The sequence below is a fragment of the Arthrobacter sp. B1I2 genome (assembly GCF_030816485.1).
Taxonomy (GTDB): domain Bacteria; phylum Actinomycetota; class Actinomycetes; order Actinomycetales; family Micrococcaceae; genus Arthrobacter.
On sequence record NZ_JAUSYC010000001.1, the window covers coordinates 1 to 57399 of the forward strand.

General features: G+C 64.3%; 51 protein-coding genes and 3 rRNA genes (1 of these 54 only partly in view). 24 read left to right on the forward strand and 30 right to left on the reverse strand.

The window, feature by feature from the left end:
• The 5 genes from rrf to QFZ57_RS00025 form a co-directional block, all read right to left on the reverse strand.
• Positions 1-117, reverse strand: a 5S ribosomal RNA gene (rrf, locus tag QFZ57_RS00005).
• A 167-nt stretch (positions 118-284) separates the two neighbouring features.
• Positions 285-3425: ribosomal RNA gene (locus QFZ57_RS00010) — 23S ribosomal RNA — on the reverse strand.
• Positions 3426-3928: 503 nt separating this feature from the next.
• Positions 3929-5453 (reverse strand): 16S ribosomal RNA (locus QFZ57_RS00015).
• Together the 16S, 23S and 5S rRNA genes form the textbook arrangement of a ribosomal RNA operon.
• Before the next feature lie 669 nt (positions 5454-6122).
• Positions 6123-6839 carry a PASTA domain-containing protein gene (locus QFZ57_RS00020; protein ID WP_306897052.1) on the reverse strand — a complete coding sequence of 239 codons (717 nt, stop codon included), beginning with the start codon at positions 6837-6839 and terminating at the stop codon, positions 6123-6125.
• An 85-nt stretch (positions 6840-6924) separates the two neighbouring features.
• The gene (locus tag QFZ57_RS00025) at positions 6925-8187 is read right to left on the reverse strand and encodes a GmrSD restriction endonuclease domain-containing protein (RefSeq protein ID WP_373461131.1); all 1263 of its coding nucleotides are present in this window, start codon (positions 8185-8187) and stop codon (positions 6925-6927) included.
• A gap of 389 nt (positions 8188-8576) precedes the next feature.
• Between QFZ57_RS00025 and QFZ57_RS00030 the strand changes: the two genes are divergently transcribed.
• On the forward strand, positions 8577-8969 hold the full coding sequence (locus tag QFZ57_RS00030) for a VOC family protein (RefSeq protein WP_306632199.1): 393 nt from the start codon (positions 8577-8579) through the stop codon (positions 8967-8969).
• 38 nt (positions 8970-9007) lie between these two features.
• Here QFZ57_RS00030 and QFZ57_RS00035 read toward each other — a convergent pair whose 3' ends face one another.
• The 4 genes from QFZ57_RS00035 to QFZ57_RS00050 are packed head-to-tail and all read right to left on the reverse strand — an operon-like array spanning position 9008 to position 12960.
• Complete coding sequence (locus QFZ57_RS00035) at positions 9008-10033, reverse strand: LacI family DNA-binding transcriptional regulator (protein ID WP_306632200.1); 1026 nt, start codon at positions 10031-10033, stop codon at positions 9008-9010.
• A 34-nt stretch (positions 10034-10067) separates the two neighbouring features.
• Positions 10068-10799, reverse strand: coding sequence for a cupin domain-containing protein (locus QFZ57_RS00040; protein WP_306897060.1), 732 nt, complete (start codon positions 10797-10799; stop codon positions 10068-10070).
• A gap of 3 nt (positions 10800-10802) precedes the next feature.
• Positions 10803-11783 carry a PmoA family protein gene (locus QFZ57_RS00045; RefSeq protein ID WP_306897062.1) on the reverse strand — a complete coding sequence of 327 codons (981 nt, stop codon included), beginning with the start codon at positions 11781-11783 and terminating at the stop codon, positions 10803-10805.
• A gap of 28 nt (positions 11784-11811) precedes the next feature.
• Positions 11812-12960 (reverse strand): Gfo/Idh/MocA family protein, encoded by a 1149-nt coding sequence (locus QFZ57_RS00050; RefSeq protein ID WP_306897064.1) that lies wholly within the window; start codon positions 12958-12960, stop codon positions 11812-11814.
• 268 nt (positions 12961-13228) lie between these two features.
• Here QFZ57_RS00050 and QFZ57_RS00055 point away from each other — a divergent pair, with 268 nt between their 5' ends.
• Complete coding sequence (locus QFZ57_RS00055; RefSeq protein ID WP_306897066.1) at positions 13229-15604, forward strand: glycoside hydrolase family 3 N-terminal domain-containing protein; 2376 nt, start codon at positions 13229-13231, stop codon at positions 15602-15604.
• A gap of 79 nt (positions 15605-15683) precedes the next feature.
• On the opposite strand, the gene QFZ57_RS00060 is transcribed toward QFZ57_RS00055, so the two are convergent.
• The 7 genes from QFZ57_RS00060 to QFZ57_RS00090 all read right to left on the reverse strand — a co-directional run bounded on the left by QFZ57_RS00060 (position 15684) and on the right by QFZ57_RS00090 (position 23579).
• Entirely contained in the window at positions 15684-16391 is a 708-nt protein-coding gene (locus tag QFZ57_RS00060; protein ID WP_306897067.1) for a DUF624 domain-containing protein, read from the reverse strand.
• Between the two features lie 31 nt (positions 16392-16422).
• On the reverse strand, positions 16423-18057 hold the full coding sequence (locus QFZ57_RS00065; RefSeq protein ID WP_306632206.1) for an ABC transporter substrate-binding protein: 1635 nt from the start codon (positions 18055-18057) through the stop codon (positions 16423-16425).
• Positions 18058-18063: 6 nt separating this feature from the next.
• On the reverse strand, positions 18064-18933 hold the full coding sequence (locus QFZ57_RS00070; RefSeq protein ID WP_306632584.1) for a carbohydrate ABC transporter permease: 870 nt from the start codon (positions 18931-18933) through the stop codon (positions 18064-18066).
• Between the two features lie 98 nt (positions 18934-19031).
• Positions 19032-20012, reverse strand: a complete 981-nt coding sequence (locus QFZ57_RS00075) for an ABC transporter permease (protein ID WP_306632207.1) — start codon at positions 20010-20012, stop codon at positions 19032-19034.
• A 10-nt stretch (positions 20013-20022) separates the two neighbouring features.
• The gene (locus QFZ57_RS00080; protein WP_306897074.1) at positions 20023-22083 is read right to left on the reverse strand and encodes a beta-galactosidase; all 2061 of its coding nucleotides are present in this window, start codon (positions 22081-22083) and stop codon (positions 20023-20025) included.
• Between the two features lie 318 nt (positions 22084-22401).
• Positions 22402-23007 carry an SOUL family heme-binding protein gene (locus QFZ57_RS00085; protein WP_306632209.1) on the reverse strand — a complete coding sequence of 202 codons (606 nt, stop codon included), beginning with the start codon at positions 23005-23007 and terminating at the stop codon, positions 22402-22404.
• Between the two features lie 65 nt (positions 23008-23072).
• Positions 23073-23579: a DUF3592 domain-containing protein gene (locus tag QFZ57_RS00090; RefSeq protein ID WP_306897077.1), complete on the reverse strand. Its 507-nt coding sequence runs from the start codon at positions 23577-23579 to the stop codon at positions 23073-23075.
• 131 nt (positions 23580-23710) lie between these two features.
• On the opposite strand from QFZ57_RS00090, the gene QFZ57_RS00095 reads away from it, so the two are divergent.
• Together QFZ57_RS00095 and QFZ57_RS00100 are read left to right on the forward strand one after the other, a co-directional pair.
• Positions 23711-24172 carry a MarR family winged helix-turn-helix transcriptional regulator gene (locus QFZ57_RS00095; RefSeq protein ID WP_306632212.1) on the forward strand — a complete coding sequence of 154 codons (462 nt, stop codon included), beginning with the start codon at positions 23711-23713 and terminating at the stop codon, positions 24170-24172.
• Positions 24169-25425 (forward strand): MFS transporter, encoded by a 1257-nt coding sequence (locus QFZ57_RS00100; RefSeq protein WP_306632213.1) that lies wholly within the window; start codon positions 24169-24171, stop codon positions 25423-25425. The genes QFZ57_RS00095 and QFZ57_RS00100 overlap by 4 nt, the downstream gene beginning before the upstream one ends.
• Before the next feature lie 381 nt (positions 25426-25806).
• On the opposite strand, the gene QFZ57_RS00105 is transcribed toward QFZ57_RS00100, so the two are convergent.
• The 7 genes from QFZ57_RS00105 to QFZ57_RS00135 all read right to left on the reverse strand — a co-directional run bounded on the left by QFZ57_RS00105 (position 25807) and on the right by QFZ57_RS00135 (position 30618).
• A complete protein-coding gene (locus QFZ57_RS00105; protein ID WP_306632214.1) occupies positions 25807-26193 on the reverse strand; it encodes a VOC family protein in 387 nt (128 codons plus the stop codon).
• 209 nt (positions 26194-26402) lie between these two features.
• On the reverse strand, positions 26403-26756 hold the full coding sequence (locus tag QFZ57_RS00110) for a hypothetical protein (protein WP_306632215.1): 354 nt from the start codon (positions 26754-26756) through the stop codon (positions 26403-26405).
• Between the two features lie 100 nt (positions 26757-26856).
• The gene (locus QFZ57_RS00115) at positions 26857-27201 is read right to left on the reverse strand and encodes an iron chaperone (protein WP_306632216.1); all 345 of its coding nucleotides are present in this window, start codon (positions 27199-27201) and stop codon (positions 26857-26859) included.
• A gap of 8 nt (positions 27202-27209) precedes the next feature.
• On the reverse strand, positions 27210-27677 hold the full coding sequence (locus QFZ57_RS00120) for an SRPBCC family protein (protein ID WP_306632217.1): 468 nt from the start codon (positions 27675-27677) through the stop codon (positions 27210-27212).
• Between the two features lie 31 nt (positions 27678-27708).
• Positions 27709-28626 (reverse strand): 2-hydroxyacid dehydrogenase, encoded by a 918-nt coding sequence (locus QFZ57_RS00125; RefSeq protein ID WP_306632218.1) that lies wholly within the window; start codon positions 28624-28626, stop codon positions 27709-27711.
• On the reverse strand, positions 28623-29405 hold the full coding sequence (locus QFZ57_RS00130) for a DeoR/GlpR family DNA-binding transcription regulator (protein ID WP_306632219.1): 783 nt from the start codon (positions 29403-29405) through the stop codon (positions 28623-28625). The genes QFZ57_RS00125 and QFZ57_RS00130 overlap by 4 nt, the downstream gene beginning before the upstream one ends.
• Positions 29406-29475: 70 nt before the next feature.
• Complete coding sequence (locus QFZ57_RS00135; RefSeq protein WP_306632220.1) at positions 29476-30618, reverse strand: Gfo/Idh/MocA family protein; 1143 nt, start codon at positions 30616-30618, stop codon at positions 29476-29478.
• A gap of 135 nt (positions 30619-30753) precedes the next feature.
• Here QFZ57_RS00135 and QFZ57_RS00140 point away from each other — a divergent pair, with 135 nt between their 5' ends.
• The 10 genes from QFZ57_RS00140 (at position 30754) to QFZ57_RS00185 (ending at position 40992) form a co-directional block, all read left to right on the forward strand.
• A complete protein-coding gene (locus QFZ57_RS00140; protein ID WP_306897084.1) occupies positions 30754-31665 on the forward strand; it encodes a carbohydrate kinase family protein in 912 nt (303 codons plus the stop codon).
• A 12-nt stretch (positions 31666-31677) separates the two neighbouring features.
• Entirely contained in the window at positions 31678-32562 is an 885-nt protein-coding gene (locus tag QFZ57_RS00145; RefSeq protein ID WP_306897086.1) for an aldolase, read from the forward strand.
• A gap of 93 nt (positions 32563-32655) precedes the next feature.
• A complete protein-coding gene (locus QFZ57_RS00150) occupies positions 32656-33945 on the forward strand; it encodes an ABC transporter substrate-binding protein (RefSeq protein ID WP_306897088.1) in 1290 nt (429 codons plus the stop codon).
• Entirely contained in the window at positions 33942-34898 is a 957-nt protein-coding gene (locus tag QFZ57_RS00155) for a carbohydrate ABC transporter permease (RefSeq protein WP_306897090.1), read from the forward strand. Before QFZ57_RS00150 ends, QFZ57_RS00155 begins: the two co-directional genes overlap by 4 nt.
• Positions 34899-34902: 4 nt before the next feature.
• Complete coding sequence (locus QFZ57_RS00160) at positions 34903-35718, forward strand: carbohydrate ABC transporter permease (RefSeq protein ID WP_306632225.1); 816 nt, start codon at positions 34903-34905, stop codon at positions 35716-35718.
• A 101-nt stretch (positions 35719-35819) separates the two neighbouring features.
• Positions 35820-37259: an NAD-dependent succinate-semialdehyde dehydrogenase gene (locus QFZ57_RS00165; RefSeq protein WP_306897093.1), complete on the forward strand. Its 1440-nt coding sequence runs from the start codon at positions 35820-35822 to the stop codon at positions 37257-37259.
• Positions 37260-38003 carry a sulfite exporter TauE/SafE family protein gene (locus tag QFZ57_RS00170; RefSeq protein ID WP_306632227.1) on the forward strand — a complete coding sequence of 248 codons (744 nt, stop codon included), beginning with the start codon at positions 37260-37262 and terminating at the stop codon, positions 38001-38003.
• Between the two features lie 42 nt (positions 38004-38045).
• A complete protein-coding gene (locus tag QFZ57_RS00175) occupies positions 38046-39320 on the forward strand; it encodes an AGE family epimerase/isomerase (protein WP_306897095.1) in 1275 nt (424 codons plus the stop codon).
• Positions 39321-39387: 67 nt separating this feature from the next.
• Positions 39388-39573, forward strand: a complete 186-nt coding sequence (locus QFZ57_RS00180; protein WP_306897097.1) for a hypothetical protein — start codon at positions 39388-39390, stop codon at positions 39571-39573.
• Positions 39574-39750: 177 nt separating this feature from the next.
• Entirely contained in the window at positions 39751-40992 is a 1242-nt protein-coding gene (locus QFZ57_RS00185) for an MFS transporter (protein ID WP_306897098.1), read from the forward strand.
• A 14-nt stretch (positions 40993-41006) separates the two neighbouring features.
• On the opposite strand, the gene QFZ57_RS00190 is transcribed toward QFZ57_RS00185, so the two are convergent.
• On the reverse strand, positions 41007-41342 hold the full coding sequence (locus tag QFZ57_RS00190) for a cupin domain-containing protein (protein ID WP_306897099.1): 336 nt from the start codon (positions 41340-41342) through the stop codon (positions 41007-41009).
• A gap of 168 nt (positions 41343-41510) precedes the next feature.
• Here QFZ57_RS00190 and QFZ57_RS00195 point away from each other — a divergent pair, with 168 nt between their 5' ends.
• Positions 41511-42746, forward strand: coding sequence for a mechanosensitive ion channel family protein (locus QFZ57_RS00195; RefSeq protein ID WP_306897101.1), 1236 nt, complete (start codon positions 41511-41513; stop codon positions 42744-42746).
• Between the two features lie 63 nt (positions 42747-42809).
• Complete coding sequence (locus QFZ57_RS00200) at positions 42810-43562, forward strand: ArsR/SmtB family transcription factor (protein WP_306632585.1); 753 nt, start codon at positions 42810-42812, stop codon at positions 43560-43562.
• 66 nt (positions 43563-43628) lie between these two features.
• On the opposite strand, the gene QFZ57_RS00205 is transcribed toward QFZ57_RS00200, so the two are convergent.
• From QFZ57_RS00205 to QFZ57_RS00225, 5 genes are all read right to left on the reverse strand, one after another.
• The gene (locus tag QFZ57_RS00205) at positions 43629-44987 is read right to left on the reverse strand and encodes an alpha-L-fucosidase (RefSeq protein WP_306632233.1); all 1359 of its coding nucleotides are present in this window, start codon (positions 44985-44987) and stop codon (positions 43629-43631) included.
• Between the two features lie 83 nt (positions 44988-45070).
• Positions 45071-45970: a carbohydrate ABC transporter permease gene (locus tag QFZ57_RS00210; RefSeq protein ID WP_306632234.1), complete on the reverse strand. Its 900-nt coding sequence runs from the start codon at positions 45968-45970 to the stop codon at positions 45071-45073.
• Positions 45960-46883 carry a carbohydrate ABC transporter permease gene (locus QFZ57_RS00215; protein WP_306897104.1) on the reverse strand — a complete coding sequence of 308 codons (924 nt, stop codon included), beginning with the start codon at positions 46881-46883 and terminating at the stop codon, positions 45960-45962. The genes QFZ57_RS00210 and QFZ57_RS00215 overlap by 11 nt, the downstream gene beginning before the upstream one ends.
• Before the next feature lie 57 nt (positions 46884-46940).
• A complete protein-coding gene (locus tag QFZ57_RS00220) occupies positions 46941-48197 on the reverse strand; it encodes an ABC transporter substrate-binding protein (protein ID WP_306632236.1) in 1257 nt (418 codons plus the stop codon).
• Between the two features lie 190 nt (positions 48198-48387).
• Positions 48388-49155, reverse strand: a complete 768-nt coding sequence (locus QFZ57_RS00225) for a FadR/GntR family transcriptional regulator (RefSeq protein ID WP_306632237.1) — start codon at positions 49153-49155, stop codon at positions 48388-48390.
• 184 nt (positions 49156-49339) lie between these two features.
• Here QFZ57_RS00225 and QFZ57_RS00230 point away from each other — a divergent pair, with 184 nt between their 5' ends.
• The 8 genes from QFZ57_RS00230 (at position 49340) to QFZ57_RS00265 (ending at position 56657) form a co-directional block, all read left to right on the forward strand.
• Positions 49340-50725, forward strand: a complete 1386-nt coding sequence (locus tag QFZ57_RS00230) for an L-fuconate dehydratase (RefSeq protein ID WP_306632238.1) — start codon at positions 49340-49342, stop codon at positions 50723-50725.
• Positions 50722-51150 carry an RbsD/FucU family protein gene (locus QFZ57_RS00235; protein WP_306897108.1) on the forward strand — a complete coding sequence of 143 codons (429 nt, stop codon included), beginning with the start codon at positions 50722-50724 and terminating at the stop codon, positions 51148-51150. Before QFZ57_RS00230 ends, QFZ57_RS00235 begins: the two co-directional genes overlap by 4 nt.
• Before the next feature lie 13 nt (positions 51151-51163).
• Positions 51164-52027, forward strand: coding sequence for an amidohydrolase family protein (locus QFZ57_RS00240; RefSeq protein ID WP_306897110.1), 864 nt, complete (start codon positions 51164-51166; stop codon positions 52025-52027).
• A 2-nt stretch (positions 52028-52029) separates the two neighbouring features.
• Positions 52030-53001 carry an aldo/keto reductase gene (locus QFZ57_RS00245; RefSeq protein WP_306897112.1) on the forward strand — a complete coding sequence of 324 codons (972 nt, stop codon included), beginning with the start codon at positions 52030-52032 and terminating at the stop codon, positions 52999-53001.
• 39 nt (positions 53002-53040) lie between these two features.
• Positions 53041-53886 carry a fumarylacetoacetate hydrolase family protein gene (locus QFZ57_RS00250; RefSeq protein WP_306897113.1) on the forward strand — a complete coding sequence of 282 codons (846 nt, stop codon included), beginning with the start codon at positions 53041-53043 and terminating at the stop codon, positions 53884-53886.
• Positions 53887-53913: 27 nt separating this feature from the next.
• Positions 53914-54672 (forward strand): SDR family NAD(P)-dependent oxidoreductase, encoded by a 759-nt coding sequence (locus QFZ57_RS00255; protein ID WP_306897115.1) that lies wholly within the window; start codon positions 53914-53916, stop codon positions 54670-54672.
• Between the two features lie 53 nt (positions 54673-54725).
• A complete protein-coding gene (locus tag QFZ57_RS00260) occupies positions 54726-56033 on the forward strand; it encodes a hemolysin family protein (protein ID WP_306897117.1) in 1308 nt (435 codons plus the stop codon).
• A gap of 171 nt (positions 56034-56204) precedes the next feature.
• Positions 56205-56657, forward strand: coding sequence for a hypothetical protein (locus QFZ57_RS00265; RefSeq protein WP_306897119.1), 453 nt, complete (start codon positions 56205-56207; stop codon positions 56655-56657).
• Positions 56658-56708: 51 nt separating this feature from the next.
• Here QFZ57_RS00265 and QFZ57_RS00270 read toward each other — a convergent pair whose 3' ends face one another.
• A protein-coding gene (locus QFZ57_RS00270) for a dienelactone hydrolase family protein (protein ID WP_306897121.1) crosses the window boundary here: on the reverse strand, positions 56709-57399 show its 3' portion. Its footprint extends 50 nt past the window's final position; 691 of the gene's 741 nt are visible here — the last part of the coding sequence; its start codon lies beyond the right edge, outside the window — the gene reads right to left on this strand; its stop codon occupies positions 56709-56711.

The window sequence follows — 57399 nt, forward strand, 5'->3', positions numbered from 1 at the left end:
GTCCGGCGGTGACCTACTCTCCCACACCCTCCCGGGTGCAGTACCATCGGCGCTGTGGGTCTTAGCTTCCGGGTTCGGAATGGGACCGGGCGTTTCCCCCACGCTATGACCGCCGTAACCCTTGTACCCGTCACCGACCCCTGGGGCTGGTGTGGGAAGTTTGTGGTTACAACATTGTGGTGTTGTGTATTCAGTTGTTGGTTCCTGTTCAACAGTTGACCCGTTGGGCGGGGTTGTTGGTTGGGAACCACATAGTGGACGCAAGCAGAATTTGTATGTTCTGTGTGGTGTAAGTTGTTGGCCTATTAGTACCGGTCAGCTTCACGAGTCGTTAGTCCTCGCTTCCACATCCGGCCTATCAACCCAGTGGTCTGGCTGGGGGCCTCTCACACATGAATGTGTATGGAAATCTCATCTTGAAGCGAGCTTCCCGCTTAGATGCTTTCAGCGGTTATCCCATCCGAACGTAGCTAATCAGCGGTGCACTTGGCAGTACAACTGACACACCAGAGGTTCGTCCGTCCCGGTCCTCTCGTACTAAGGACAGCCCTTCTCAAATTTCCTGCGCGCGCAGCGGATAGGGACCGAACTGTCTCACGACGTTCTAAACCCAGCTCGCGTACCGCTTTAATGGGCGAACAGCCCAACCCTTGGGACCTACTCCAGCCCCAGGATGCGACGAGCCGACATCGAGGTGCCAAACCATGCCGTCGATATGGACTCTTGGGCAAGATCAGCCTGTTATCCCCGAGGTACCTTTTATCCGTTGAGCGACGGCCATTCCACAATGTACCGCCGGATCACTAGTCCCGACTTTCGTCCCTGCTCGAGATGTCTCTCTCACAGTCAAGCTCCCTTGTGCACTTACACTCGACACCTGATTGCCAACCAGGCTGAGGGAACCTTTGGGCGCCTCCGTTACTTTTTAGGAGGCAACCGCCCCAGTTAAACTACCCATCAGGCACTGTCCCTGACCCGGATTACGGGCCGAAGTTAGATGTCCAAAGTGACCAGAGTGGTATTTCAACGATGACTCCACCCGAACTGGCGTCCGGGCTTCAACGTCTCCCACCTATCCTACACAAGCCACTCCGAACACCAATACCAAACTATAGTAAAGGTCTCGGGGTCTTTCCGTCCTGCTGCGCGTAACGAGCATCTTTACTCGTACTGCAATTTCGCCGAGTTTATGGTTGAGACAGCGGGGAAGTCGTTACTCCATTCGTGCAGGTCGGAACTTACCCGACAAGGAATTTCGCTACCTTAGGATGGTTATAGTTACCACCGCCGTTTACTGGGGCTTAAATTCTCAGCTTCGCCTTGCGGCTAACCGGTCCTCTTAACCTTCCAGCACCGGGCAGGAGTCAGTCCGTATACATCGTCTTGCGACTTCGCACGGACCTGTGTTTTTAGTAAACAGTCGCTTCCCCCTGGTCTCTGCGGCCCCGATCCCCTCCGGACAGCAAGTGTCCATCAAGGTTGGGGCCCCCCTTCTCCCGAAGTTACGGGGGCATTTTGCCGAGTTCCTTAACCATAATTCTCTCGATCGCCTTGGTATTCTCTACCTGATCACCTGTGTCGGTTTGGGGTACGGGCGGCTAAAACCTCGCGTCGATGCTTTTCTCGGCAGCATAGGATCACCAAATCCCCCCAAACGGGGGTCCCATCAGATCTCAGGCTTATATGAGTGGCGGATTTGCCTACCACTCGCCCTACATCCTTAGACCGGGACAACCATCGCCCGGCTCGGCTACCTTCCTGCGTCACACCTGTTAATACGCTTGCCTCCCGGGATCAGGTCCTGCGCTCCACCAAAACCCGCACACCACAAGGGTGATTGGGCAGGCTTCGGGCAGTTAGTATCCCCCGCTCAGCATGGGCGGTTTTTCGCCGGTACGGGAATATCAACCCGTTGTCCATCGACTACGCCTGTCGGCCTCGCCTTAGGTCCCGACTTACCCAGGGCAGATTAGCTTGACCCTGGAACCCTTGATCATTCGGCGGACGGGTTTCTCACCCGTCTTTCGCTACTCATGCCTGCATTCTCACTCGTGTAGGCTCCACCGCTGGTTTACACCGCGACTTCACCGCCCACACGACGCTCCCCTACCACTCCAAACGCCTGAACCAGCCCAACAAGTGGGCGGCTTGGCTACTATTTGAAATCCACAACTTCGGCGGTGTACTTGAGCCCCGCTACATTGTCGGCGCGGAATCACTTGACCAGTGAGCTATTACGCACTCTTTTAAGGGTGGCTGCTTCTAAGCCAACCTCCTGGTTGTCTTCGCAACTCCACATCCTTTCCCACTTAGCACACGCTTAGGGGCCTTAGTTGGTGGTCTGGGCTGTTTCCCTCTCGACTATGAAGCTTATCCCCCACAGTCTCACTGCTGCGCTCTCACTTACCGGCATTCGGAGTTTGGCTGACGTCAGTAACCTTGTAGGGCCCATTAGCCATCCAGTAGCTCTACCTCCAGCAAGAAACACGCAACGCTGCACCTAAATGCATTTCGGGGAGAACCAGCTATCACGAAGTTTGATTGGCCTTTCACCCCTACCCACAGCTCATCCCCTCCATTTTCAACTGAAGTGGGTTCGGTCCTCCACGACGTCTTACCGTCGCTTCAACCTGGCCATGGGTAGATCACTTCGCTTCGGGTCTAGATCACGCCACTCACTCGCCCTGTTCAGACTCGCTTTCGCTACGGCTGCCCCACACGGGTTAACCTCGCGACGTAACACTAACTCGCAGGCTCATTCTTCAAAAGGCACGCCGTCACCAGAATCAGACTGGCTCCGACGGATTGTAAGCACACGGTTTCAGGTACTGTTTCACTCCCCTCCCGGGGTACTTTTCACCTTTCCCTCACGGTACTGGTCCGCTATCGGTCATTAGGGAGTATTTAGGCTTATCAGGTGGTCCTGACAGATTCGCACGGGATTTCTCGGGCCCCGTACTACTTGGGATACTCTCACAGGCGGTACAAACACATTACGGTTACGGGACTAACACCCTCTCTGGCCGGCCTTTCAAAACCGTTCACCTATGCGCGCACATCACACCCCACTGTCCCGGCAGAGACAGTACGGAAAGTCCCACAACCCCGACCATGCAACGCCCGCCGGCTATCACACATGGAACGGTTTAGCCTGATCCGCGTTCGCTCGCCACTACTAACGGAATCACTATTGTTTTCTCTTCCTGCGGGTACTGAGATGTTTCACTTCCCCGCGTTCCCCCCACGCACCCTATGTGTTCAGGTACGGGTCACCAAGTCACTCGCGCGCTCAGCGGGGTTTCCCCATTCGGACACCCTGGGATCACAGTCCGGTTATCGACTCCCCCAGGCTTATCGCAGATTCCTACGTCCTTCTTCGGCTCCTAATGCCAAGGCATCCACCGTGTGCTCTTAAAAACTTGACCACAAAGATCAAAAACTAATTTCGAGAGAACCACGGAAACCACTGCTCCACCCCAAAAGGCAGAACAACAGATCCAGGTTCATATATCTTGGAAATTGCTTCTTATACAAGATGCTCGCGTCCACTATGTAGTTCTCAAACAACAACCCCAAACCACACACCCCACACACACTCGTGTGTGATCGGCGCGGCCAGGAAAACCAGAAACAAAGTCCCGCACAGCCGCCCCCCACCCCCGAAAGGGAAAGGGAAGAAACCCGCGGTCCTGTTGCCTCAGGACCCAACAGTGTGCCAAACACTAAACCATGCCATCACTCCCCCACCGTTCCAGAACCATCACTGGCTCGTACTGGGACAAGGAAACAACACCACAGCCGCTATTTGTTGATATTCCACCCTTGAGCACCCGCCACGGAACGAACGTCCATGCAACGGGCCTTTACTCCTGACAACCCCCACACCCCGGCATACACCAGGACAGGGACAGTTGTAGGTGCTCCTTAGAAAGGAGGTGATCCAGCCGCACCTTCCGGTACGGCTACCTTGTTACGACTTAGTCCCAATCGCCAGTCCCACCTTCGACAGCTCCCTCCCACAAGGGGTTAGGCCACCGGCTTCGGGTGTTACCAACTTTCGTGACTTGACGGGCGGTGTGTACAAGGCCCGGGAACGTATTCACCGCAGCGTTGCTGATCTGCGATTACTAGCGACTCCGACTTCATGGGGTCGAGTTGCAGACCCCAATCCGAACTGAGACCGGCTTTTTGGGATTAGCTCCACCTCACAGTATCGCAACCCTTTGTACCGGCCATTGTAGCATGCGTGAAGCCCAAGACATAAGGGGCATGATGATTTGACGTCGTCCCCACCTTCCTCCGAGTTGACCCCGGCAGTCTCCTATGAGTCCCCACCATCACGTGCTGGCAACATAGAACGAGGGTTGCGCTCGTTGCGGGACTTAACCCAACATCTCACGACACGAGCTGACGACAACCATGCACCACCTGTAAACCAGCCACAAAGTGGGGGACGCATTTCTGCGCCTTACTGGTTCATGTCAAGCCTTGGTAAGGTTCTTCGCGTTGCATCGAATTAATCCGCATGCTCCGCCGCTTGTGCGGGCCCCCGTCAATTCCTTTGAGTTTTAGCCTTGCGGCCGTACTCCCCAGGCGGGGCACTTAATGCGTTAGCTACGGCGCGGAAAACGTGGAATGTCCCCCACACCTAGTGCCCAACGTTTACGGCATGGACTACCAGGGTATCTAATCCTGTTCGCTCCCCATGCTTTCGCTCCTCAGCGTCAGTTAATGCCCAGAGACCTGCCTTCGCCATCGGTGTTCCTCCTGATATCTGCGCATTTCACCGCTACACCAGGAATTCCAGTCTCCCCTACATCACTCTAGTCTGCCCGTACCCACCGCAGATCCGGAGTTGAGCCCCGGACTTTCACGGCAGACGCGACAAACCGCCTACGAGCTCTTTACGCCCAATAATTCCGGATAACGCTTGCGCCCTACGTATTACCGCGGCTGCTGGCACGTAGTTAGCCGGCGCTTCTTCTGCAGGTACCGTCACTTTCGCTTCTTCCCTACTGAAAGAGGTTTACAACCCGAAGGCCGTCATCCCTCACGCGGCGTCGCTGCATCAGGCTTGCGCCCATTGTGCAATATTCCCCACTGCTGCCTCCCGTAGGAGTCTGGGCCGTGTCTCAGTCCCAGTGTGGCCGGTCACCCTCTCAGGCCGGCTACCCGTCGTCGCCTTGGTAGGCCATTACCCCACCAACAAGCTGATAGGCCGCGAGTCCATCCAAAACCACAAAAGCTTTCCACCAACCACCATGCGGCGGCCGGTCATATCCGGTATTAGACCCAGTTTCCCAGGCTTATCCCAGAGTCAAGGGCAGGTTACTCACGTGTTACTCACCCGTTCGCCACTAATCCCCGGTGCAAGCACCGGATCATCGTTCGACTTGCATGTGTTAAGCACGCCGCCAGCGTTCATCCTGAGCCAGGATCAAACTCTCCGTTGAAGTAAAACAGACACAACCACAACCACCGGAAATAACGGCGACCACAGCTGCACAAAATTTGAAACCAGCTAAAAACACCATGCCAACCACGGAGGTGGCGGCACAGCACAATCAACCAATTCATAAAACAATTGGTATCAACAAACTTGGCACACTATTGAGTTCTCAAACAACAGACACACCCGGCACCACCCAAACATTTCCGTTCAGGATCGCTCCGGAGCAACTTTCCAAACTTACCCGACCAACCACCCCGACGCAAATCCATCATCTCAGGACTCCCACCGGCATGAAGACCGCCCCCACCCGGACAGCACGCCGCAAAGCGAGCCATTTTCCAGGCCGTTCAGAAAGGGGGTTGGCCGCTATCTTTCCGCTTCAGCGGCGGCGACTCAGAAAACAATACCCGGCCCCACACCCAACCGCAAATCAGCCTCCGGAGGCCTTCTGCGCCGCCAAAAACCGCGGAATCCCGGGGCAGGATGCGTCATAGCCGCACTCCCCAGGCTCCCGCCGTCGTAATTTGCTGATGTGTGCTGCAGCACAGGTCCATTGGGCACGTTGCCGCTACCCGTCGCGGACGCGTTTCTACGGCGGCAGTCTTAAACCGAACGAGCCGCGGATACCTCCATGGAAGGAAGCATCCGCGGCTCGGCTCACTTGATTCAGCTACTGACGCCACCGTGAACGCGAATCCGTAGCCGACGGCTTGCAGGTGTAGGTGACACCCTTGCTGCTCAGCCCCACAGCGCCAGTCGGCGAGCAAAAGGCGCCAGGTGTTGCGCCACCGACGGCAGCCGGCGCAGGTGCCTGAGCCGCCTGCTGCGCCGCCGCTTGCTCGGCCGCCAGCTTAGCCGCCGCGTCCCGGGCCGCCTGGTCCGCCGCAGCTTTGGCTGCTGCAGCCTGGTCGGCAGCGGCTTTATCCGCAGTGGCCTTCTCAGCTGCGGCCTTAGCTGCGGCTGCCTGATCGGCTGCAGCCTTCTCGGCCGCAACCTTGGCAGCCGTCGCCTTTTCGGCAGCTGCCTTCTCTGCGGCCACGTCGTCGAGGTTCTTGACGCCGAGGTGCACGGTGGAGCCCTTCGCGGCCTGTGCACCATTGGCGGGGTCCTGGGTTGTCACCTGCCAGTTCTTCTTGACGATGATCGACTTGCCGTGGGCTGAGTCGACGGCGTCAACCTTGAGGCCGAGTTCTTCCAGCTGGTCCGTGGCCTTGTCTAAAGTCAGGCCGGTTACGCCGGGAACGGTGACGTTCTCGGAGACGGCTGCCACTGCGGTTGCCGTGACCGTCGGCTGCGTCGCTGCCTGGTTGGCGCCGCAGCCCGTCAGCATGAGGCCGGTCAACACAACGAGAGCCAGCGTTGGCTTCCAGCTGCGATTCGGGCTCATTGGAGCGTTTGGATTGTTTGTCATTATTTCCCCTAGGAATGCGTGTGACGGTGATGGAAAGTGGGGCGGGCCCGGAAGAGCCGGACTACTCGCAGGCAATGCCGTCGGAGTCACGGTCCAGCGCGGGACGGTAACCGGCTTGGCCCGCGTACAGCGGTGCAGCACCGGCAGCCCTCGCCGCGGTGCAGTTGGCGTAGTAGGCAGCAGCAGGTGCAACCGGGGCAGGAGCGGGGGCAACCGGGGCAGGAGCGGGGGCCACCGGGGCCGGAGCAGGCGCGGGGGCAACCGGGGCCGGAGCGGGCGCAACGGGAGCAGGAGCCACTGCAGCAGGTGCCGGCGCAGCAACAACAGGAGCCAGCTGGTTCGTCGGAGCCAACTGTCCGGCGCAGTCACCAAGGATCCGGGCCATCGCGTCGTGCTCCGCCTGCGTAACCCACAGCCCGTACGTCACCTTCACGGAAATCTGGCGGGCAACGTACTCGCACCGGAAGCCCTTGTTCGGCGGCAACCAGGTGGCCGCGTCGCCGTCGCCCTTTTGCTGGTTGGTGGGACCGTCGGTGGCCTGCAGGTTCAGCGGATCATTCGCAAACGCCGTCCGCTGCTCCACGGTCAACTGCTGGGCACCTTTCTGCCAGGCGTCACTCAGGGCCACCACGTGGTCGATCTGCACGGCGCTGCTGGTGCCCGAGCCCCGGACAAAGCTGATCGTCGTACCCGTGTAAGGATCCGCGAGGGTTCCCGACTGCACCTTGCACGGCACACTGTTCGTGTACGCGATGCCGGTGAGGTCGCGTTTGAGGATGTCGTTGCGGGTGTCGCAGCCGTTCCGGTCCACGTCCGCCCACGCCTGGCCGAACTGCGCCCGGTCATACCCGGTCTTTGGCGCCCGGCCCTTGATGGGAAGGGCGGCCAGCAGGTCCAGAGCCTTCGTGGCGTACGCCGGCTGCGTGTTCGGTGCGGTGGCGGTGACGCCCGCAGCCAGGACGTACGTGTTGTCCGGATCCAGGGGCTCCCCGGTCTCCTGGGCCGTGGGCGTAGGAGTTGGGGTGGACGACGGCGTCGCCTTGGGCGTCGCCGTCGGGCCCGCTTTCGCGGGCGCGGCCTTGGCAGTGCTCTCCGAGGAGGCCGCCTCAAGGTCCGCGCTGGCCACGTGCGGCAGGGCGATGGCACCACCAATAAAGAGTGCAAAGGACATAGCAAGGGCGACGGCGCCGGCCTTGCGTTTGGCGGGAAGCCACGCCCAGGAGCGCCGTCCCGTGAGCAATACGTACAGACCGGTCAGGGCGGCCGAGATGCCCAGGAAGACCAGGGCACCGCCGGGTCCGCCGCTGAGGGCCCCCAAGAGCATGAACAGCGCAGTGAGAATCCCAACGATGAACGTTGAGGCGCGAGGTTTCCGCGGCGGCTTCGGTGCCGGCGCAGACGGAACAGACCCGAGAAGGGTTTCGTAGTCGGACAAATTTTCCCCGTTTGTGAGGGCCCGAATATCCGGCCCTGCAAGTGCCGGGCCTGCTGCTTAGCCCGACAAAGTCGTCGCCACTGAGCCTATGCTGCGTTTTCGGCTGGACAGGGACACTTTTCGAATCCTCGGGCAACATTCAGCCACTCTTGACCGAACCTTGAGGAATGCCGTCGCAATGCTTCTAGTGCCCTTAACAATTGCCGGTGATTTCAGGCCACCAGCCTCATAGCGGGCATCCGTTCCCTTCATGGGAGCGCGGAGATAGAGTGGCCCGCATGCAGATGCGCCTCGAGGTTGTACAGGTCCCGGTTTCCGACGTCGACAAGTCAAAAGCGTTCTACACCGAAAAACTGGGCTTCGCCCTGGACCACGACGTGGAACACATCCCGGGCATGAGAGTGGTCCAGCTGACGCCCCCGGGTTCCGCCACATCAGTGGTCATTGGCACCGGGATGACCACCATGGCACCGGGCAGCCTGGAAGGACTTCAACTGGTGGTTCCGGACATCACCGCCGTCCGCGAGGAACTGGTCGGGCGCGGGGCGGACATCAGCGAGATCCAGGACCTCGGCGGCGTCCTTTTCGCCTACTTCAGCGACCCTGACGGCAACCGCTGGGTAATGCAGGGGCAGACCACGCAGGACATCCGGGACGCCCACAAAACGTAAGAGGGCCTGCCAAAAGTGGGTGTGCGTCCGGGGGCGGGCTACTTATTGGCTGGCGGGGCCGTGGAGCCCCTGACCACCAGTTCGGTGCCCAGCTCAATCCGCTGAGGCAATTCCTCGTCACCGTCAAGATGGCGGAGCAGGGCGCGCATGGCAGTCTCGGCCATCTGGACTACCGGCTGGCGGATGGTGGTCAGCCCGGGTTCGATCCACTCGGCCGCCGGAATGTCGTCGAACCCGATGATGGACAGGTCCTCCGGAATACGCAGCCCGGCAGAGCGCGCTGCCCGGTAGGCACCCATGGCCTGGCCGTCATTGCCGGTGAAGATCGCCGTCGGCCGCTCCGGCAGGTCCAGTAGCTTGCGGGTGGCGGCCTCGCCCGACTCAATGGAGAAGTCCCCCGGAACCATCAGCGCCGGATCCGCCACAATGCCCGCCCGGCGCAGCGCCGAGATGTAGCCATCCTCGCGGGCGCTGCTGCACTGCAGGTCCTCGCGGCCGCCGATCATGGCGATCCGCTTGTGCCCCAGTTGCAGCAAGTGCTCGGTAGCCGAGAAGCCGCCCTCCCAGTTCGCCGCGCCCACCGTCATCAGGTCAGGCCCGGGCTGGCCGACGGGATCGATCAGCACCACCGGAATCCCCAGGGACTTAACACGCTGGATCTGTTTGGCGTCGAGCTGGTACACGGCCATCAGCAGCCCATCCGATTTACGCTCCGCGAGGTTGGCCAGCCATGGCCGGATGCGCGAGCCGTCCAGGCTCAGGCTGCTCACCACCGTTCCGTAGCCCGCGTCCTGGGCCACGCGTTCGACGCCCTCGATGATTTCCAACGCCCACTCCGAGCCCAGCCCCGGAAACACCAGATCCACCAGGCCGGCCTTCTGCCTGCGCTTGGCAGGGCGGCGAGCGTAATCGCGCCGGGAGATGATTTCCTCCACCCGGGCCCGCGTCTCCGCCGCCACGTGGGCGTGCCCGTTCAGAACCTTGGACACCGTGGGAACCGAAACCCCGGCCTCCCGGGCAATCTCACTGATCGTCGCGCGCCTGGTGTCCTGCTTGCTCACCACGGAACCTCCCTTTCACCCGGGTCCGCGCCCGGTGCTAGTTATCGGAAAGTTCCCACGTCTGGATTCGGCCACACATCCCGTAAATTCTGCGGTTTTCCCGTTTTCCCATCGTAGTTCGCGCTTCTGCCAGATAGATACTTTCGGCCGTGTCCAAAGATGCCAATTGCTGCCGGGTCACCTCAGCCTGCCGGGCTGCTCCTCCGGCCAGCAGCTCAGTCCAGGTCCCGGTCCTGTCAGCTACCAGCCGGGCAGCCGCGGCGTGGAAGGCCGCCAGTGCTGACGGGCCGGAGACAAGCACGGCCTGCTTCAGGGCAAAGTAGCCTTCCAGCGCCAAATCACGACGGCGGCGGGCGGCTTCCTCCCCGACGGCCAGCCCGGCGTCGGCATCCCTGTGCTCCAAAGCCGCCGCGCGGCGGTATGTTTCCGCTTCGGCAAGGTGCTCCGGCGGGAAAGTCATCACGGCGTCGCCGTGCTCGGGCAGCCCCGCGTTCTGCATGACCACCAGGACCCTCAGGTCGCCCGAATCGTTGATGGCGCGGTGCACGGTGCCCGGAGTGAACCAAAGGACCGCACCCGGAACCAGCGGGGTGGACGTGAAGCCACGCGAGTCCAGCGTCTCCAGCCGGCCGGCACCTTCCAGCACCACGTATGCCTCGGTGGAGGCGGTGTGCACGTGCGGGGACCCGCCGGCGGCGCCATCCGCGCCGGGCCAGTCGTAGATGCTGATCTCGGACAGCCCGGTGGCACCGGGAAAGGTTGAGCCCATGCTTTACGCCCAGCTGCCAAGCGCTGCCTGCGCGGCATCCGCCAGCGCCCGGGCCCGATCGGCGTCCACATCGCCGTCGGCAATCACCACGGCGTAGCGGTAGGTCAGCGGCGAGCCCTCCCGCAACGGCACCTCCTCGCTGAAGAACGGGGCTGAACCCAGGCAGGCGAACATCGAGGACCTGGCAAACCACTGGTTGGGTGCGCCCGGGTTGGAGCTGTCCTCCACGAACGCGATGGTGGACGACCGGCAGGTGACGTCGTGCTTGCCGGTGAAGGCGATCCATGGCGAGCGGGTGCCCATGAACTCATCCGTCCCCGTGCCCTCCGGGTTGCGGAACCCGCCGCCGGCGAAGGACCGCGGGCCGCGCCAGAACAGGCCGCCGTAGCCGGCGTTGTGGCGGCCCTCAGTGGTTGGGCTGCCGATGAGGATCTCCTCGGCGGAGACATTGGTCATCCGGGTTTCGAAGAGGATCACGTAGGCGCCCTCATTCCTGCTGGGGTCAGTTCCGCTGCCGTCCAGCAGTTGGATGCTGAAGCGGCGGCTCTCCGCGATGACCGGTTCGCCTTCCTGCGAAGTCCAGGTCAGCGATTCCGACACTGAGATTCCGGCTCCGGACTGGTCGATCCCCGTGAAGGACCCGTGGTTCATGGCACCGTTGTTGTCCAGGTTGGCGTACTCGGTGGCGCGGGTATAGGTGGCACCGCCCCAGAAGTTGTGCTTGCCAACATTCGGCAGCGCCCAGGAGAGTCCCTTGTGCCAAACGTGGTCCCAGGGGCGGGAAATGGTGACCTCGTCGCCGCCCAGGGTGGTGAGGGGGTGGAAGAACGGCCGGGGGCTCTCGTACTGGCTGTCTGTGGGCTTGTAGGTGTAGGTGGCGATGGCCTGGCCGCCGGCGGTGAAGGTGAGGGCGGTGCCGTCGTCACGGATACTCAACTGGGCTGAGGGCACGGCTGGGCGGGCAGTGGTTGCGGGGGTAGTCATGGCGCGGTGTCTCCTTGGAAGGGCGGGGTCAGGCGGGGGTGGAATTGAAGGATGATGCGGCCGCCGCTGGTGCATTGAAGGCTGTCGATTCCAGGACGGCAGTGCCCAGCCCGTCCCCGTCCATCCCGCCGTAGAAGGGGTGGCCGGGGACGATCTCGCCCCGGCGCACCGCCTGCCCCGTGAAGGCTGAAGCGTAGATCGCAGCAGCCAGCTCCAGCGTTTGCCGGGCGGAGTCTGCTCCGGCCGGAAGGGGGCGGCCTGCGTCGAGCGCGTCGTACATGGCCAGGAACTGGGCGGAGTGGCCGCTGCCGCGTTCCAGCGGCTGACCGGTCCACGCACTGCTGACCTGGTCCTCGTGGCCCGGCGCGCCCGTGATGGTCCAGTTGTCCGTGCTGTAGCCGTAAAGGTGGCTCAATTCCACGGTGGCGAACTCGCAGTCGATCCGGATATCCGACGTTTCCCGCGGCGAAAGCAGGGAGTTGACGATGGTGGCCACGGCCCCGTTGCGGAACCGTACCAGCGCGGCTGACAGGTCCTCGGTGGAGGTGTCGCGCGCCTGCCGCCCGGCGATCGCAGTCACTTCCTCCCATGGGCCGAGCAGGTGCAGGAGCAAATCGAACTGGTGGATGCCATGGCCCATGGTTGGTCCACCCCCCTCGGCATTCCAGGTTCCGCGCCAGGGCAGGTCCCAATAACTGTCCGGCCGGTACCAGAGGGTGTCGCACCGGGCCACCAGCGGGCGGCCGAACTCGCTGCCGCCAATCAGCCGCCGGGCCGCGGCGGAGGCATCGCCGAAGCGGTGCTGGAACACGCAGGAAAACTGCGCACCTCCCTTCGCCTGTGCCACCTGAAGCCGGTCGAAGTCCGCCAGGCTCAGCGCCGGTGGCTTCTCGGAGAGCACATGGACACCGGCTTCGAGGCATTCGATGGCCTGGTCGATGTGAAGCATCGGAGGGGTACAAAGGTGGACGACGTCCGGCTTGGCCTCCGCGAGCAGCTCGGCCAGGGTGAGGTAGGTGCCGGGGATCCCGTGCTTTTCGGCAAAGGCGTCCAGCCGGCCCTGGTCAACATCGCAGGCGGCTACAAGCTCTGCCCGCCCGTCTGTCCGGGCCAGATTGTCCGCGTGCACCGCGGCGATTCCGCCTGTTCCCACGATGGCCACTCTGTACGTCCGCATGTTCTCTCCGTCGTTGCAGTAGATCCGGCAGCGCCGGCTAATGTTCCCTGGCTCAGAAAATTCCAGCTGGCCCCTGGCACCTGGGTGGCTGTGGAAACTTTCGAGGCTCAGCTCGGAAGTTTCCAACGGGCCTTCCTCGGTCAAAGTAGAGGCTCCGGCTTCAACCGTAGGAAGTTGCCGATTGAAGAGTCAAGGCTTTGCATCTAGAAATTACACATAAGTTTCTGATAGTTTCTTGAAAACGCCTTTACAACCCTAGGAGACGCCCGTGACCAGCGGTGCCGCCGAAAAGCAAGCCTTCCCCACCTCCGCTGCGGGTTGCCCATCGGGCCCGGACGCAGGCGACGCCGTCGACCGCCTGATCCGGGAGATGACGCTGGAGGAAAAGCTGGCCCAGCTCGCAGGGGTATGGGTGAACGCCTCCACAGACGGCGACTCCGTGGCGCCGCTGCAGAACGAGATGGCCGGGGACGCGCGCTCCTGGGAGGACATGATCTCGTCCGGCCTGGGCCAGATCACACGCATGTACGGCACCGTCCCGCTGGAACCCCTGGAGGGCGCCCGCCGGCTGGCCGCTGCCCAGGAGCAGATTATGGCCGCGTCCCGCTTCCGGATTCCCGCTCAGGTGCACGAGGAATGCCTGGCCGGGCTGGCGGCCTGGAAAGCCACCGCCTTTCCCGTGCCGCTGGCCTGGGGTGCCACATTCAACCCCGTCCTGGTCCGCCGGATGGCCGGGTTGATCGGGGACCAGATGCGCGCCCTCGGCGTCCATCAAGGCCTGGCACCGGTGCTGGACGTGGTGCGGGACCTGCGCTGGGGCCGGGTGGAGGAAACCATTGGCGAGGACCCTTACCTGGTGGGCACCCTGGCCGGCTCCTACGTGCAGGGGCTGGAAGAAACCGGAATCGTGGCCACCCTCAAACACTTCGTGGGCTACTCCGCGTCCCGGGCCGGGCGCAACCACGCTCCGGTGTCCATGGGTCCGCGCGAGCTGGCAGACGTGATGCTGCCCCCGTTCGAACTTGCCCTTAAGCACGGCGGCGCCCGCTCGGTGATGCACGCCTACACGGACATCGACGGTGTACCCGCGGCTGCCAACCGCGCCCTGCTCACCTCGCTATTGCGGGACGAGTGGGGCTTTGCCGGGACGGTGGTGGCGGACTACTTCGGCGTCGCTTTCCTCAACGTCACGCATGGCATCGCCGCCGATTCCGGTGAAGCCGCGGCACTGGCCCTGAAGGCGGGCGTGGACGTGGAACTGCCCACGGTGAACTGCTACGGCAAGCCGCTGCTGGAGCGCGTACGGTCCGGGGATGTATCCGAGTCCCTGGTGGACACCGCGCTCCGACGGGTGCTGAGGCAGAAGCAGGAAGCCGGGCTGCTTGCCCTCGGCTTTGATCCCGCTCCCCCGGTCCTTGCTGCCGGCACCATTGACCTGGATCCGGCCGGCAACCGCGCTCTTGCCCGCGAGATCGCCGCCCAGTCCCTGGTGCTGCTGACCAACAGGACGCACGACGGCGCGCCAAGCCTGCCGCTGCCCGCGGCGGCGTCGGCGTCGCTTGGCGTGGTGGGGCCACTGGCCCAGGATCCATTCGCAATGCTGGGCTGCTACTCCTTTGACGCCCACGTCGGCGCGTCCCACCCCGATGTGCCCATGGGCATCCGGGTTCCCACCGTGGCCGCGGTGGCCGTCGAACGTTTCGGTTCCATCCAGGCCGCCGGCACGGGCAACTGCGAGGCCATCGCCGAGGAACAGATCGCCGAAGCATGCGGCATTGCCTCCTCCGTGGACACCTGCGTCATCGTGGTAGGTGACAACGCCGGTCTCTTCGGCCGCGGCACCTCCGGCGAAGGCAACGATGCGCCGGACCTCCGGCTGCCCGGTGACCAGCACCGCATGCTGGACCAGGTGCTGGCGGCGGCCGAGGCTGCCGGGACGCGGACCGTCGTCGTGGTTCTCAGCGGACGGCCCTACGCCCTGGGCGACTTCGCCGACCGCGCCGGGGCAATCGTCCAGGGTTTCTTCCCGGGGGAAGAGGGCGCCGAGGCGCTGTGGGATGTGCTCACGGGCGCCGTGAACCCCTCCGGCAAACTGCCGGTCTCTGTGCCGCGCACACCCGGGGGCCAGCCGGGAACCTACCTGCACAGCCGGCTCGCCGGCCCGTCCGGTGTCAGCGCCCTGGACCCATCACCGCTGTTCGGCTTTGGCCACGGCCTTTCCTACACCTCGTTCGGATTTTCCGGCCACGCGGCCAGTGTGCCCACCATGTCGACGGCGGACGCCGTCACGGTGGCACTTACGGTGACCAACACCGGCGGGGTTGACGGCGCCGAAGTGGTGCAGCTGTACCTGGAGGACCCGGTGGGCGAGGTGGTCCGGCCGGTGCGCGAGTTGATCGGCTATGCCCGGGTGGAGCTCGCCGCCGGCGCGTCGGCCCGGGTGGAATTCACGGTGCACGCGGACCGTACCTCATTCACGGGGCTGGACCTGAAGCGGGTGGTCACGCGGGGCCTGGTGAGACTCCATGTGGCCACGTCCAGCACCGCTGACGTCCACACCCACGAGCTCATCCTCCACGGCGAGCGCCGGGTGGTGGGTTATGAACGGGAGATGCTGACTCCAGTGACGGTGACGCAGCAGTAGGTTTTAGGCGGCAGTATCTTTCGGGCAGCCCCACCAATATCAGGTGCTGCGTGGCACCGGGACTACTCCATGCCGCAGGCTAGCGAGCGGTGAACTTCTCCTCCACCAGGCGCAGCAGCGGCCGGGAGTTCAGGCAGGCCAGGTACACGACGGCCCCGGCGATGACCGGCAGCAGGTACGCGGTAGTCATCAGCAGCAGAGTGGCGGTGACGAACAGGATGCCTGCGTTGCCCAGGGAAACCCGCTTCCGCGCACCGAAGCTGTACAGGGAGAGCCGGTAAAGGTCCCGCGTACGGAATGAAAACCGGGACAACAGCAAAAGTGCGTGCAGGGCCGCGGTGGCCACCAGCAGGGCAAGGACCAGCAGCGCCGCCCGGAGCGCCGCTTCCACGGGATTGCCCGGCCCCAGCGCGGCCGGCAGCCCCGCCAGGTTGACGCCGATCACGGCAAGGATGATCACGTATGGCAGCCACACCCGAATGGCCTGGGCAAAGTTCATCCGGTAGCCGCGGACAAAGTCCCGGTACACACCCGTGGCGTGCCCGGCCAGCAGCCGGTTGAATGCGTACATGGCCGCGACAAGGGCCGGGCCCACCGGGACCAGGGCCACGACGACCAGCCAGCTTCCCGCCAGCGGCGCCGCCAGAAGGGCCAGGAACAGCAGTGCGTTGGCCAGCATCAGGAGCACCGAGCCCATCAACACGCCGGCTACGGCGCCGGCCGCCCTGAACAGGGGGCCGGCGCCGTACTCCGCCTTCTTCTGAACCACCAACTGCCTTTCGGTCACGGCGGGAAGCCGGCTGCCGCCGTCGTACGCCCTACTTCTTGTCCGCGTAAGACTTGTACGCCTTGTTGGCCAAGTCTACGTACTTGGACATGCCCTTGCTGTCGAGCTCCTTGACGTAGGCGTCGAACTCGCTGAGGCTGCGCTGCCCGGTGATGAACTTCAGGGTGTTCTGCTTGACGTGGTCCTTCAGCGGGGTCAGCGTCAGGGTGGCCTGCTCACGGTCCGCGTCGCTGTAGGGTACGGGCGGCGAGACGGGCCGGGGGGTCTTGCTCTTCATGGCCTTCTGGAACGCCAGCTCCTCATCATCGAAGGTGGACTGCAGCAGGTCCGTGGTGCCACCGTAGGCAAAGTTGCCGCCGGAGAAGCCGTAGTCCACCCGCAGGTCCTTGGTGCCGGCCGGGTTCAGGCCCTGGAAGTTAATGTCCTTGGCCAGGACCCGCTTGCCGCCTTCCTTGGTGTAAGTTGTGCCCTGCACGCCCCACTTGGCGAACTCCTGCCCCGCGTCGCTGTAGAACAGCCAGTCGATGTACTGCATCAGCGCCACAAAGCTGTCCTTGTCCTTCACGGACGAGTTCAGCATGATGCCGTTCTCCAGCCGCGACCCGCCAATGATGTTGCCTGCGGGGCCGCCCGGAACCGTAATCTTGCCGACGGTGAAATTGCCCTTGCCCAAGGACTGCTCCATGGACGTGCGGTACGTGATGATGTTCTGCGAGTTGGCGCTGATCACGAACGACTTGCCGGAGGTGAACTTCTGGATGGCCGAATCGTCCGTCTGGGTGAAGCTTTCCGGATCCATCAACCCCTCGGATACAAGCGAGTTAAAGTAGGTGAGCAGGTCCTTGAACGCCGGGGTGCTGGAGGCGAACTCGAACTGCTTCTTGGAATCGTTGAACGCCAGGCCGTCCACCAGGCCCCAGCCGGAGAGGGTACCGAAGGCGGTGCCGGCGATGTTGAGCACGCTGTTGCCGTTGAAGCGGTCCGAGAAGGGCACCACGTCCGGGTGAGCCTTCTTCAGGGAGCGCAGGACGTCCCGGAACTCGTCCCAGGTCTTGGGTTCGGCAAGGTTTTCCTTCTGCAGGATGTCCTTCCGGAACGCCAGGGAGTAATCCGGCCACAGCTCCTCATGCAGGCCCGGCAGCACATAGTACTTGCCGTCCTGCTGCGTGAGACCGGCGATTTCCGGCTCCAGCTTCCACTTCTTGATCTTGTCCTGGAAGTTGGGCATCAGGTCCACGTAGTCGCTGACCGGCAGCACCGCGCCGGAGGACACGAAGGCCGATTCCTCGCCGGGATAGGTCTTGGCGATGATCTCCGGAGCCTTTCCGGAGCTGATGAGCAGGCTGCGCTTCTGCGTGTAGTCGGCGAACGGCACCACCGTGGCGTCGAGGGTGACGTTGTTGTCGCTGGCCATCTTGGTGAACAGCAGCCATTCCTTCTTATAGGGGTAGGTGGGCTGGTCGCTGAACAGGAAGCTGTAAGTGAGCGGGACGGTCGCCTTGAACGTGTCCCCCAGCTTGTAGCTGTCCATGGCACCGTTGCGGGCTTTCGAGGTATCGGCTTTACTGCTGGATTCCGAGTCACAGCCTGCCAGCACCAGGCCGAAGGCCGTGAGTGCTGAGAGGCTGAGGAAGTCTCGTCTGCGGATCATGGGCTTTCCTTTCATAGGGGGTTATTCCTTGACGGAACCGAGCATGACGCCCGAGAAAAAGTACTTCTGCACAAAGGGGTAGATGCACAGGATGGGAATGACGGTGAGGACGATGGTCACTGACTGGATGTTCGCGGCGATCTGGCCCATGTTCTCCGTGGTGCCGCCGGCCGAGCCCGCCGTGGTGACCCCGGCGATCATGTTGCGCAGGTAGATGGTCACCGGGAACAGTTCCGGCTTGTCCAGGTAGAGGAACGCCTGGAACCAGGAGTTCCAGTTGGCGACGGCGTAGAAGAGCACCATGGTGGCAACGATGGCCTTGCTCAACGGCAGGACCACCTTGAACAGGACCCCGTACTGGGTGAGGCCGTCGATGGCGGCGGCTTCCTCCAGCTCGCGCGGCATGTTCTCGAAAAACGACTTCATGATGAGCAGGTTGAAGACGCTGATGGCGTTCGGCAGCACCACGGCCCACAGCGTGTCCCGCAGGCCCAGCGAGCTGATGAGCACGTAGTTGGGGATCAGACCGCCGTTGAAGAACATGGTGAACACGGCGATGCCGATGAACACGCTGCGGCCCTTCAGGTCCTTCTTGGCGATGGCGTAGGCGAAGGACGTGGTGAGCACCATGGAGATGGCCGTGGCCACCACCGTATACAGGACTGTGTTGCCGTAGTTACGCCAGAACGTCGAATCAGCGAGGATCAACTTGTAGGTCTCAATATTGAAGCCCATCGGGAACAGGTTGACCTGCCCGGCGTTGATGAAGCCTTCGCTGGAAAAGCTCTGGGCCAGGATATTCAGGAACGGGTACAGGGTCAGGAACACCACCACCAGCAGGAACACCAGGTTGGCCACCCTGAACACCCGCATGCCGCGTGAGACCTTCATGTCCTTGAGCAGGACGCCGGTTGCCTTAGCGCCGTTCTTCCTGCCCGGCCGGTTCAGGAACCTATCCTTCATGGCTGCCTCTTTCACCGTTGCCCCCTTCACCACAGGCTCGTTCCTGCGAGCCGCTTGGATATGGCGTTCGAGGAGAGGATCAGCGTGAGGCCGATGACGGATTCGAACATCCCGATCGCGGCCGCGTAGCTGAAGTTGCTGGACTCCAGGCCCACCCGGTACAGGTAGGTGGAGATGACGTCGGAGGTCGCGTAGTTGAGCGGGTTGTAGATCAGGAGGATCTTCTCGAAGCCCACGGCCATGAACGTGCCGATATTCAGGATCAGCAGCGTGATGATAGTGGGCCGGATGGCGGGCAGCGTCACGTGCCAGGTCTGCTGCCAGCGGTTGGCCCCGTCGATCCGGGCCGCCTCATACAGCGATTCGTCCACCCGGGTCAGCGCGGCGAGGTAGAGGATGGCACCCCAGCCCATGGTCTGCCACACCTCGGAGCTGATGTACATGGGCCGGAACCAGGCGGCCTCCTGGGTGAAGTTCACCGTGGTGCCGAACAGGGTGTGGCCGATCTGGTTCACCGTGCCGGTCATGGAAAAGTTCTGCAGGATCATGCCGGCGATGATCACCACGGACATGAAGTGCGGCAGGTACGTCACCGTCTGGATGAGCTTCTTGAACTTCTGCGAGCGCAGCTCGTTCAGCAGCAAGGCAAAGATGATGGGCATGGGGAAGCAGAACAGCAGCGTGAGCACGCCCAGGATGACGGTGTTCTGGAACGCCTGCCAGAAGCTGGGATCGTTGATGAACAGCGTGACGTACTTGAGCCCCACCCACTTCTCACCGAAGATGTTGCCGCCCGGCTGGAACTGCCGGAAGGCTATGACGTTGCCGACCATGGGCAGGTAGCGGAACACCGCGAAGTAGGCCAGCGGCAGCAGCACCAGCGTGTAGAGGCGCCAGTCCCGCTTAAGCGCCAGTTTCCAGCCGTTGGGCTTGTTCCGTGGTTTTCCCCTGGTGCCAGGCGGGTCAGGGGTGACCGCCTCGGGAGGAATATCCAGTCGCATGGCCATGGTGGGACTCCTATCTGGGGAATTCTGCGGAGACGGATTCTTCGAGCACCAGGACTCCGTTAGCCGGAAGCTCGACCGTCCCGTGGATGGTGTTGCCGGTGAGCCGGTCCGTGCCGCCGGCCTTGACGTCCAGCCGGGCAGGTGCGTCGTTGTGGTTGAGGACCAGCAGATAGCTGCGTCCGTTGCCCGTACGACGGCGGACCTGGACTGCCAGCGGGGCGTCCAGTTCCGGGCGGATCCCGGCAGCGGCCCGTTCCGCGGCGAGCAGTTCCTGAAGGAAAACGCTGTCCACGCGGGCGGAGAGGTAGACCGCTGTGCCGCCGCCGAAGGTGTTGCGGGTGACCGCGGGTGAGCCGGCCAGCCGGCCGGAGGCATAGGTGGCCAGGACATCCGCCGTGGTGGCGTGCAGGTGCTCGGTCCAGTATTCAGCGGAGGCCGTGCCGCCGTCGGCCGTTAGAAGCTTTACTTCCTCTCCTTCACCGGCGAGCGGATGCATCTCCTCGCTCCACGCGCCCAGGACGTTCCGGAGGGCGCCCGGGTAGCCGCCCAGGCGGATGGTGTTGTCCGGGTCCACGATGCCGGAGAGGTAGCTGGCCACCAGTCGGCCGCCGCCGGAGACGTAGTCTTCGATCCGCTGCGCCGCTTCGTCGGAAAGGAGGTAGGTGGCAGGCAGGACCACCATGCTGTACTGGTCAAGGTCGGCCTTGGTGTCCACGAAGTCGACGGGAATGTTGGCGTCGAAGAACGGCCGGTAAAGGCGGAGGACTTCCTGCGGATAGTTCAGGTCCGAGCGCGGGGAGTTGCCGAGTTCCAGGGCCCACCAGCAGTCCCAGTCAAAGACCATCGCCACTTTCGCGGCCGAGCGCGTGCCGGTGATGCCGGCCAGGCCCTTCAACTCCCGGCCCAGTTCGCAGACTTCGCGGAAGACCCGGGTGTTGGGGCCGGCGTGGTTGACCATGCCGGAATGGAAGCGCTCAGTGCCGCCGCGGGCCTGGCGCCACTGGAAGAAAAGAATGGAATCGGCGCCCTGGGCGATGGCCTGGTAGGAGCCGAGGCGCATCTTGCCGGGGAGCTTTGAGACGTTGACTGACCACTGGCTGACCGCGGCGGTGGCCTGTTCCATCACCAGCCAGGGCTGCCCTTTCCGCAGGGAGCGCATCAGGTCGAAGTTGAGGCCGGCCGCCACATGGGCATCCTCTTCACGCGGATCCGGGTAAATGTCCAGGGCGGCGGCGTCCTCCTCGGCTGCCCAGGCCCAGTAGTCGTTGTTCTTATAGAAGCGCATGAAGTTCGTGACGATGGGCAGGTCCGGGGTGTACCGGCGCAGGATGTCCCGCTCGGCCTTGTAGTGCTCCAGCATGCTGTCCGAGGTGAACCGATGGAAGTCCAGGCGCCGGGAGGGGTTGGACCAGGTGCGGGGTTGGGCGGGGGCGTTAACCTGGGCCCAGTCGGAGTAGACCTGCCCCCAGACGTCCGTGCTCCACGCCCGGTTGAGGTCCTCCAGGCTGCTGTACTTTTTCTGCAGCCATTCCCGGAACGCCCGGTCCGCGTGCGGGCCGTAGGAGACGGGGCCGTATTCGTTGTTCACGTGCCACATGCACAGTGCCGGGTGGCCGGCGTAGCGCTCCCCCATTTTCTCCGCCATGGCCAGCGACTTCTCCCGGTAGGCGGGGTGGGAGACGTCGAAGTGCTGGCGGGATCCGAAACCGAAGGTGGAGCCGTCGGCCAGGACCGGGAGGATGTCCGGGTGCTGTGCGATAAGCCAGGCCGGAGGAACAGCGTCCGGCGTAGCCAGGTCCACCCCGATGCCGTTGGCGTGCAGCAGGTCCATGATGTCGTCCAGCCAGGCGAAGTCGTAGACCCCGTCCGCGGTTTCGAGCCGGCTCCAGGAAAAGACGGCCAGGGTGACCAGGTTAACCCCGGCGTCCTTCATGAGCCGTACGTCCTCTTCCCACACCTCGCGGGGCCACTGTTCCGGGTTGTAGTCACCGCCATAGGCGATGCCGCCCAGGCGTTCGTGGAGGCGTTTGAGGCGGTGTTCCGGGGTGCTGGTGCTTTGCTCGCCGGTCATCATTGTCCTTTGCTTAGGCATGTTGGCCGCGGGCTCCCCACCAGTGCGACCTGCATCACACAAGGAAACTATCGTAAAGTTTCAGCAATAACAACAGGTTCGGATGAAGTGGGAGCTTACTTTCCAAGGCCGCCGGACGCCATGTTTCCGCTGGACAGCACGCCAGGAGGCGCAGCACTGCACAACCCAGCGCGGCAGGGGGTTCAATATGCCGTCGCGGTGCGTAGAAACTATCGGAGCACTTTCAGCGCAGGCCGCCTGTACGCGTCCGGGGGCAGCTCGATCAGCCGCCAGCAGCGCGGCCGGACAGTGCCCGGATCAGGAGCGGGGCGCTCCGTCTGCCGAGGCCGGATCCGCCACGTCCTGAATGACCTCATTGCGGCGCAGGAACCACGGCTTGAACGGCGGGTCGAACCGGGCAAACCGCGGCGCACCCACCGGCGTCAGCCCGGCCAGTTCCAAAGCCGCCTGCAGCCCGGTGTTATGCCGCTGGAATGCCGCCGCAGAGCCGCTCCCCGAGAAGCTCATGGCGGCGGCAGGAGACGCCGGAACGCCCCGCACGCTGACCCTGGGATCGGTGGGGGCCGGAGCCGTGTCAGCAGTGACGCCGGCGGGGAGCACAAAACCGACAACGAATTCGGCGGGACCGTCCGCGCCGGGCAACGGCCCACGCTGCAGCACGGGGGCAGTCATGGCCAGCTTCTGCGGCGGCCCGGACTCCTGGATGACCGGCGCGGTCATGGCCAGCTTGCGGCGGGCCGTGTTGTTGCCGCTGATGTAATTGAACAGGTACCGGAAGGCGGCGTTTCCGGCGCGGTCGAAGGCTGTGGAGACTGCCACTTCAGCTACGGCGTACGCCGGATACCAGCGCAGCTCGAAGTGCGGATAACGCCGGATCAATTCATAAGGCTGCTGTTCAGTCATGATCTGTCAGAGCCTACGCCCGTGGAGCCGGGGCGGCCAGAGCCACGAGCCCTGCCCGGCGCGGCTCAGACCACTTGCTTCGTGGCGCGCTTCCGGATCCTTGCACGGAGAGCGGCGATACCAACCACAAGGAAGGCGAGGAGGGCAATGGAACCAAAAAGGACAGTCAGGACAACGCCCACTCCGCGGAACCACACGCCGTCGCTCTCATATCCCAGCACGACGGCCCTGCCGGCATCATCTTCGGCATAAATGACTGTGACGTCACTGCCCACGACGGGATGTTGATCGTGGTCCACCGCCGCGAAAGTCCGGTGGGGCGCCCCGTCCGCCGTCGTGAATTCGACTCTTATCCTGCGCTCGGAAGCCTTGGTGACATCGTCGAAGTGGACGATCGTTCCGGCGGCCTGGGCGCCCGTCCCGGCAAGCTCCTCATCCGCGTCAATCATGAAACTGCCCACGCCAACCAGGATTGGGCCCAGGCAGATGACCAGGGCGGTCACGGCCAGGTTCAGTTTTTCCTTCCACGACAACCAAGGTTTTCGGGTCCCGTCAATTCTGCGCCCAGTCACGGCTCCCATTCTGCCCGAGCCTGTCACCAGAACCACATCCCAAACCGTTGCCCCAGGCAAGCAGGAGGAGCATAATAGTTAGCAGAAGTAATTAGCACTGCTAAGGAACGCCAGCAGGCGCACCCGAATACATGTCCCCTACCCAAACGAAAAACAAGGCAATCGCAGACCCCGCGGCCCCCGACACCCTCGCCATCGATCTCCGCACCGCCGTGATGCGCACTTCCAGGCGGCTCCGTGTCGAGGCAACCGGCGACATCATCACCCCCGGCCAGTACACCGTCCTGGCCTTGCTGAGCGGGAGCGGTCCCAGCACGCTGCGCGCGCTTGCCGAGAGTGAGCACGTCCAGGCACCGTCCATGACCAGGATCGTCAATGCGCTCGCCGACCAGGGCTTCGTCACCAGGAACGCGGATCCCGGCGACGGCCGGCAGGTCCGCGTGGATATCACCGATGCCGGCAGGACGGTCCTCGCGGCAGCCCGGAACCAGCGGACGGCCTGGCTGGCCCAGCGCGTGGCCGGGCTCAGCGAGGAAGATCGGCTCATCCTCAGCCGGGCGGCCGGCATCATGCAGGAAATGAGCGGCAAATGAGCGCGATGTTCCGTGCCCTGGAGAACCCCAACTACCGCATCTGGGCCAGCGGCGCCATCGTCTCCAACATCGGCACCTGGATGCAGCGCGTGGCCCAGGACTGGTTGGTCCTGACCGTCCTCACCGACCACTCGGGCGCCGCCGTCGGCCTCACCACCGGCCTGCAGTTCCTGCCCATGCTGCTGTTCGGCCCGTACGGCGGCGTCCTGGCGGACCGGTACCGAAAGCGCATCATCCTTATGTGGACGCAGCTGGCCATGGCGTTCACCGGCCTGGCCATCGGCCTTTTGGTGGTAACCGGCACCGCCCAACTCTGGCATGCGTACGTGGCGGCCTTCTGCCTGGGCGTTGCCAGTGCAGTGGATGCGCCCGCGCGCCAGGCTTTCGTCTCGGAACTGGTGGGGCAGGACAACATCTCCAACGCCGTGGCATTGAACTCCGCGTCCTTCAACACGGCCCGGCTCACCGGCCCGGCCATCGCCGGGGTACTCATCGCCTGGGTGGGTACCGGCCCGGTGTTCCTGCTCAATGCTGCGAGCTTCGCGGCCGTCCTGGTCTCGCTGTTCAGGATCCGCACCACCCAGCCCGCCCCGGTGGCAAAGGGCCAGCGGAACAAGCACCAGGTGGCCGAGGGTGTCCGTTATGTACGCCGCAGGCCCGACCTGATGCTGATCATGGTCCTGGTGGGCATCCTGGGCGCGTTCGGCATGAACTTCCCGGTCATCAACTCACTGATGGCCACCACCGAGTTCAAAATGGGCCCCAGTGAGTTCGGGCTGCTCGGCTCGATCATGGCGGTGGGCACCCTGGCCGGCGCCCTTCTCGCGGCGCGCCGGGCGCGTCCGCGGCTGAGGTTCCTGCTGGGCGGGGCGCTGGGGCTGGGTATCTTCACGATCCTGGGCAGCCTGGCACCGTCCTTCTGGGCCTACGCCGCCATCCTGATCCCCGTCGGACTGGCGTCCATCACCTTCCTGAACAACTGCAACACCAGCATTCAGCTTTCCGTGGAACCGCAATTCCGCGGCCGCGTACTGGCCCTGTACCTGGCCGTCCTGCAGGGCGGCACCGCCCTGGGTTCGCCGCTGGTCGGGTGGATCGGGAGCCAGTTCGGCGCCCGCTGGTCCGTGGCCACCGGCGGGATCGTGGTCCTGCTTGCAGGTGTTGCGGCCGTCATCGCGGTCACCAGGCGGAACCGGCTCACGCTGCGCGGCGCGTTGCGGATGGCACTGGGCCGGCGCGAGCCTGCCGTCTGATAAGGCTGGGGAGGAAGAAAAGGCTGTGTGTTGTGGCCGTGCGCCGGTCCCCCAACATGACACGTCACCGGCCCACGGCGGTCCTAATCCGCCGAAGCGGGCGGAAGCGCCAGGCCCGTACTCAGTGGCCATCCCGTCCCGGTGGTCAGTGATGGTTCCCTGCAGGACATGGACAGTTCCGGGGCGCCCCACGTGATGGTGGACGGGCCCAAAGACTCCGCCGGGCTCGATGGTCACCATCCGCATCCGCAATTGCCGGCCTCTCGCACCGCTTACGACGGCGACGCCGGGCTGCCGCTGCCCCGCACCCAGGTGCGGGTGCTTCGCGCGGCCGGCGACGGCGTCGTCCTTGTTTTGCCGGTAACTGCCGGCCTCCGGCGGTCAGGCCGGGATCGAGGAAATGTTCAGGATGTTGCCCTCGCTGTCAATGAACCAGGCACCCTTACCCATGCCTTCCATGGTGGCGATGCCGTTCTCGGTCTTCAGGCCGGGCATGTCGTAGTCTTCGAAAACAACGCCGCGGCCCCGCAGCTCTTCCACTTCCTTGTCCACGTCATCGACACCCCATGCCATCTGGGTGTTCTTGGCGGAACCGGCGTTGTCCGTCCGGTAGAGCAGGAAGCCGGTTCCCTTGCCACAGCGGTAAATCAGGTTGTCGCCTTCGATGGTCTGGACAGGTTCCAGTCCCAACTTGTCCCGGTAAAACTCCCGCGCCCGGTCAATATCCTTAGCCGGCAGCACAGCCATGAGTTCCATATCCTTGAGCATGACAAATCTCCTTGTGCATTAATGGCGATGCTCTCCCCCTGAGACAGTCCGGCCGTCCCCCGCCGGGCCTCGTGGCCGTCCTTCCCGCCGATTGCCGGGGCGGCCGCCTGAAACCCCTGGTTCCGCCGTGGCACAGGACAGCGGCGGGGAGATTCCCGAAGTCTACGAGGCCATTATGGAGCCGATTCCGCTGCGGCGATATAGGGGTTTTAAAGTGGTAGGCCGGGGTTTTCCCGGGTCTGCTTCCGGGCAGCGATAACCACCCGCCGCACCGCCCTGCCGGCCACTGCCACCAACGGCACCAGGCACGCCACAGCGGCGATCATGTTCGGCCGGAAGGCCGCGTGTCCGTTGATGCTCCGGTAGACACCGATGGGGAGGACCGCGCCACCGCCGCCTCCGCCCGATGGACCTTGTTCGGACTCGGAGCCCCCGCCGAAGCCGAAGGACACCAGCGCCACAGGCACGATTTCCTCGCCACCCACATTCACCGGTGTGCCGTAGGCCTTGGTCACGCCCATGTTCTTGAAGGTGTCCACCAGGGACGCAAAAGTATCAGCCATGGGTTCAGGCTAAGCGTCCGCCGCCGCCACGCACAGGACCTAAAGTCCTTGCTCCAGCGGCGCCGGGCCCGCGGAAAGTACTGCCGCCGTCGTCCCTTTCCTATTTACGGATTTCGGCCATCCGCAGCCGGACGATGTCCGCCAGCACGTCATCCGGCACGGGGCGGTCCGCCGCGAAGCGGATGGTTCCCTTGGACAGGGAGTACCCCTCCAGCCGGCCAGCCACCGCTTCCACCACCCTGGAGGAAAACGGAAAGATCGAGAGGTGTTTTGCCGTGGCCACGGCGGCCACCAGCGGCTTGCCGTCCAGTTTGAGGGCGGGCATGCCGTAGCTCATGCCCTCCGTGGCGTCGGGAGCCAGCGACCGCGCAACCTCCACCACATGCTGCAGGCAGCTGCGGTCCGGTTCGTCAACCGTCGCCACCGCTTCGTCGACGACGCCCACACCAAACCTCAGCTCTTCCTTGCCGCAACAGTGGAAGCAAGCGCTGTGAGTCCCCGCTCGAAGTCGGCACCCACCATTTTGTCCATGTTCATGAACAGTGCGAACACCTTCCCCAGGCCCTTGTTCTCCCCGGTCATCCGCCAGGCCACCTCGGTGCCGCCCTGCACTGGAGTAAAGCTGAACGTCGTGGGGTTCAGTGCCTTGAAGGGCTTGGTGAACTGCAGCCGGATCCGGACCAGGCTCGAAGGCACCGACTCCTCGATCTCCATGGTGCCGCTGCCCGCCTTGCGGTTGCCACTCCACGCGTACCCGGCCCCCGCGCCGGACTCACTGCCGAAGTAGCTGCGGCTCATTCCGGGATCGATCGTCTCCCAAGGGGACCAGGCGGTCCACTCGTGGAAGTTGCTTACCAGCGGAAAGATGTCTTGGGGCGCGGCAGGGATGACGGCACTGCGGCGGACTTCAAAAGTGGACATGGGCCAAGCATAGGGGCGGGGGCGGCTGCGGTTAAGGGATGACCACGTTCACCGGGTCCTTGCCGTCCAGCAGCAACCCGATCTGCTTCTTGAGCAGCCGGACCATCCGGGGGAACATGGCCGAGCTGGCACCGCCCACATGCGGGGTGATGAGCACGCCGGGGGTGGTCCAGAGCGGGTGGTCCGCAGGCAGCGGTTCCGGCTCCGTCACGTCCAGGGCTGCACGGAGCCTGCCCCTTGAAGTCTCGGCCAGCAGCGCCCCGGTATCGGCCACCGGGCCGCGGGCCACGTTGACCAGCAGGGCGCCGTCCGGCATGGCAGCCAGGAACTTCGCGTCCACCAACTGCTCCGTGTCTTCGCTCAGGGGGACGCTGACCACCACGATCTCGTGCAGCGGCAGTTGCTCATAGAGCGAATCGATCCCGTGGATGGTCCCGCGCTCATCGTTGCGGGCGCGGCTGGCCATCCGGGTGACCTCGGTTTCGAACGGCAGGAGCCGGGCCTCGATGGCCTTGCCCACCCCGCCGTAGCCCACCAGCAGCACGCGCCGGTCGGCCAGGCTGGGGCGCTGGCTGTTGTCCCATGTTCCGCTTTCCTGGTTCCGCACAAAGTCCGGGATCCCGCGCTGGGAGGCAATCATCATGCCCACGGCGAGCTCCGCCGTCGACGTCTCATGGACTCCCGCCGCGTTGGCGAAGGTGACACCTGCCGGCAACACTGAGTCCACGCCGTCGTACCCGATGGACTGGCTCTGCACCAGGCCGACGTCCACACCCTCCAACGCGGCGAGCGCCGTCGGTTTGCCCATATAGCCGGGGACCAGCAGGTCCAGCCGGCCTTCCGGTGCGGGCCCCGTCAGGTCCCAGAGGACAAAGTCGACGCCGTCCATCGGCGCCAGCGCGTCCAGCAGGTTCTGGGCGGGCAGGCACACGCGCAGCCGGGCCGTCATGCGGCGACCATCAGCTTGACGTTGGCGGCCTTCAGCGCCTCCTCGATTTCCCGGGGCGGCGGGGCATCCGTTACCAGGATGTCCACCGCATCGAAAGCTGCCAGCCTCGCCAGCGCGTACCGCAGCATCTTTTGATTGGTTGCCACCACCACCACCTGTTCCGCTGAATTCATAAGGGCGATCTTAGTGGCGCGCTCCACGTCCCGTTCGATGTAGAAAGCCTCGTCATGGATGCCGCTCACCCCAATAAAGGCTGTCTTGGCACGCAGGCCGGCCGCCGCGCTGACGGTCATCGGCCCGTTGAACGCCTGGCTGTCCAGCAGCAGCTCCCCGCCCAGGCAGATGGTCCGCGCCGCCGTGAGCTGCAGGCAGCGCTGGATGGCCGGCGCAGAGTGCGTGATGATGGTGCCCGTGAAGGACGCAGGCAGTTCCTGCGCGATCTGGTAAGTGGTGGTGCCGGCATCAATGATGATGGCATCCCGTTCACCGATCAGGCCGACGCAGGCCCGGGCCACCCGCAGTTTCGCATCCGCGTCCTCACGCACCCGTGCGGCGAAGTTCGCATTCTGGCCCTGGCCGTGGATGGCGCTGACGCCGCCATGGACCACCCGGACCAGCCCCCGTTTGGACAGTACCCGGGTGTCCCTCCGCACGGTCATGTCAGAGACGGCGAACGTTTCTGCCAGGTCGTTTGTGGAAATGAACCCCCTCCGGCCCAGCTCATCCAGGATGGTCCGCTGGCGGGGCGTCAGCGGCGTCTCTTCGTGTGCGATACTCATAGGCCGTTCTTCCCTCCCCAATGAGCCGGGCAGGAGCCTGGCGGATGTTGCAATTCCAACATGAATCTTCTTATGAACTTACCCCAGCGGCAGCATTACTAAGCTCCACGGGGCGTCCTTCCGTAATGGAACGTTCCGCAGCAAGCCCCATTCGCACGGACTGCAGCCCGTCCGCGACGGTGACTTCCACCGGCCCTTCGCCCAGGATGGCCTTCCGGTAGCCGAGGTGCTCGTAGTAGGTGGAGCCGTGATGGGCACCTGCCGCCAGGACGGCCTCGTCCACCGGAACCTCGTGCTTTTCCGGGCCCAGCGGGGACCGCGGGCTGAACTCCACAGTGGCTTCGGCCTCGTCCCCGGGAATCCAGTGGTTGGCTGCCACCGGGATCAGGGTTTCAATCTTGGCGGCGTCCCCGACGATGGAGATCCGCTCCTGGAACTTGGATCCTTCGGCGAACATGGACAGTTCCAGCATGGCCCTGCGGCCGCCCTTGAAGTCGACGATCACGTACGCGTTGTCCACCATGTCCGAAACCCGGCCGTTGTACACCTCGTCCATGTGGTTCACGTCGTGACCGCCGCTGGCGTAGACGCGGACGGGCTCGTCCTGCAGGATCAGCCGCATCAGGTCGAAGAAGTGGCAGCACTTTTCCACAAGCGTTCCACCGGTGCGCTCGGCAAAGCGGTTCCAGGCGTCCACCTTGTGCAGGAACGGAAAGCGGTGCTCAACGATGGAGAGCATGTAGATGTTGCCGAGCCTGCCGCTGTGCGCCGCCTGAATGATTTCCTGCACCGGCGGCATGTATCGGTACTCCATGGCAACCCACACCGGCGCGGGATAGTTCGCGGCGAGCACTTCAAGTTCGTCCGCCTGTTCGGCGCTGGTGCATACCGGCTTCTCCACCAGAACGGGCAGGTTGGTACCGCTGGCGAAGATGTCCTTCAGAATGCCCAGGTGCGTGTCATTGGGGCTGGCGATCACCAGTGCGTCAACCAGCCCTGAAGCCAGCAGCTCCTGGTGGGAGGTGAACGTCTGCACCTCGTAGCCAATTTCCTTGGCCGTCTCTTCCAGTGAAGACGGCGTGGGATCCGAGACTGCGGTGATGTGGCTTCCCGGGATCAGGGCAAGGTTCCGGACATGTTCGCGTGCCATGTGGCCGGCACCGATGAGGCCATACCGGACGGTCCGGACCGATTCCGCAGAAGGCAATGACATGAGTTGCTCCGTTTCTCTTCGTTGAGGGGGACCGCGGCGTTGCATCCCAAACAGAACTATACAGAAAGTGTTGTTATTCCAACATAGTGTGTGTATATTTCTTCAGTATCAGCCGGAACTACAACGAGGTGGAACGTGCCCCGATCGTCAACTGGAACCCTGCTCTTCGTAGGATGCGCCACCCTTGACTCCATTGCCCTGGTGCAGGATTACCCGGCCGCGGACAGCCGGACGGTTGCCACGGATTTCGCGACGGCGGGCGGCGGCCCCGCGGCGACGGCGGCTGTCGCAGCGGCCCGGGCAGGCGCAAGGACTGCCTTCGCAGGCGTCCTTGGCACGGATGAAGAGGGCGACCGCATCATCAGTGGGCTCCAGGCGGAAGGGGTGGACACCTCCGCAGTGATCAGGGATGCAGGCGTCAAAACCGGCGCCAGCGTCATCGTGGTCAGCAAGACCGCTGAAAGCCGTGCCATCGTCACCCGCCCGGTTCCGCCTGTCAGCTTCCCTGCCGGCAGCCACTTCACCGAACTGCTGCAGTCCGCGGCCTGGGTGCACACGGACCACCTGGGCTGGAACGCCGTGGCCAGCGCCCCCGGTCGTCCCGCCGGCCTCAAGGTCAGTGTCGACGCCGGCAACCCCATCCCTGCCTTCAGCCCCCGTGGCGTCGCACTGTATGTCCCCACCATCGAAAGGCTCGCTGCTGAGTACGGGGCGGACCTGCCACCGGAGGCGCTCCTGCGGAAACCGCTGGAGGACGGTGCCTCCGCCGTCGTCGCCACCGCCGGCTCCGAAGGTGCCTGGGTCCTGGAACGCGGCGGCGAACCCGTTCACGTTCCGGCGACACCGGCCGTCATCGTCTCCACCCTCGGCGCAGGCGACGTTTACCACGGCGCCCTGCTCGCCGCCGTCGCCGCCGGGGTTCCGCTCGTGGATGCGGCAGCCTTCGCCGGCCGCACCGCCGCCGCCTCCTGCGGCGGACTGGACGGCCGCTCCGCCATTCCCCACCAGACCATCAATCCTGTCCTTGCCTCCAACCTGACCAGCTGAAAGAAGCAGCCCATGAGCCCCACAGATCTTTCCCCCCTCCAACGCCCGTCCGGCGCCTTCGCGATGCTGGCCGTGGACCAGCGCGAAGCCATGCGAAACATGTTTGCCGAGCACACGGACCAACCAGTGACCGATGAGGACCTCCGCGACTTCAAGCTCGAAGCCGCCAGGATCCTCACCCCGTACGCATCCGGCATCCTGATCGACCGGCAGTTCGCCTTGGACCAGGCCATTGAGGCCGGCGTGGTTGACGCCAACTGCGGGCTCATCGCCTCTGCAGACCACTTCGAAACCGCCCATGGCGAGCTGGTGGGCGAGGTGACCATCGACCCGCTGGTGGATCCCCACAAGTACAAGGCACTGGGCGTGAAAGCGCTCAAACTGCTGGTGCTGTACCGCCCGGATGAGCCCGCCGAGGGCCGCGTGGCAATGGTCCGCGAGTTCGTGGAGAGCTGCCGGTCGGCCGGGCTGATCAGCATCATCGAACCCGTCTCCAGGAAGCCTCTGGCCGGCGGCGAGTTCGACTGGAACGCCGGCATCCTGGCAGCCGCCAAGGAACTGGGCAACCTGGGCGCCGACCTCTACAAGGCGGAGGTTCCCTTCAAGGGCCAGGCCTCCGAAGCCGAGGTCCGGGCTGCCTGCGCCGAGTTGACCAAGGCAATCGACGGCCCCTGGGTGGTCCTGTCCTCGGGCGTTCCCGAGGACGTCTTCCCCGATGCCGTCCGATGGGCCTGCCTGGAAGGCGCCAGCGGCTTCCTCTCCGGACGCGCCGTCTGGGCATCCTGCATCGGCGCGCCCGACGTCGTCGAATCCCTGTCCACCGACGCCGTCCGCCGCCTTCAGCGCCTCTGCGCCGTAGTTGACGACGTCGTCTCGAGCCAGCGAAGCCACGCATAGGCGCTCCTGCAGCGCCAACGCGTCCTGACCGGGGAAACCCCCCTTCCGCAGTAAGCAAACAAGGCACACCAAACACTCAATGAGGAGATTATTGTGAGTCAGATTTCACGCAGGCAGGCAGTCGCCCTTCTCGGAGCCCTGGGCTTCGGCGCCGCTGCGGCAGCGTGCGCCGGACCCGGCGGATCCACCGCACCAGGAGGCGCCAGCGGACCGGCCGCACCGTCCACTGGCGCCGTCACCGGCAAGGTGTCCTTCGCGCACTGGCGCGGCGAGGACAAGGCCGTGTTCGACGAGCTCATCAAGCGCTTCGCTGCAAAGCATGACGGCGTAGAGATCGCCCAGGACATCTCCACCTCCAACGACTACAATGCGCAGGCCCTCCAGAAGCTGCGCGGCGGCTCAATCGGCGACGCCTTTGCCACCTTCCGCGGCTCACAGTTCAAGAACTTCACCGAAGCCGGCATCTACACCGAACTCAAGGACAGCAAGGCGGTGGGCAACTACCAAAAGGGGCTGCTCTCCGCCGGCCGGAACGGCGACAGCCAGCTGGGGTTGCCCTACCAGGTGGTGTTCCCCATGCCCATGGCCAACGTGGACCTTTTCGACAAGGCAGGTGCGGAAATTGCCCCCAAGAACTGGGATGCGTTCCTGGGCATGTGCGAGAAGCTGGCATCTGCGGGTGTCATCCCGATCTCCTGGCCGGGCGGCGATGTCGGAAACGGCGGCCAGCTGTTCAACTGCATGATCGCCAACAACGCACCCGTCGACGACATGTGCGCCCAGATCGAACAGGGCAAGCTCAAATGCACCGACGACTGGTTCCTCAAGATGTTGGGACAGTACAAGGACCTTGCCCCGTTCGTTCAGCCCAACGCCACCGGCACCGCCGTGGAACCGGCACAGAACCTGTTCTCGCAGGGTAAGGCGGCCATGCTGGCCACCGGCTCATACCATATCGCCGCAGTCCGCGGGCTGGGCGCCAAGTTCCCCATCGACCTGGTGTTCCCCAACACCACCTCTGACGGCAACGGCAAGTATGAGGGCGCCTACAACGCCACCTTCATCCTCGGCGTCAACTCGGCCAGCAAGAACCAGGCCGCCGCAGCCGCCTGGATCGATTTCCTGTCCGAGCCAGAGAATGCCGGCTACTACGCCAACCAAACCGCGCAGCACGTGTCCGTTGACAAGGTGGAGTACACCAACCCGGACCTAAAGCGGCTGAGCCCCTGGCTGCAGAAGAAGACCGCGCTCGCCGCCCGGTTCCAGTTCAACAACCTTGATGTCCGCAATGCGGTGGAAGCCAGCGCCACGGCCGTCATCTCCGGCACCAGCCCGGAGCAGGCAGCCGCTGCCGCCCAAAAGATTGTTGATGAACGGCTATGAGCATCCATCCCGGAACGGCTGCCAAACGCAAGGCGCCGGGCAGCAATGCACCCGCAAACCCAGCCAAGGTACGCCGCCGCTCCCCCACCCGGGTAAATCCGGCACTGTACCTCTTCCCCCTGCCAGCAGTCGCCGTCGTTGCCTTCTTCCTGGTGATGCCCACGCTGCAGGCCTTCCAGTACGCGATCACGGATTGGAACGGCTTCTCGGCGGCGTTCAACTACGTGGGCGTGGACAACTTCGTCCGGGCGTTCACCAAGGATTCGCTGTTTACCAACGCCCTGACCAACAACCTGAAGTTCGTGCTGCTGGTGGTGATCGCCCAGACCGTGTTCTCCCTGGTGCTGGCACTGCTCCTCACCAAGAACTCCAGGGGCAGCATCCTGCTCAGGGCGCTGTTCTTCTTCCCCACCATCCTGTCCTCAGTGTCGGTGGCCTTCATCTGGAAGTTCATTTACGACCCCAACTTCGGGCTGGCCAATTCCGTCCTCAGAACGGTAGGGGTGGACGGTGGCGCCTACCTCGGTAACGACGCCCAGGCCCTGTACTGGGTGGCCGTCACCCAGGTGTGGTTCCACTCCGGGCAGATGATGGTGGTCTACATCGCCGGACTGCAGGCCATCCCCAGGGAACTCTATGAAGCTGCCGAGATGGACGGCGCCAACAAATGGCAGCAGTTCAAATCCATTACCTGGCCCTTCGTGGCCCCCGCCACGTCCATTGTGGTGGCCTACACCACTGTGCAGTCCTTCAAGGCATTCGACCTGATCCTGGGCATCGCCGGCAATCCGCCCAAGGCCGCCCTGGACATCCTGTCCACCCGCATCTACAGCACCTTTGCCAACTCGGAGTTCGGCTACGCCGCCGCCCAGTCGATCATCTTCATGGCCATGATCGCCCTGGTCACGTGGCTGCAGCGCCGACTGCTCCGGCTGACCCCGAAGGGGGACTAGCAGCATGCTCACTTCAATAAGCCGCCGCGCCATCCTGGCCATCTACGCGGTCATCATCATCGTTCCGCTGACCGTTGTGGCCTTCGGCAGTTTCAAATCCACGCAGGAACTTTTCGCCGGGCCATTCAGCCTCCCGCAATCCCTCTCCCCGGACAACTTCGCCGAAGTGGTGGGCGGCCAGAACCTGGGCTCGTCCTTCATGAACAGCGCCATTGTCACCGGCATCTCCGTGCCGCTCACCCTGTTCCTGGCCAGCCTCGCAGGTTACGGGGTGTCCCGGCTGAAGGGGTTCATGTCCTGGGCCATCTTCGGCTTCCTGGTGCTGGGCATGGCCATCCCAGCCCAAGCCAACATGGTGCCGCTGTACGTGCTCTTCGGCCGGCTTGGCCTGCTCGACAACCTCACCGGCCTGATTCTGGCCAACGTGGTTTCCACCCTGCCCATCGCCGTCTTTATTTTGGGCGGGTTCATGCGGACCCTGCCCAAGGAACTGTACGAAGCCTCCTCCATTGACGGCAGCGGTCCCTGGAAGACCTACTCCTCCATCGCCCTGCCACTGTCAGCACCCTCCATCGCCGCAGCCGCAATCTTCCTGTTCGTCATCCACTGGAACGAACTGCTGTACCCGCTGCTGTTCATCCAGTCCCCCGGCAACCGCACCCTGCCCCTGGCGCTCCTGAGCTTCCAGGGCGAATTCCAGACCAACTACCCTCTGCTGTTCGCCGGAGTGATCCTGGCGTCCCTGCCCGTGGTGGTGGCCTACGTCTTCCTGCAGCGGTACTTCGTTGCCGGCATCACCGCGGGCGCCAGCAAGGGATGAGGAACCAGTCCCCGGCCGCTCCTTGGGCAGCCGGCCCCGTCCGGCCGCACTGAATCCCTCGCCATGCTGAATTCCTCCCAGCCTAACGAAAGGCACCATCAATGAACCTCAAATCAGCCCGGCACCTGGTGAACGGCACCTGGCACACCGCCGGTACCGCCAAGGACGTGACTGACCCGGGCAACGGCAGCACCGTAGGCGAAGTGGCCTGGGGCACCGCAGAGGACGCTACCAAGGCCGCCGACGCCGCGGCGGAAGCCTTCGGTTCCTGGTCGCGCACCACTGCCCGTCACCGGGGAGATCTGCTTCGCAATGCCGCCGACCTCCTGTCAGAACGCCGGGAGGAACTCGCGCACACCCTGGCACTCGAAGCGGGCAAGCGGCTCCCCGAAGCGCAGGGCGAGGTGGACTTCTCGGTGGAGTACTTCCGGTGGTTCGCCGAGGAGGCGCGCCGAACCACCGGCACCATCAGCCCGCCTGAGCTGCAGGGCCGCCGCCATCTCAGCACACGCAAGCCAATCGGCGTGGCACTCAGCCTTACGCCCTGGAACTTCCCGGTTTCCATCCAGGCCCGGAAGCTTGCCGCCATGCTTGGCGCCGGCTGCACCGTGGTGGGCCGCGTATCCGAGAAGGCGCCGCTGGCCGCCACCGGACTTTTCGAGGTGCTGCACGACGCCGGCTTCCCCGCCGGCGTCGTCAACCTGGTCCACGGCCCCTCCCGCGAGATCACCGGGGCGTTGATGTCCCACCCGGCTGTCAGGGCGGTCAGCTTCACCGGCTCCACTGGAGTGGGCCGGCAGATCATGGCTTCGGCCTCGGAGCGGGTGGTCCGGCCGTTGCTGGAACTGGGCGGCAACGCCCCGTTCATAGTCTTCGAGGATGCCGACCTGGACGCCGCCGTCGAAGGTGCCGTCCTGGGCCGGCTCCGCAACACCGGCCAGTCCTGCGTCGCCGCCAACCGGTTCCTGGTCCAGGAGAGCATCGCGGAGGAGTTCGCGCAGAAGCTGGGCGCCCGCTTTGATGCGATGAGCATCGGCCACGGCGTTCCCGACGGCGGCGCACCGGTCCCGGACCTCGGTCCCGTCATTGACGCCGAAAGGGTGACCGCGGTGCAGGCCCTGGTGGATGACGCTCTGGAGCGCGGCGCCCGCCGCGTGACGCAACGGACTTCCGTCCCCGCGCAAGGGTCCTTCCTGGCACCCGCGCTGCTGGCCGACGTCCCGGACGACGCACCCCTGGTGACCGAGGAAGTCTTTGGCCCGGCGGCCGGCGTCGTCACCTTCTCGTCGGAGGAGGACGCCATCCGGAAGGCAAATGCCACGGAGATGGGCCTGGCCGCCTACGTGTGGAGCGGCAGCCCCAAGCGCGGCTGGGACATCCCCGAGCGGCTCGAAGCGGGCATCGTCGGCGTAAACGATCCCCTGCCGTCCGTTGCCTTCGCCCCGATGGGCGGCGCCAAGCAATCCGGCCTGGGCCGGGAGGGATCAAGCCTGGGCCTCGAAGAGTTCGAGGAGGTCCAGTACGTGGCCTGGAGGCCGTAAGTGCTGACCACCGGGCTGGTGCTGGGCGCCGTGGTGATGGGTGCCGGGATGCAGCGCATCACCGGGATGGGCTTCGCCCTGGTGGCCGCCCCCTTCCTGGTCCTGCTCCTGGGCCCGGTGGAGGGTGTGGTGCTGGTGAACGTGTGCGGCGCCGTGACGTCGGCGGCCATTATCTTCCGGGTTGTCCGGGACGTCGACTGGAAGCGGTACCTGTTGCTCGCCGCCTCTGCCCTGCTCGGCATCATCCCCGCAGCGGTTCTCATCCGTTTCATAGCGCCGGCGGTCCTGGAGATCTCCATCGGAGTGATCCTCGCCGTGGGCCTGACCGTCCTCCTGGTCCTGAAGTCCGCCACCCTGCCGGAGCGCCGCCGCTACCTCTTTACCGCCGGCGGCCTCAGCGGCTTCATGAACACAGCGGCGGGTGTGGGCGGTCCGGCGGTCAGCATGTACTCCATCGCCACCCGGTGGCAGCACAAATCGTTCGCAGCCACCATGCAGCCGTACTTCTTCACCATCGGAACGTTCTCGCTTATCTCGAAGGCGATCACGGCACCCGCCTCGTTCCCGGTGCTGCCGTTGGCCATGTGGCTCGCCGTCGCCGCCGCCTGCCTGACCGGACTCGTCGTGGGCGACCTCGCCGCCAAACACGTTCCTGCCCGCGCCGCCCAGATCCTGCTGATTATCCTGGCCTACCTGGGCGCGGCCGCCACCATAATCCGCGGCGTGCTTGACGCCGTCGCATGACCCCAAATTTCACTTGCACCTGCAGCAGAGAGAGGTAATAACATGACGTGGCTGAACAGCGCCGCCCACGCACGATGGCTCGAGGCGGAAACCGACCGGCTCATCAATTTCGCCGCGGCATCCAAAGTCCCTACCGGATTCGGCTGGCTCGACAACAACGGCGCGGTTTTCACGGACAAGCCAACCCATCTTTGGATCACCGCGCGGATGACGCACAGCTTCGCTGTGGCCGCCCTGATGGGACGGCCGGGTGCCGGAATGCTCGTCGACCACGGCATAGCGGCTCTCACCGGAGTCCTGCACGATGATGAGTTTGGCGGCTGGTACGCCGAAGTGGACGGGAACGGCCCGGTGAATGACACCAAGTCCGGCTACCAGCACTCTTTCGTGCTCCTCGCTGCTGCCAGTGCCGTTGCGGCAGGACGCCCCGGCGCCCGGGAATTGCTCGGCGAGGCGCTGCGGATAGCCGACACAAAATTCTGGGACCACGAGGCCAACATGTGCTTTGACTCGTGGAACCGGAACTTCACGGAAACCGAGGCGTACCGTGGCGGGAACGCGAGCATGCATTCGGTCGAGGCATACCTGATCGTCGCCGATGTGACCGGGGAGGACCGCTGGCTCAAGCGGGCCCTGCACATCGCCGAAGTCCTCATCCACAAATTTGCGCGCAACAACAACTACCGTGTGTTCGAGCACTTCGACCCCGCGTGGAACCCCATGCCGGAGTACAACACCGATGACCGAGCCAGCCAATTCCGCGCATATGGCGGAACCCCCGGCCACTGGGTCGAGTGGGCGCGACTGCTCCTCCACCTCCGCGCCGGGCTCGAGGCGCGCGGCCTGGACGTCCCGGCCTGGCTGCTGGAAGACGCGCGGGGCCTGTTCGACGCCGCCATCCGGGACGCGTGGGAACCGGACGGCCATCCGGGATTTGTTTACACGGTCGACTGGGAAGGCAAGCCGGTTGTCACCACCCGCATTCGTTGGGTACCCGCAGAGGCAATCGGGGGCGCTGCAGCCCTCTACATCGCCACCGGCGAGAAGAAGTATGCGGACTGGTACGAGCGGATTTGGGACCACGCCCACGACTGGTTCATCGACTACGAGCACGGATCGTGGAAGCAGGAACTTGACGAGAACGGCAACGTCACTTCGACCGTATGGTCCGGCAAGGCGGACATCTATCACCTGTGGCATTGCCTGGTGGTTCCCCGCCTTCCGCTGGCACCCGGGCTCGCTCCAGCGGTCGCGGCAGGCCTGCTGGACGCACGTCTTAGCGGAACCGTCCAAGGCGCGGAGCCTGCCGGCCCCTGACTTCACCGGCCGCACCGGCGTCTTCCATCCACCTTCACGTCTGAAACCCCTTCCGAAAGGACAACCAATGCCTGCCATCTCCACCCAGGAACCAGTCCTGAATGTCACCGCTGGGGCCGGCGAGCCCCTGAACCTGCGCATCGAGACCGGCGTACCGGCGGCGGTGCGCATCGAAGTGCAGGGCGTGTGCACCTGCCAGGGCGCCTCCCGCCGGCCAGGGTCCTACACGGACACCGATTTCGGCGCGCGGTAGCCCGGCTCCAAGGGGCCGGGAAGCAGGGGCGGCGCCGCTGCAAAGAGCCGCCCGGGGCTGGAACTGAAGAACGTGTCACGTCCATGACAAGCCGTTCGATCCGGTAAATTTAAGGGAGGAATTGCAGGCGAGCAGAGCCGCATTCCAACCCCCTTCCCTTGAATGGACCACTCCCCCATGTCTTCCGCGATCCCCGCGCCGGAACCTGCCCGCTTTCCCTATGCCGCGATGGTGGTCCTCGCCACCATCGCCTTCACCGCCATCACCACCGAGCTCCTCCCGTCCGGCCTGCTGCCCCAGATCAGCACGGGCCTGGGGGTGTCCGAGCCGGTGGCCGGCTACCTTGCCGCCGCCTACGCCGCCGTCATCGTTATCACGGTGGTTCCCGCGGCCCGGCTGTTGGGAAAGATCCCGCGGCATGCGCTGTTGGTGGGGCTGGTCCTGACTTTTGCGCTCAGTAATGCGCTGGTGGGACTGGCACCGGACTTCACCGCGGCGATGATCGCACGGCTGGTGGGCGGCCTGGCGCACGGGCTGCTCTGGACCACCATGGCGCCGTTCGTATCCCGCGTGGTCCCGGCAGACAAAGTGGGCAAGGCCCTGGCGATCGTGTTCAGCGGCAACAGCCTGGGCCTGGCCATCGGAGCCCCCGTGGGCACGGCCCTGGGTGTATTCCTGGGCTGGCGTGCGGCGTTCCTGGTGCTGGCGGGGTTCGGCGTGGTCCTGACCGTGCTGGCGTTTTGGCTGCTCCCCCGCGTCCGGCGGATCACCGACGCCGCCCGGCCGTCCCTGCGCAAGGCCATCGGCCAGCCCGGCGTGAAGTCAGTGGCCGTCGCCTGGCCGCTGCTGGTGCTGGCCCACTTCGCCCTGTTCACCTACATCGCGCCGTTCATCCGCGAGGCGAGCCTGCCAGACTACGCCATCAGCCTCTCCCTCACTGTGCTGGGCGGGTCCGGTCTGCTGGGCATTTGGATTGCGGGGCTCACCGTGGACTCGCGTCCCCGCCGTTCGCTGCTGATAACGACGGCAGGGATCGCCGCATCGATGTTCCTCCTGCCCCTGGCGGTGGGAAACCTGCCCATGGCCCTGGTGCTGATGACCATTTGGGGCGCCGGCCTGGGCGCGATCGGCATCTACAACCAGTCGGCAATCCTCCGTGCCGGCGGCGAGTACAGCGAGGCCGCGAACGGGCTTACCGTCCTGACCATCCAGCTGGGGATCACCATCGGCGCACTGTACGGTTCCGCGGCCCTGGTGGTGGGCGGCCCGCTTCTGGTTCCGGTGGCTGCCGCCATACCTGTGGTTGCCGCCCTGCTGATCACCTTTGCCGGGAAGCGGTATGCCTACCCGCCCGGCCCCCGTGAACGCATCTGGCTGGAGCCCCGGCCGGTGAAGGACAGCATTACGGATCGCGCATAACCACCCGCACCTGGTCAGTCGCGGTACTTGGCCACCGTAAACAGGAACGTGGAGTCCTCTTCGGCGTGGAGGCTGTGCAGGCCGGGCGGGACGACCAGCAGGTCGCCGGGCTTGCCCTGCCAGGAGTCCCCGCCGGCCCGAAGGCTCACGCATCCCTGGAGCACGAAGACGGTGGCGTCGCCGGGATTCTGGTGCTCGCTCAGCTGCGTTCCGGCTGTCATGGCCATGACCGTCTGGCGGAGGATCTTTTCGTGGCCGCCGTACACGGTGTCGGCAGCCCTGCCGTTCGTGGAGCCGAGGGCAGCCTCGAGCTGCTGCCGGGCCAGCGCATCGATCGATATCTTCTGCATGCGCCCAAGGCTACCCACCAGCCGTCATCCTGGCGACCAATCCGCCCCGGCTCCCCACCCCCACTTTTGCGAAGAGCGATTCGACGTGGTCATGCAGCGTGTGAGGAGAGATCGGGAGTGTGCATGTCAACTTCGCCCCATTAGCCCGAAGTTGATAGAGCTTAAAGGATGCTAGACGTCCTGAATCCCGCCCTGCCCTTCATTGCCATGGCCCTGGCGGTGGTGGTCGGGCTCGCACTGTCCTGGCTGCTCCGCAAGGTGGTCCTCCGCCTGAACCGGAAGCGGCCCGAACTGCAGGCCACCTCACGCGTGGCCCGCCAGCCGCTGCGGCTGGCACTGTGCCTGGTGGGCGTCCGGACCGCGCTGGGGCTTACGGCTGACAGCGAAAGCTGGCACGCCGGCGTCGACCATTTCCTGCTGATTGCCCTCATCGGCGCGTTCGCCTGGCTTGCCGTTGCGGTGCTGCTCATCGTTGAGGCAGTGGTGCTGAACCGGCACAGCGTGGACGTGGCGGACAACCGGCGGGCACGGCGGCTGCGCACCCAGATGATCCTCGCACGGCGGATCGCCGTGGCACTGGTGGTGGTGCTCGCCGTCGGCACCGCGATGCTGACTTTCCCGGCCATCCAGGCGCTGGGTGCCGGACTTCTGGCGTCCGCAGGCGTGATCTCCATCGTTGCAGGCCTCGCCGCGCAGACGTCCCTGGTGAATGTTTTCGCCGGCATGCAGCTGGCTTTCACCGACGCCATCCGTGTGGACGACGTGGTGGTAGTGCAGAAGGAGTGGGGCCGGATCGAGGAAATCACGCTCACCTACGTGGTAGTGCATCTCTGGGATGACCGCCGGCTGATCCTGCCGTCCACCTACTTCACCACCACGCCTTTCGAGAACTGGACCCGCCGCCAGTCCGAGGTGATGGGCACCGTGGAGTTCGACCTCGACTGGCGCGCGCCCGTGGAGGACATGCGCACCGAGTTGCGCCGCGTCCTGGCCGGGACGGAGCTGTGGGACGAGCGAGTGGGCGTCCTGCAGATCACCGATGCCACCGGCGGTTTTGTCCGCGTCCGGATCCTGGTCAGCGCGGCGGACAGTGCGGCGCTGTTCGACCTGCGCTGCCTGGTCCGCGAAACCATGGTGACATTCCTCCAGCAGAACCATCCGCAGGCCCTGCCGCACCAGCGCTGGGAGCAGGCGGCGGACGACGCCGGCACGGCCACCCGGCGCGGGGCACCATTGCGGGGGCTGGGTTCGCCCGGGTCCGGCGGTGCGCGTCCCCCGGCAGACCCGCATGAATCGCAGCTGTTCACCGGTTCGATCGAGGCGGTGGAACGGTCGCGCGCCTTCATTGGACCTGGCGAGGAGGTGTTCGAGGAGCGCGACCGGAATCTCGCCTCACGCAACTGATCCCGGCGGGATCAGCCCGCAAACCCTTGATATGTGACCATTAAGTCACCTATTATTGCTGTCATGGACGACGTGTTCAAGGCACTCTCCGACCCCACCCGACGGGATCTGCTCGATGAGCTGTTCCGCGAGGACGGCCAAACCCTGAGCTCCCTTGAAGCACGGTTCGACATGACCCGGTTCGGGATCGCCAAGCACCTCCGCATCCTGGAGGACGCAGGCCTGGTGGTGACCCGCCGTCGGGGCCGGGAAAAGCTGCACTTCCTGAATCCGGTCCCCATCCGGCTGGTCCACGACCGCTGGGTCAGCAAATACGCAGAACCATGGGCCGCTGCCCTCAGCGACCTCAAATCCAGATTGGAAAGTCCCATGGAAAAGATCTTCGAGATTTACATCAAGACCACCCCCGAACGGCTCTGGGAAGCCATTACGGACAGCGATATCCGCAGCAAGTACCAGTTCGGGAACACCCTCGAGGCCGACTGGTCCCCCGGCGGCCGGTTCGTCATGGGCAACCCGAAGGCGGGCGCACCTCTGGGCGAGGGCGAGAACCTGGAGGTGGACCCGCCCCGCCGCCTGGTGCAGACCATGCGCGCCCTCTGGGGCGAGGACGTCAAGGCCGAGGGCACCTCCACCGTCACCTGGGAGATCGAACCCGTGGGCGATTCCTGCCACCTCACCGTTACGCACAGCGACCTGCGCGAGGGTGCCAACGAACAGCTCTACGGCGGCTGGCCGATGATCCTCTCCGGGCTGAAGACCTGGCTCGAAACGGGCGAAAAGCTCACCACGCCGGGCTCGCTGATGTACACGTAGGGCACGACGGCGGCCGTCACCCAAGATTGGAGGACGGCCGCCGCACTGGTTCCTGCTGAGGCGCTGCTAGGGATGCTGCCCAGCGCGCGGGATGCGGACGAGGACCGGGCCCAGGCGGTCAGGCGAGAGAGTCACCTGCACTGTCCGGCCGGCGGATTTCACAGTGCCGCCGGGGCCGGCCACCGAGGCTTGGTCCAGCGCGAACTCGTTGGGGTTGAGCTCGAGCACGGCGGACGCGTCTCCGGAACCGTCAACGAAGGCCACCACTTCGGTCCCCCGGTCCACCCAGCGGATCCAGGAATCGTCCTGGCTGCTGGCCGGCGCGCCAGCCAGGGGAGCCGCTCCCACCAGATACTGCTTTGCCGTTGCCATCCAGCGGCCCAGGCCGGTCAGGGCCTGCCGCTGGATTTCCGGGATGGTGCCGTCTGCCCGTGGGCCCACATTCAGCAGGAAGTGGCCGCCGCGGGAGACGACGTCGGCCAGATGGCGTGCCAGCTGCGGACCCGTGAGCGACTGTTCCGGGCCTTCCACCTGGTTGAACCCGAACGAGAATCCGATGCCCCGGCAGTTCTCCCATTCCGCCTCCGACTCCGACTGGACCGAATGTTCATACTCACTGGTGGCATAGTCCTTGTGGGTTTCCCCCCAACGGTCATTGACCACGCCCTCCGGGTTGACCGAGTAGAAATGCTCGAACAGCTTGCCAAGCCCGTGCTCGCCGAAGTGCTTGCCGGCGTCGGGCCATTCGATATCGTTCCAGAGAACATGGGGCCGGTACTTGTCCACCAGGTCCACGACGTGCTCGTACGCGTATGCGGCATACTCGGCGTCCTTGGGGCGGGACGAACCGTGGACGCTTTCGCTGGTGATGTGCGGCGGGAGGTGACGCACATGCCAGTCAAGTCCCCCGGAGTAATACAGCCCCAGCTTCAGCCCCCGGTCGGTGACGGCCTTTGCGATTTCCCCGATCAGGTCTTTCCGGGGCCCGCGATGGACCGTATTCCTCTCCCCGGTTCCCGGGGCATCCCAGAGGGCGATTCCGTCATGGTGCTTGGTGGTGGGAACTACATAGTCGGCGCCGGCAAAACGGAACAGCTCCACCCATTCGGCGGGATCAAACTGCTCGGCTTTCCACTGGTCCAGGAACGCATCGTAATCTTCGCCGTCGAAAGTTTCCTTATGGTGCTGCTGGGCGGGACTGCCGTCAATCCGGATGGTGTTGTAGTACCACTCCGCATACGGGTTGTGGGTGAACCATTCCTTGTCGTCTTCTATGGTGCCCAGGGCTCCGATGGGCTCGGCCCAGGCGGGGACGGAGTAGGCGCCCCAGTGGATGAAGATGCCGAAAGGGGCGTTCTGGAACCACTCCGGCATGGGCCGGGACAACTTCTTCCACTCGTCAGGGCTGGCCATGGCGTCGGTCATGTTGCACTCCAATTCGTTCAGTCAGGAATCTTGGTGGGATAGGGAAAATTGGGGTCCAGGGCGGACTTAGGTGATCCGGCGGCTCAACGCCCACCGAAGCCGCCCATGCTCACGCCCTTCACCAGCTGGTGCTGGAGGAGGATGACCACAAGGAGGCTGGGAATCACGGCGACGGTTGCGGCTGCCATCAGCGGTCCCCAGTCGGTTCCGCGTTCACCGGAAAACATGGAGAGCCCCAGCGGAATGGTGGCCTGTGAGACGTCATTGATGACGATCAGCGGCCAAAGGAAACTGCTCCAGTAATCGATGAAGCTGAAGACGGCCACGACGGCCAGCGGCGCGCGGACCAGCGGCAGGATGACGCTCCAAAGGATCCGCATTGAACCCGCACCGTCAATCCGGGCCGCCTCTTCGAACTCAACCGGCAGGGAAAGAAGAAACTGGCGGATGAGGAAGGCACCGAACGCGCCGAAGGCAAAGGGGACGATGAGGGCCGGCAGCGAATTCACCAGGTCCAGCTTGTTCATCATGATGTAGAGGGGGATCACCAGGACTTCCTGGGGCAGCACCAAGGTTCCGAGGAAGACGAGGAACAGCTTGTCCCGGTGCTTGAACTGCAGCCGGGCGAAAGCGTAAGCGGAGAGCAATGACACCACGGTGGTCAGCACCGCCCCTAAGACGGCCACGAGGAAACTGTTGATGATGACCCGCCCAAACGGAATGGCGGTCCACGCCGTGACGTAGTTCGACCACTCCACCCGTGACGCCAGGAAACTGGAACCCGTGGAAAATATTTCGGAGGTGGGCTTCAGCGACGTGGCGAACATCCAGATGAACGGGAAAAAGAAGGCAAGCCCCACGAGGATGACCCCGATCCGGCTGATGTAGCGCCCCGTGCGCCTCCGCGTTCGTACCGATCTGGTGCGCCGCCGGTGAGCAAGGCGCTTGTCCGCGTCCGGTTGGGCGAGCGTTTCAGTTGTCATAGTTGACCAGCCTCTTTTGCTGCGAGAACTGCAGCGCCGTGATGAGCATGACGATCACAAACAGGGCCCAGGCCAGGGCCGACGCGTAGCCGAGCTTGTCGAAGGAAAAACCGTTGCGGTAGAGGTAGAGAACAATCGTGTTGGTGGAATCACCGGGGCCGCCGAGCGTCAGCAGGTACGGCTGGGTGAACACCTTGAATGAGCCGATGATGGTCATGACCGTGCAGAAAAAGAGCGACGGCGACAGCATTGGCAGCACCACGCGGAAGAACCGCTGCCACGCCCCCGCGCCGTCAATGCGGGCCGCTTCGAGCAGATTCGGTGAGATGGCGTTCAGCCCGGCTCCAAGGACGATGATGTTGTAGCCGATCCCCTGCCACACTGACATTGCGATCAGCGACCCCATCGCCAGTCCGCTGTCGCTGAGCCACGATGGACCGTGTATGCCGAGGGTGGCAAGGAAACTGTTAATAACACCGTCGTCGGTCAGCATGAGCCGCCACACCAACGCGTTGGCCACCATGGGCGTTACCACCGGAATGAAGAACAGCACGCGGAAGAAGGGGCCCCAGCTGCCCAGGCTGTGGAGCCACACGGCCACACCCAGGGCTGCAACGAGGTTGAAAACCGTGTAGCACACGGCGAAGAAAAGGGTGTTCCCAAGAACCGTCCAGAAGACGGGATCCCCCGTAAGCATCCGAATGTAGTTGTCCAGCCCCACGAACTTCGGTGTGCCGAACAAAGGCCAGTCGAACATGCTGATCACCAGCGAAGCAACCAGCGGAAGCACAATGAAGATCAGGAACCCGAGCATTCCGGGGGCCAGGTAAGCCACGGCGAGCCTGCCATGACCACTGCTGGCAGCAGGCCTCTTCACGCCGTCTTTTACAGCAAGCGTAGGTAAAGCAGTCATCGTTGACCTGTTCCATCAAGGGGGCAGGCTCCGCTGCGGGAACCCGCCCCCGGGAGATTACTTGGCTGAGTTCATGATGGTGGAGAGGAGTTCCTGCGCGGTCTTGGTGCCGCGGAAGCCTTCTCCGGAGTACTGGGTGAAGTTGGTTTCCACCTGGTTCCAGCTGGGCGTGGTGACCAGCGGCCGCCCGCTCTTAAGCAGGGCCTGCACAACGGCGACGTCGGCGGCCGGCTTGGTACCTGCCCAGTCCTTCACGGCGGACTCAACAGAGGGCACTGTCCCGCGCGCGGCACCGACGGCCCCGATCACCTCGGGAGTGGTGATCTTCATGATGTTCTTGAAGGCTGCCTCCTTGTCCTTGCAGGACGCGCCGATGGCAAACGCGGACCCTTGGATCATGCCGACGCTTTCTCCCGAAGTGGAAGGGATGACGGCGATGCCCACCTTGCCCTGGGTCTTGGTAGTCAAGGTGTCGTACATCCAGGGACCGTCAATGATCATGGCTGCCTTGCCACTCATGAACTGCTGCTCCGGCACGTCGGTTCCATCCGACGCCTGAGGGGCGTTGCCGAGCTTCTCCTTCGCCACGAGGTCGAACGCGAACTGCTGGTCTTTGACGAGGCCTTGGTTCGTGAGATCAAGCTTTCCATCCTTGACCGGTTCGTTCCCGTTGGCGAAGGCCATGGGAAGTCCCGGGCCGGAGCCGAAGCCCGGCGGCACGGCGAGACCCATCACCCCGTCTTTCGTCAGCGCTTTGAGGTCCGCGGCAAACTTGCTGGTGGTGTAATTGGTGGTCGGTTCCTGGACGCCCGCGGCGGCGAGGAGGTCCTTGTTGTAGTAGAGGACCACCGGCTCCGCGTCATAGGGGATGCCCCGGAGGCTGCCGTCAACGGTCAGGCCGTCAATCATTGCTTTGTTGTACATGGACACATCCATGTTGTTGCTCTTCACCATGTCATCCAGGGGAACCGTCAGGTCCTTGAGCTCCTGTGCGCGTGCGGCCTGAGTGGTGATGATGCATGGCGCTCCCGAGCTGGACAGCCGGGTCTTGACCTTGGTCCAGTAGTCGTTGAAGCTCGGCCCTTCAAGGGTCAGGTTGAACGCGGGGTCCTTCTTCTTGGCCGCGTCCACAAAGGCCTGCCATTGCGCCCGGTCGTTTTCGTTAGTGATCCAGGTGTACATCGAAGAAGCTTCCTTGCTCTCCCCGGACGAGGACCCTGTGCTTGAGGAACCACAGGCAGTAAGGGCGCCTGCTGCGAGGGCGGCCACGGCTGCCGCTGTGAGCAGCTTGCCGGTAACGCGGTTATTCGACACGACGAATGTCCTTTCATAGCTGGGGAACAAAGGCTGCCCGGCGACGTCCTCGTGGCCTGCCCGCTGTGATTTCCGCAACCTTTGTCCCCAACAGAATGAACCTCCCCCGATTGCAAAGTCAAGGAATCATCTGATCTTTTTCTATGCTTGACCCGCATTCCCTACTGATATGACCGGATAGCCCGGTGTCTTACCCGACAAGGTCGGATGAATCAGCTTCCTGACTCTGTCCTTCAAGCCCAGATGCGGGGATGGTGGTGACGTAGTCCTCAACGGCATACAAATGGTTGGCCATCCGCGTCCGGGCCCGGTCGACGTCATGCCGGCGCAACGCCTCCAGGATCCCCAGGTGCTCCCGGTGTGTTGCCAACAGCCCTTCATTGTCATGGAGGGAGCGCCACATGCGGCCGCGGATCGTATTAGTGGAGACGGTCTCGATCAGGGCTGAAAGCACATGGTTCCTGGATGCCTCGGCGATCAGCCGGTGGAATTCGATGTCGCACTGCATGGCGCCGGCGTGATCGATGGGTGAGGCATGGATAGCAACGTGCGCCCGTTCCAAAATCTTTTCAGCCTTATCGAGTTGCTCCGCGCCAATGCTGACTGCGGCCGCCGCTGCAGCCTCCGTTTCAAGGGCCCGCCGTACCGTGTGCACTTGGTTGGCACGCTCTCCGTCCTGCAAGCCGACCCAGAATTCCATTGCCGACAGCAGGGCTGCGGGCTCCAGTCGGGTGACAAAGGTGCCGGCACCCTGCTTGGTTTCCAGAATGCCCATGGTGGAGAGCGCCCGGACCCCTTCCCGAAGGGAGCCGCGGGACACCTGAAGCTCCGCTGCCAGGTCCTTCTCGATGGGGAGCCGGTCCCCCGGCCGGAGTCGCCGCGAGGACAGCATCCGCTTCACACCCGAGATCACGACGTCGGTCTGGGACATCGAGCCATTGGCATTGTCGCTGGTCATGACAGCCGCCTTTCCTGGTACTCCTTCAGCTGATACTGCACGTAAAAATCCACTTTCATCTGATGTATCCCTTGGAAAAGCCGGGCTGACCCTATATTCTCATCAAATACTTCCAAATACATCAGATGATGCCCGCAAGGTTGCTAGAGCGTCGTCTTCATAGCCTGAACCTGGAGGGCTTACCTTGCCACATATCACCGGTTTTGACGTATTCGACGTCCGGTTTCCCACTTCACTCTCGGCGGACGGCTCCGATGCCATGAACCACGACGCGGACTACTCAGCGGCCTACATCGTGCTCAGAACAGAGGATCCCGCGGTATATGGGTGTGGCTTCACCTTCACCATCGGCCGGGGCAACGAGATCTGTGCGGCGGCCATGGAGTTGAGGGCCCGTCCGCTGATGGGCAGGGACGTCGATAGCGTATGTGACGACCTCGGCGGGACCTACCGCGGGCTGAAGCGGGACTCGCAAATTCGGTGGCTCGGCCCGGACAAGGGTGTGGAGCACCTGGCCCTCGGTGCCGTCATGAATGCGGTGTGGGACCTCGCGGCCCGGAGTGCGGGAAAACCCTTGTGGCGCCTGCTGGTGGACATGACGCCGGAGGAAATTGTCGATGCCGCGGATTTGACCTATCTGTCGGACGCCCTCACCCGGGAGGAGGCCCTGGGAATCCTGGCCAAGCTCGCCCCCACACGGGATGAGCGCGTCCAGCAGCTGACGGAAGCCGGCTATCCCTGCTACACCACGTCCGCCGGCTGGCTGGGCTACTCAGACGAAAAGCTTCGGCGCCTGTGCCAGGAGGCCGTGGACCAGGGCTACCGCCACATCAAGCTCAAAGTAGGTGCCTCGCTGGAGGAAGACGTCCGACGCCTCCGGATCGCCCGGGAGGTGATCGGACCCGAGGGCAACCTTATGATCGACGCGAACCAGGTGTGGGATGTGCCGCAGGCAATCGACTGGGTGAAACAGCTCTCCGAGTTCAATCCGCTGTGGATCGAAGAGCCCACAAGCCCCGACGACATTTTGGGCCACGCCGAAATCCGCAGGGCCGTCCAGCCGATCGGGGTGGCCACCGGCGAGCACGGCATGAACCGGGTACTTTTCAAGCAACTGTTCCAGGCCGGCGCAATCGACTACTGCCAGCTTGATGCCTGCCGTCTTGCCAGTGTGAACGAAGTGCTGGCCGTGCAGCTGATGGCGGCCAAGTTCGGCGTCCCGGTTTGCCCGCACGCCGGCGGCGTGGGGCTGTGCGAGCTGGTCCAGCACCTGTCCATCTTCGACTTCATCGCCGTCTCGGGAGATCTCACCGGCCGCGTCACGGAGTTCGTGGACCACCTGCATGAGCATTTTGTGGACCCCTGCATCATCAAGGAGGGCGCCTACACCATGCCGGCCAACCCCGGCTACTCCGCGGAACTCAAGGAGCAGACCCTGGAGGAATTTTCCTTCCCCTGGGGCAGCTACTGGGCCGGGACAGACAAGGGCAGGGCGGAACAGGACTGGCGCGCCGGCAACGCTGCAGGCCGGGTTGCCTTCGCCAGTGCCCGGCTGGAGGCGACGGCATGATCAACTACACACTGACCCACCCGGGGCTGCTGGCAGCACTCGCCGAATCAGGCCACGGATCGCAGATCCTCGTAGCGGACGCGAACTATCCGCACAACACCGGTGCTCCGGCCTCCGCCCGGCGCATTGCCCTGAACCTGCGGCCCGGCCTGCTCACCATTGACCAAATCCTGGAGGTTCTGGTCGACGCCGTCCCGCTGGAAGCGGCGGCTGTCATGACTCCCCCGGACGGGAACTGGACAGAGGCAGTCAAAAGCTACGAACGCGCGCTGGGCGCCCAGGTTCCCATCACGTCCCACCAGCGTTTCGACTTCTACGACGCCGCACGTTCGCCGAATGTCGCCGTCGTCATCGCCAGCGGGGATACCCGGCACTACGCAAACCTGCTCCTGACCATCGGCGTCCGCCCCGACGGCACGGCGTGACGGGGAACCGCCCATGGAAGTGACTGACTCACACGTCCATCTCTGGGACCCCGCCGCGCTCGACTATGCCTGGCTGGCGGACATCCCCACCCTCAACAAACCCTTCCTGCCGCCGGACCTGCCGCACACGCCGGCCAACACCCGGGCCGCAGTCTTCGTCCAGGCAGACTGCCGGGCGGACCAGGCCCTTAAGGAAGTGGACTGGGTCAGCAGCCTCAGCGCCGACTGGCCGCAGCTGGCTGGCATCGTGGCCTTCGCGCCGATAAGCCGCGGGGACAAGGTGGCAGCGGACCTTGGCCAGCTGCTTCAACGGCCCCTGGTGCGCGGGGTGCGGGAACTGTTCCAGGACCAGGATGCGTCCTTTATCCTCGACACCGCGACCCTGGCAGGAGCACGGCAGGTTGCCGCGGCAGGGATGACGTTTGACGCCTGCATCCGCTTCGCGCAGCTTCCGGCGCTGGCCGAGTTTGCTGACCGCGTCCCGGAACTGGTCATCGTCCTCGACCATATGGGCAAGCCGCCAATTGCCAGCGGTGCGATTGCCGCCTGGAGTACGGGAATGCGGGAACTCGCCAGGCGCCCCAACGTCGTCGTCAAAATTTCGGGGGCGGGCGCGGAAGCGGACCGCGGCCGGCCGCTGGCGCCCCAGGCCCTGCCGTTCATCGCCGAGACGCTGCAGCTTTTCGGGGCGGAACGGTGCATGATCGGCAGTGACTGGCCTGTATCCCTCAGCGGCGTGGACGAATACCAGGAATGGATCAATACCGTCATGACCGCGATGGCTGGGGCCACGGAAAGCGAACGGGAGGCAGTGGCCCATGGCACCGCCGCCCGCACCTATCGGCTCGAAACAGCCACCACCAAGGCAAAGGACTGACAATGCAAGCAGAAACCCGCACCATCCCCGGCACCGCGGTGCACCTGCCCGTGCTCGGGTTCGGCGGCGCCCCCATCGGCAACCTGTACCGGGAAGTGCCGGACCAGGAGGCTATCGACGCGGTCACCACCGCTTGGGACGGCGGCATCCGCTACTTCGACACAGCCCCCCACTACGGGCTGGGGCTTTCGGAGCGCCGCCTGGGTAGAGCCCTCGCCGGGCAGGACCGCAACAGCTACGTGCTCAGTACCAAAGTGGGCCGTCTGCTGCGGCCCAACCCGTCACCAGGCGGAAAGGACACCGAAGGCTTCGACGTCCCGGATGAGCTAACCAGGGTCCGGAGCTATTCGCGCGACGGAGTGCTGCGCTCCATCGAGGAAAGCCTCCAGCGGCTCGGGACTGACCGGATCGACGTCGTCTACATCCACGACCCTGACGACTACTGGACCGAGGCCGTCAACGGTGCCGCGCCAACCCTGTCCGCGCTAAGGGATGAGGGCGTCATAGGTGCCTGGGGCGCAGGCATGAACCAGTCCGAAATGCTTGTCCGTTTCGTCGCCGAAACGGACATCGATGTGGTCATGCTGGCCGGCCGGTACACACTGCTGGAGCAGGGAGCAGCCCGGGAGCTGCTGCCGGCCTGCCTTGAGCGGGAAGTGGGTGTGGTGAACGTGGGGGTCTTCAACTCCGGCCTGCTCTCCAAGGAGCGGCCCGCCGCTGATGCCACCTACAACTACGCCCCCGCTCCGAAGGAACTGCTGGACAGGGCCAACCTGCTGGCGGACATCTGCGAATCACACGGCACCACGCTCCCGGCCGCCGCACTGAAGTACCCGTACCAGCACCCGGCCGTGACCAGCGTGGCGCTGGGCATGCGGACCCCGGCGCAGGTAAAGCAGAACCTGGACCTGGCAGCCCAGTCCGTCCCGGAATCCTTGTGGGACGAGCTGCGCGAGCGCAGCCTGATCGCCTGAATTCCACAATCACCCGCCAGACCGCTAGAAAGAAGACCAATGCAATTTGCGCGCATAGGTGCCCCGGGCAAGGAAGTGCCCGCCATCCTGAAGAACAACAAGTACTACTCCCTGGAGCAGGTGGCGCCGGACATCGACGCCGATTTCTGGGAATCGGACGGGCCGGGCCGGGCCGCGGCGGCGCTGGCCGCCGGTGACCTGGCAGAGCTTTCCGTTGACGGCGCCCGGATCGGTGCTCCCATTGCCCGGCCGTCCTCCGTGATCTGCGTCGGCATGAACTACGCCGCCCACGCCGCCGAGTCGGGCTCGAATCCGCCAACGGTGCCCATCATTTTCCATAAGGCCCCCAACACCGTGGCAGGGCCGTTCGACGCGGTGGCGATTCCGCGCGGTTCCACCAAGACGGACTGGGAAGTGGAGCTGGGTGTGGTCATCGGGCGGCGGGCTTCCTACCTGGACTCCCCTGACCAGGCGCGGGAGCATATCGCCGGCTACGTCACCGTGAACGACCTGTCCGAGCGGACCTTCCAGCTGGAGGTCTCCGGCGGCCAGTGGTCCAAGGGGAAGAGCTGTGCCGGCTTCTGCCCCACCGGCCCTTACCTCGTGACGCCGGACGAGTTGGACGCCGCGGACCTGCGACTGCGCAGCTGGGTGAACGGTGAGATCCGGCAGGACTCCAGCACCCGCGACCTGATTTTCGGTGTGGAGCAGGTCATCTACGACCTCAGCCAGTACCTGGTGCTGGAGCCTGGCGACCTGATCTGCACAGGCACTCCCGAGGGCGTTGCCCTCTCCGGCCGCTTCCCGTACCTCAAGGCGGGGGATGTCGTCGAGATCGAAGTGGCCGGGCTCGGCCGGCAGCGGCAGGAATTCTTCCAGGGCTAGAGCGGCCGGAAACGAAAGGACCAAGCAATGGAGTTTGCAGGACTAAAGGCAATCGTCACCGGCGGGGCATCCGGGATCGGGGCAGCCACGGCGGCGCTCCTCAAGGAGCGGGGCGCCGCCGTCGCGGTCCTGGACCTGCAGCCCGAACAGGCCGCGGACGGGCTGATCGCCATCAGGTGTGACGTGTCCGATGACGCGGCAGTCCGCCGGGCAGTGCAGGAAGCGGCGGAACGGCTCGGCGGAATCGACATCGTTGCCAACAATGCCGGCGTGGGTGCGCAGGGCACCATCGAATCGAACGACGACGACGAATGGCACCGCGTGTTCGACATCAACGTGGTGGGCATGGTCCGCGTCTCCAGGGCCGCCCTGCCGTACCTGCGCGAGTCCAGCCACGCGGCTATCGTCAACACCTGCTCAGTAGCGGCGACGGCCGGGCTGCCCCAGCGTGCCCTCTACAGCGCCACCAAAGGGGCAGTACTGTCGCTGACGCTCAGCATGGCGGCGGACCATCTGCACGAAGGGATCAGGGTCAACTGCGTGAATCCCGGCACGGCGGACACGCCCTGGGTTGGCCGTTTGTTGTCTTCGGCGCCGGACCCCGCCGCAGAACGTGCGGCGCTGGAAGCACGCCAGCCGCACGGCCGCCTCGTTGCTCCGGAAGAGGTTGCGGCGGCCATCGTGTACCTGGCCAGCCCGCTGTCCGGATCCACCACCGGGGTGGACCTCGCCGTCGACGGCGGCATGCAGGCACTGCGCCTGCGGCCCCGCCCTGCAGCGTCCTGACTCAGTCACCCGGCGGTGGCGTCAGCGGGTCCATTGCTCGGTAGTGTCGTGTCATGGACAGCGGCGCCCTGGTTAATATCGCTTTGGTTCTCGGTTTCGTGCTGGTGGGCGGAGTGTTTGCCGCAGCCGAGATGGCCCTGGTATCCCTGCGCGAAAGCCAGGTGCGCCGCATCGAGAAGTCCGGCGACACCGGCGCCCGGACTGCCGCCCTGGCCCGCAACCCCAACCGGTTCCTGTCCACCGTCCAGATCGGCGTGACCCTGTCCGGATTCTTCTCGGCGGCGTATGGGGCCTCAGCGATCGCGCCCGCCGTCGTACCCCTCCTTGAAGCCCTCGGGCTGGGTGCGGCGGCCGGGCCCGTGGCCTTCACCGGCATGACCCTGCTGGTGGCTTATCTTTCCCTGGTGTTGGGCGAACTCGCCCCCAAAAGGCTGGCGATGCAGCGCCCTGTTGCCTTCACCAGGATTCTCGCACCGCCGCTGATTTCGCTTTCGAGGATCATGCGGCCCGTCATCTGGCTCCTGTCCGTGTCAACGGACGCGGTGGTCAAGCTCTTTGGCGGCGATCCCGGTGCCAAGCGGGAAAGCATCACTTCCGAAGAACTCTGGGACATGGTGGCCGGGAACGAGCTCCTCGAAGAGAGCAGCCGCAACATCCTGGCCGGTGTGTTCGGCGCCGGGGACCGGACGCTGCAGGAAGTGATGCGGCCCCGCACGGAAGTGACGTTCATCGACGGTGCCATGACCATTGCCGAGGCCCGCAGGATGGTGAGGGACGGCCCGTATTCGCGGTTTCCGGTGATCGGGAGGAACCCGGATGACGTCCTCGGCTTCGTGCACATCCGCGACCTGATGCCCCGCGACAAGGTGCAGGACCAGGCGCCCGTACGGGAGATCGCCCGGCAAATCCTTCCGTTGCCGGGAACCAACCGTGTGCTGCCCTCGCTTTCCCGGATGCGCAAAACCAACCAGCACATCGCCCTGGTGGTGGACGAGTACGGCGGCACGGACGGCGTGGTCACGCTCGAAGACCTGGTGGAGGAACTGGTGGGCGAGATCTACGACGAGTACGACACCGGCGCCGAGCACGAGGACCGCGTCAACATGGCCAACGGAGTCCTCGACGTGGACGGCGGCCTGATCCTGCAGGAGTTCAAGGCAGCCTCCGGGATCGCCCTCCCGGAGGGCCACTACGAAACGGTGGCCGGGTTCATGATGGACCGCCTGGGCCGCCTGCCGAAGGAAGGTGACAGGGTGCAGATCCCCGGACATGTCCTGACGGTCCTCAGGATGGACCGGTTGCGGATTGCGCGGGTCCGGGTCACGCCGGTTGCAGGCCAGTCCGGCGGAGTGGCCTGCTAAGAGGCTCTGGACGACGGCGGCACTGGCGGGCCGGAGGAAGGTGACCTTATGTCCGTGCACACGCGGTCCCTGCGCCAGGAGCTGCCCATCGGGGACCAATGGCCCTAGGCGCAGGAAGGAGCAGCGGTCAAAGTTGGGGCTCCTCTACCCCCGGCAGGCAGGAACATCACAATGTTGACGAAACGGATCGCCCTCATCGGCACCACCCTGGCGCTGGCCACTGCGGCTTTCGCGGCACCCGCACACGCTGCAAGCAGTGACGGCGCGGACGTCAACAGGACTGACTACTGCGTAGACGGAGAATATTACAGGGCCTGCCACGAGGGCATCACTGTGGGCAACCAGATCCAGACACCGGGCGGCATCCAATCATTTTCGTCGTCGGGCAAATCCCTCGACACTTCGTCCAGTTCGTGGGACGGATACTACGAAGAGGAATACACGACCCGGACACACTTCCACGAACTGCAAAAGGACGGACAGCTTGTCGAATTAGGCGACCACCGCATGCAGCAGACTACGCAAATTAGTCCGGAAAGCAGTGGACCCTGCATTGACCTGGAGGATTTCCATACGACTAATGACAGCGTTCAATACTTGCGGGAGACGGCCTACTGCAGATGAGGGCCCGCTGAAGTCCCGCCGCGCTGACACAAAGTGGAGCGCGGCGTGAACCTATGCGGCAAGGCTTCGATCTAGGAAGGTGAGCGTGCGGGTCCAGGAGTCCGCGGCGGCCCCGGCGTTATATGTGTACTTGTTGGTCTCGTTGAAGAAGGCGTGGCCTGCGCCCGGGTAGACCACGGCTTCGAAGTCCACCCCTGCTGCCCGCATCCGCGCCTTAAGCCCGGGCAGCTCCTGCATGAGCGCTGTGTCCTGCATCCCATAAAAGGCCAGGACGGGGCAGCTGATGGCGCGCAGCTCCGCGTCCTTGAACTCAGCGTGGCCATAGAAAGGAACGGCGGCACGCAGCCTGGGTTCGGCAACTGCCAGCGAGAAAGTGTAGGTGCCGCCCAGGCAGAATCCTGTGACGGCTACCCTCCCGGCAAGTCCCGGCACACCATCCAGGTGGGCAAAGCACATGCGGAGGGCGGCCACCGCATGCTTTGCATACTCGGGGGAGCGCATCGGCGCCATGTGCTTCCGCAACTGCGGCTGGGCATTGCTGCGCTGCTGGGGATCGAACGCCGCCTCCTGCAACTCCCCGCTGAGGTCTGCTGTTCCCCCGGCTCCGGACAGGAGGTCCGGCGCCACTGCCAGGAAGCCCTCCGCCGCGAACCGATCTGCCACTTCCTTTGTATGGTCCACCAAGCCCCACACTTCATGGACCACCACCAGCCCGCCCTTGGGAGGTCCGGCCGGTTCGCTG

Bases quoted from the DNA above. Each gene is read 5' to 3' on its own strand.
- QFZ57_RS00020 (WP_306897052.1), bottom strand. From the start codon at position 6,839: ATGAGCCCGAATCGCAGCTGGAAGCCAACGCTGGCTCTCGTTGTGTTG.
- QFZ57_RS00025 (WP_373461131.1), bottom strand. From the start codon at position 8,187: ATGCTCTTGGGGGCCCTCAGCGGCGGACCCGGCGGTGCCCTGGTCTTC.
- QFZ57_RS00030 (WP_306632199.1), top strand. From the start codon at position 8,577: ATGCAGATGCGCCTCGAGGTTGTACAGGTCCCGGTTTCCGACGTCGAC.
- QFZ57_RS00040 (WP_306897060.1), bottom strand. From the start codon at position 10,799: ATGGGCTCAACCTTTCCCGGTGCCACCGGGCTGTCCGAGATCAGCATC.
- QFZ57_RS00045 (WP_306897062.1), bottom strand. From the start codon at position 11,783: ATGACTACCCCCGCAACCACTGCCCGCCCAGCCGTGCCCTCAGCCCAG.
- QFZ57_RS00050 (WP_306897064.1), bottom strand. From the start codon at position 12,960: ATGCGGACGTACAGAGTGGCCATCGTGGGAACAGGCGGAATCGCCGCG.
- QFZ57_RS00065 (WP_306632206.1), bottom strand. From the start codon at position 18,057: ATGAAAGGAAAGCCCATGATCCGCAGACGAGACTTCCTCAGCCTCTCA.
- QFZ57_RS00070 (WP_306632584.1), bottom strand. From the start codon at position 18,933: ATGAAGGTCTCACGCGGCATGCGGGTGTTCAGGGTGGCCAACCTGGTG.
- QFZ57_RS00075 (WP_306632207.1), bottom strand. From the start codon at position 20,012: ATGGCCATGCGACTGGATATTCCTCCCGAGGCGGTCACCCCTGACCCG.
- QFZ57_RS00080 (WP_306897074.1), bottom strand. From the start codon at position 22,083: ATGACCGGCGAGCAAAGCACCAGCACCCCGGAACACCGCCTCAAACGC.
- QFZ57_RS00085 (WP_306632209.1), bottom strand. From the start codon at position 23,007: ATGACTGAACAGCAGCCTTATGAATTGATCCGGCGTTATCCGCACTTC.
- QFZ57_RS00095 (WP_306632212.1), top strand. From the start codon at position 23,711: ATGTCCCCTACCCAAACGAAAAACAAGGCAATCGCAGACCCCGCGGCC.
- QFZ57_RS00100 (WP_306632213.1), top strand. From the start codon at position 24,169: ATGAGCGCGATGTTCCGTGCCCTGGAGAACCCCAACTACCGCATCTGG.
- QFZ57_RS00105 (WP_306632214.1), bottom strand. From the start codon at position 26,193: ATGCTCAAGGATATGGAACTCATGGCTGTGCTGCCGGCTAAGGATATT.
- QFZ57_RS00110 (WP_306632215.1), bottom strand. From the start codon at position 26,756: ATGGCTGATACTTTTGCGTCCCTGGTGGACACCTTCAAGAACATGGGC.
- QFZ57_RS00120 (WP_306632217.1), bottom strand. From the start codon at position 27,677: ATGTCCACTTTTGAAGTCCGCCGCAGTGCCGTCATCCCTGCCGCGCCC.
- QFZ57_RS00125 (WP_306632218.1), bottom strand. From the start codon at position 28,626: ATGACGGCCCGGCTGCGCGTGTGCCTGCCCGCCCAGAACCTGCTGGAC.
- QFZ57_RS00130 (WP_306632219.1), bottom strand. From the start codon at position 29,405: ATGAGTATCGCACACGAAGAGACGCCGCTGACGCCCCGCCAGCGGACC.
- QFZ57_RS00135 (WP_306632220.1), bottom strand. From the start codon at position 30,618: ATGTCATTGCCTTCTGCGGAATCGGTCCGGACCGTCCGGTATGGCCTC.
- QFZ57_RS00145 (WP_306897086.1), top strand. From the start codon at position 31,678: ATGAGCCCCACAGATCTTTCCCCCCTCCAACGCCCGTCCGGCGCCTTC.
- QFZ57_RS00155 (WP_306897090.1), top strand. From the start codon at position 33,942: ATGAGCATCCATCCCGGAACGGCTGCCAAACGCAAGGCGCCGGGCAGC.
- QFZ57_RS00160 (WP_306632225.1), top strand. From the start codon at position 34,903: ATGCTCACTTCAATAAGCCGCCGCGCCATCCTGGCCATCTACGCGGTC.
- QFZ57_RS00165 (WP_306897093.1), top strand. From the start codon at position 35,820: ATGAACCTCAAATCAGCCCGGCACCTGGTGAACGGCACCTGGCACACC.
- QFZ57_RS00175 (WP_306897095.1), top strand. From the start codon at position 38,046: ATGACGTGGCTGAACAGCGCCGCCCACGCACGATGGCTCGAGGCGGAA.
- QFZ57_RS00180 (WP_306897097.1), top strand. From the start codon at position 39,388: ATGCCTGCCATCTCCACCCAGGAACCAGTCCTGAATGTCACCGCTGGG.
- QFZ57_RS00185 (WP_306897098.1), top strand. From the start codon at position 39,751: ATGTCTTCCGCGATCCCCGCGCCGGAACCTGCCCGCTTTCCCTATGCC.
- QFZ57_RS00190 (WP_306897099.1), bottom strand. From the start codon at position 41,342: ATGCAGAAGATATCGATCGATGCGCTGGCCCGGCAGCAGCTCGAGGCT.
- QFZ57_RS00195 (WP_306897101.1), top strand. From the start codon at position 41,511: ATGCTAGACGTCCTGAATCCCGCCCTGCCCTTCATTGCCATGGCCCTG.
- QFZ57_RS00200 (WP_306632585.1), top strand. From the start codon at position 42,810: ATGGACGACGTGTTCAAGGCACTCTCCGACCCCACCCGACGGGATCTG.
- QFZ57_RS00205 (WP_306632233.1), bottom strand. From the start codon at position 44,987: ATGACCGACGCCATGGCCAGCCCTGACGAGTGGAAGAAGTTGTCCCGG.
- QFZ57_RS00210 (WP_306632234.1), bottom strand. From the start codon at position 45,970: ATGACAACTGAAACGCTCGCCCAACCGGACGCGGACAAGCGCCTTGCT.
- QFZ57_RS00215 (WP_306897104.1), bottom strand. From the start codon at position 46,883: ATGACTGCTTTACCTACGCTTGCTGTAAAAGACGGCGTGAAGAGGCCT.
- QFZ57_RS00225 (WP_306632237.1), bottom strand. From the start codon at position 49,155: ATGACCAGCGACAATGCCAATGGCTCGATGTCCCAGACCGACGTCGTG.
- QFZ57_RS00235 (WP_306897108.1), top strand. From the start codon at position 50,722: ATGATCAACTACACACTGACCCACCCGGGGCTGCTGGCAGCACTCGCC.
- QFZ57_RS00240 (WP_306897110.1), top strand. From the start codon at position 51,164: ATGGAAGTGACTGACTCACACGTCCATCTCTGGGACCCCGCCGCGCTC.
- QFZ57_RS00245 (WP_306897112.1), top strand. From the start codon at position 52,030: ATGCAAGCAGAAACCCGCACCATCCCCGGCACCGCGGTGCACCTGCCC.
- QFZ57_RS00250 (WP_306897113.1), top strand. From the start codon at position 53,041: ATGCAATTTGCGCGCATAGGTGCCCCGGGCAAGGAAGTGCCCGCCATC.
- QFZ57_RS00255 (WP_306897115.1), top strand. From the start codon at position 53,914: ATGGAGTTTGCAGGACTAAAGGCAATCGTCACCGGCGGGGCATCCGGG.
- QFZ57_RS00260 (WP_306897117.1), top strand. From the start codon at position 54,726: ATGGACAGCGGCGCCCTGGTTAATATCGCTTTGGTTCTCGGTTTCGTG.
- QFZ57_RS00265 (WP_306897119.1), top strand. From the start codon at position 56,205: ATGTTGACGAAACGGATCGCCCTCATCGGCACCACCCTGGCGCTGGCC.